Source organism: Streptomyces sp. NPDC033131 (genome assembly GCF_055578365.1).
This window is the reverse complement of the sequence record NZ_JBVIPA010000003.1, coordinates 113,702-171,372: the sequence shown is the minus strand read 5'-3', so window position 1 is coordinate 171,372 and position 57,671 is coordinate 113,702. Positions and strand designations below refer to the sequence as shown.

Genomic DNA, 57,671 nt, shown 5'->3' with positions numbered 1-57,671 from the left:
CCGCTCCAGGCCGGCCACCGTCAGCTCGGGGTCGATGGTGTCCTGGCCGTAGCGGTACTCCGGGTCGTCGTTGACACCCACCCGCTCCGCCATCACCGCGAGCACGTCCTGCTCGTCCGTCCAGCGGTCGCCGAGCTCCAGGCCGAGCCAGAAGTTGCGGACGCCGTTGGCGAGCTGGCGGTAGTGGGAGAGGTTGTTCTCGCGCGGCGTGGCGACGTCGCCCGCGATACGGGTCTTCACAAGGTGCTCGACGAGCTCGTCGCGGCTGGGTGTCCCGGATATCGGCATGCCCCCATTGTGAGGCAGAGCCCGGTGCGAACACCCGTCGTCCCGCACGCTGCGATGTGGGTCACGTGACGGGTCCACGGGGAGGTCAGAGCCGCCGCAACGCGAACCACAGCTCCATCCGTACGTCCGGATCGTCCAGGTCCACCGCCAGCAGCGCCGCGCACCTGGCGATGCGCTGCCGCACGGTGTTGCGGTGCACGGCCAGCGCCACCGCCGTACGGTCCCAGCTGCCGTGCAGCGACAGCCAGCCGCGCAGCGTCTCGGCGAGCACCGGCGTGAGAGGCGCCAGCAGCGCCCGGGCGTGCGCCTCGGCCTCCTCCTCGGGGACCAGGTCGGCGAGGGCCGGGCGGGCGCCGTGCCGGACCAGCGGCGCGCGGGTCGCCCGGGCCCGGGCGAGGGCCCGGGAGGCCTGTCCGTCGGCGGACGCCCACGCGTCCGGACCGACGGCGGCGCTGACGCCCAGCGTCCAGCCGGCCTGCGCGGCCGGTTCGCGACCGGCCGGCACCAGCACCCGTACGACGTCCCGCGCCAGGTCGACCAGCGGTGACCCGAGCGACGCCCCCAGGGCGGAGGCCGCCACGGCGTCGGGAACGGGACCGTCCGGCCGCGCGTGCACGACCACCCACCTCTCGCCGCCGAGCAGCGGTGCGACCGCCTCCGGCGCGGCACCCAGCAACAGCCGGACCAGCGCCGAGGACCTGGCCGCCCCCGAACCGCTGTGCTGCTCGCCGGTGAGCAGCGCGAGCAGCACGGCGGCGACGGAGGCGATGGTGTGGTCACCGGCGTCCCGCCGCGGCGCCGCCACCCCGAGCACGAACCCCCGACCGGCACCGAGGGCGTAGGCGGCGAGGTGGGTGCCGGCGAAGGTGTCGGTGGCGGAGGTGGGGGCGGGGAGGCCGGTGGCACCAGGACCGGCGGCGGGAGTGATGCGGGCGCCGGTGTCACCAGAGCCCGCCGAGCCGCCGGTGCCACCAGAGCCCGCCGAGCCGCCGGTGTCACCAGAGCCCGCCGAGCCGCCGGTGTCACCTGAGCCCGCCGAGCCGTCGACGGCCGGGGCCGTGCGGTCCGCAGCGAGCGGCTCGCCCTGCCGCGGCGGCGTCCGGCCGGGCCGCCGGGACGCGGTACTCGGCCGCACGACCTCCGCCAACCCGGCCAGCGCCTCCGGCACCCCGCCCCCCGGCTCCGTCCGCCCCGCCGCCGCGATCTCGGTTCCCTCCGGCCCGTACAGCACGGCCCGGCCGTCCACGCGCTGGGCGAGCCGGCGCAGGACGGAGGGGATCGGGTCGGGGCGGGAGGCCGCGGCGGCCAGGCTCTGCTGGGCCTCGGTGACGCGGCGGAGTTCGGCGAGGCGGGCCTGGGCCATCAGCTGCCAGACCGCGCGGGCCACGCCCGAGAAGGTGGTCTGCGGCGGGACCTCCACCAGCGGCAGTTCGTACGCCTCGCAGGCCGCGACCAGCGCCCGCGGCACCGTGTCGTGCACCGGCGCCACCCCGAAGCCGAGGGCCGCGCCGCCCGCGGCGACGATCCGGGCGACGTAGTCGTCGAAGTAGGTGCCCGAGCCGGCCGCCTCAGGGATGTGCACCCCGGCCGTCAGCAGCAGCTCGCCGCCCAGCAGGTACGGGTACGGGTCCGCCATCTCCGAGGTGTGCGCCCAGTGGATGACGATCTCCGGGTCGCACGGCCCCGCGATCTGCCGCAGGGCGAGATCCTCGCGGGCCAGCAGGGCCGCCAGCGGGACCGGCGGGGTGGGAGGGACGGCGGGGTCCGGCATGGTGGACGTTCCCTCCATTCATGGCGGCTCGCATGGATGAAACGTACACTTCGCAGTCGCTTTCCGGCCACCTAGTGTCGGTGCTCGTCACCCGCAGGCGACACCGAGTGAAGGGGGCCCCGTGGCCGTCGACTACGCAGTGATCGTCGTCTATCTGGCAGGCATGCTGGCCATGGGCTGGTGGGGCATGCGCCGCGCCACGTCGAAGAGCGACTTCCTGGTCGCCGGACGGCGGCTGGGCCCCGCCATGTACTCCGGCACCATGGCCGCCATCGTCCTCGGCGGCGCCTCCACCATCGGCGGCGTGGGCCTGGGCTACCAGTACGGCCTCTCCGGCGCCTGGATGGTCTTCACCATCGGCCTCGGGCTGCTGGCCCTGTCCGTCTTCTTCTCCGCCCGCATCGCCCGCCTCAAGGTCTACACCGTCTCCGAGATGCTGGACCTTCGCTACGGCGGCCGGGCCGGCGTCATCTCCGGCGTGGTCATGTGGGCGTACACCCTCATGCTCGCCGTCACCTCGACCATCGCGTACGCCACGATCTTCGACGTCCTCTTCGACATGAACCGCACCGTCGCGATCATCCTCGGCGGCTCGATCGTCGTCGCGTACTCGACGCTCGGCGGCATGTGGTCGATCACGCTGACGGACATGGTGCAGTTCGTGGTGAAGACCATCGGCGTCCTGCTCCTGCTGCTCCCCATCGCCGTCGTGAAGGCGGGCGGCTTCAGCGAGATGAAGGCGCAGCTCCCCACCGAGTACTTCGACCCGCTGGGCATCGGCGGCGAGACGATCTTCACCTACGTGCTGATCTACACGTTCGGCATGCTCATCGGGCAGGACATCTGGCAGCGCGTGTTCACCGCGCGCAGCGACACGACGGCGAAGTGGGGCGGCACGGTCGCGGGTACCTACTGTCTCGTGTACGCCCTCGCCGGCGCCGTCATCGGCACGGCGGCCAAGGTCCTCCACCCGAACCTGGCCAACGCGGACGACGCCTTCGCGACGATCGTGAAGGACGAACTCCCGATGGGCGTGCGGGGATTGGTCCTCGCCGCCGCGCTCGCGGCCGTCATGTCGACGTCCTCCGGGGCGCTCATCGCCTGCGCGACCGTCGCCAACAACGACATCTGGTCGCGGCTGCGGGGAATGGTCCGGGGGCCTGGTGAGGAGCACGACGAGGTCAGGGGCAACCGCGCCTTCATCCTCGTCATGGGCGTGGCAGTGATCGCCACCGCCATCGCGCTGAACAACGTCGTCGAAGCGCTGACCGTCGCCTACAACCTCCTCGTCGGCGGCCTCCTGGTCCCGATCCTCGGCGGGCTGCTGTGGAAGCGCGGCACCGTGCAGGGCGCCCTCGCCTCCGTGATCGTCGGCGGCCTCGCGGTCATCGGCCTGATGGCGTCCTACGGCATTCTCGCCAACGAGCCCGTCTACTACGGCCTGTTGTCCTCCCTGGCCGTGTACCTCGTCGTCTCCCTGGCGACGAAGCCCACCGACGCGGCCGTCCTCGCGGCCTGGCGCGAGCGCCTCGCCGGACGGGCGCCCGAAGTCGAGGCCACGCCGGTCCCGGCTTCGCAGTAACCCCCGTAGAGTCGTACGAGAAAAAGTACATAACACTCCATATGCGATGAAGCACATGAAGTGGATGAAGCACAGGAAAGAAGGCAGTACCTCATGAGCAGCAACGAGACGCCCCGCGGCCCCGTCGACTCCTCCCGCATCCCGCGGTACGCCGGTCCCGCGACCTTCGCCCGGTTGCCGCGCCTCGACGAGGTCGGCCGCGCCGACGTCGCCGTGGTCGGGGTGCCGTTCGACTCGGGCGTCTCGTACCGGCCGGGCGCCCGCTTCGGCGGCAACGCGATCCGCGAGGCGTCCCGGCTGCTGCGGCCGTACAACCCGGCGCAGGACGCGTCCCCCTTCGCGCTGGCGCAGGTGGCGGACGGCGGCGACATCGCGGTGAACCCGTTCGACATCCACGAGGCCGTGGAGACGATCGAGGCGGCGGCGGACGACCTGCTGGGCACGGGCGCCCGTCTCATGACCCTGGGCGGCGACCACACGATCGCGCTGCCGCTGCTGCGGTCGGTCGCGAGGAAGCACGGCCCGGTGGCGCTGCTGCACTTCGACGCCCACCTCGACACCTGGGACACGTACTTCGGCGCGGAGTACACCCACGGGACCCCGTTCCGGCGGGCGGTGGAGGAGGGCATCCTCGACACCTCGGCGCTCTCCCACGTGGGCACCCGCGGCCCGCTCTACGGCAAGCAGGACCTGACCGACGACGAGAAGATGGGCTTCGGCATCGTCACGTCGGCGGACGTCTACCGGCGCGGCGCCGACGAGGTCGCCGACCAGCTCCGCCAGCGCATCGGCGACCGCCCGCTCTACATCTCCATCGACATCGACTGTCTCGACCCGGCGCACGCGCCCGGCACGGGTACGCCCGAGGCGGGCGGCATGACCTCCCGCGAGCTGCTGGAGATCCTGCGCGGCCTGGCGTCCTGCAACCTGGTCTCGGCGGACGTCGTCGAGGTGGCCCCCGCGTACGATCACGCGGAGATCACGTCGGTGGCGGCATCCCACACGGCGTACGAACTGACCACGATCATGTCCCGCCAGATTGCAGAGGCCCGCGCGAAGTGACTCACGACCACGACCTGGTGCTCCGTCCGACGGCCGCCCAGACATCAGCCGCCCTGAACCCGCCCCCCGGGCGCAACGGCGGAGACCTGGTCGTGGAGACCCTGGCCGCGCTCGGTACGACGACCGTCTTCGGCCTGCCCGGCCAGCACGCGCTGGGCGTGTTCGACGCCCTGCGCCGCTCCGACCTGCGGTACATCGGCCTGCGGGTGGAGAACAACGCGGGCTTCGCGGCGGACGCGTACGGCCGGATCACCGGCGAGGCGGCCCCGCTGCTGCTGTCGACGGGACCGGGCGCGCTGACCTCGCTCGCCGCCCTGCAGGAGGCGGCGGCCGCCTCCGCCCCCGTCCTGGCGATCAGCAGCCAGATCTCGACGGCGGGGCTGGGCGGCGGCCGGCACGGCTATCTGCACGAACTGCCGGACCAGCCGGCCTCGTTCCGGGGCGTCGTGAAGTCGGTTCACACGGTCCGCGCCCAGTCCCAGATCCCGTCCGCGATCGAGGCGGCCTGGAAGTCGGCGCTTTCCGCCCCGCACGGCCCCGTGTGGGTGGAGATCCCGCAGGACGTCCTGCTGGCCGAGACGGCCATCCCCGTCGTGACCGGCGGCGACGCCTTCCCCGAGGAACTGCCCCCGCGCCCCGAACTGACGGCGGTGGCGGCCGACTTGCTGTCGCGTGCGGAGAGGCCGGCGATCATCGCGGGCGGGGGAGTCGTACGGGCGGACGCGTCGGGCAAGCTGAAGAAGCTGGCGGAGAAGCTCCAGGCCCCGGTCGTGACCACCTTCGGCGGCAAGGGCGCGTTCCCCTGGCAGCACCCGCTCTCCCTGCAGTCCTGGCTGGAGGACCGCCACACCACGGACTTCCTGGAGGACGCGGACGTCCTCCTCGTCATCGGCTCGGGCCTGGGCGAACTCTCCTCCAACTACCACACGTTCAAGCCCCGCGGCCGGGTCATCCAGATCGAGGCGGACCTCGGCAAGCTGGAGTCCAACCATCCGGCCCTCGGCATTCACGCGGACGCGCGCCTGGCGCTCCAGGCCCTGCTGGAGACGCTGGACACAGTGGAGGCGAGGCAGGACGGAACGGTCCACGAGCGGGTCCGCGACCTGCTCTCGCGGGTGCGCACCCGCATCGACTCCCAGGAACTCACCCTGGAACAAGGCGTGTTGGCCTCCGTTCGCAGGGCACTGCCCGCCGCGTCCCCGTCCTTCTGGGACATGACGATCCTCTCCTACTGGGCCTGGTCGGCCTTCGACGCGAAGTCGCCGAACACCATGCACTCGGCCCAGGGCGCCGGCGGTCTCGGCTACGCCTTCCCCGCGGCCCTGGGCGCGGCGGCCGCCGACCCCACCCGCCCGGTGCTCGCGGTCTCCGGCGACGGCGGCGCCCTCTACTCGATCGCCGAACTGGCCACCGCCCGCCAGTACGACCTGAACGTCACCTGGCTGATCGTCGACGACGGCGGCTACGGCATCCTGCGCGAGTACATGACCGACGCCTTCGGCGAGGCGACGGCGACGGAACTGACCCGCCCGGACTATGCGGCGCTGGCCGAGTCGTTCGGGGTGCCAGGGGTGCGTACGACACCGGAAACCCTGTCGGACGACTTGACGAAGGCGCTGACGTCACCCGGCCCGGCGGTGGTCGTACTCCCCGCGGTCCTACGGATGTTCGCGCCGACGCACCTCGGCTGAGGTGAAACGCTGGGGGCCCGACCACGCAGCCGGAGAGAGGCCCCCATGCAGAGCGCAGCCGACTTCATCGCCGACACCTACCAGCTCGGCACCGGGCCATGGACGGTGACACCGGTCACCCGCGGCGCGCTGGGGCAGATCTGGAAGTTGACGGACAACGGGAGCGGTTCCTCGTGGGCGGTCAAAGAGCTGCTCTTCGGCTGTGACGAGGGTCAGGTCGACCGGGAGGCGGCCCTGCGCAACGCCTCGGAGCAGCTGGGCATCTCCTCGCCACGGCTCATGCCGAACAGGGACGGTGCGTACGTCTCCCGGCTCACGCCCTCGCTGGGCGGGTCGCACGTCAAGCTGTACGACTGGATCGAGGGCACGGACGCGGACGCCTCCGAGCCGGAGATGCTGAGCTGGTGCGGCCGGACCCTGGCCCTGCTCCACCGGGCGGGAGAGAGCGCCGCCGCCGGGGCGCCCAATGCCTGGTACGAGCAGTGCCCTCAGGAGGCCGACTGGGAGAAGCTGCACGCGGAGACCCGGCGGGCCGGCGTGCCGTGGGCGGACGCGCTGGGCCGGTTCATCGCCACGTCGGCGGCGGAGTTGGCGCGGTACGTCACGCCGTCCGACCCCGGTGGCCTGGTGACGTCCCATCTCGACATGCGGCCCCAGAACGTGCTGGTCGGCACGGCCGGGCCGGTTCTCCTCGACTGGGACAACGCCGGGGTCATAGCGGCGGAACGCGAACTCGCCCGCGCCGTGTACGTGTGGGCGGGCGGGAACGACTTCCACGCCGCATCCGCACGGCGGTTGGTGCGGGCGTATCAGGATGCCGGAGGCCCCGGGGTCCTCAAGGGCCTGGACTCGTTCTCGATGCTGTTCGCGACGGACCTGAACTACGTCCGCGTACAGGCCGAGTGCGCGGTCGATCCGACCGTGACCGCCGAGCAGCGCGAGTTCGCGGGCGGTCAGGTCGTCGCCTCGCTGCGGAAGCTGCCGGACCTGGCAGCCGTGTCCCGACTGGTGGAAGCGGTGGAGGGCCCGGCCTGATCTCTTCGGCCGGGCCCCTGCCGCCCTGCTGCTACCAGATCGCCTCGACCCACTCCGGGTGGTCGATGAACGGGTTGCGGTTCTTCTGGTACGTGTCGTAGATGACCTGGTTGCGGCGCTCCTCGAAGGCGTCCGGCGGGTCCGCCTCGTTCCAGGCCTTCAGGACCGAGAGGCGGCCGTGGAGGGGGACGCTGCCGTTGGTCACGGCGTCGTTGGGCTCCAGGTCGGGCCAGCTGTCGTCGCCCTCGTAGCGGACGGCCATGTAGAGGATCATGCGGGCCACGTCGCCCTTGACGGCCGCGCGGGGCTCGAAGGAGTTCGAGTCGGTGAGGCTGCCACCGGAGTTGGTGAAGCTGCTGCCGCCGTTGTCGAAGTCCTTGTTGCCACGGATGCTGTTGACCTGCACGTCCTCGGGACGCAGATGGTGCAGGTCGGTGCCGGGACCGGCCGAGGTGCCGAAGTCGCCGTGGGACTGGGCCCACACGTGCTCACGGTTCCAGTTGCCGGTGTTGCCGCCGTTCAGCGTCTTGCTGCGGGAGATTCCGGAGTAGAGCAGCTTGACGTTGCTGCTGTTGTTCGGGTCCTGGTCGGTGACCTTCAGCGCTTCCCAGACGGCCGAGTACGAGAGCTTCGTCTGGGGGGTGATGATCGTGTGCAGCGAGGACTTGAGACTCGTCCCCGTCTTGCCGACCGCGTTCTTGTAGTACGTCGTGTCGTACGCGGTCGTTGTGGCGGCGGCCGGGGTCGCGGTCAGCGCGGGGGCGGTGAGGCCGACCAGGACGGTGGAGACGGCGAGCGCCAGGGGCTTCCAGCGGCGGCGCGTGCGTATGGGGGTCACGGGCATCGGGGGTGTCCGTTCTACGCGGGTTGATTGAGCAGGCAAACGGGATCGTGACATGGACATGCGAGCGTGTCCATGAATCGAACATGTCCATCACGTGACTGGAACCGACAATGTGCCCCTTGTCTACGCGAGTTGACATACCAAAACGGCCCCCGACCGTAGGGTCAGGGGCCGTTGGGGCGGTATGGGCCGGATCAGCCGACGTCCGACGCGTCCAGACGGTAGACCGTCGACTGGTTCTGCGCGGACGAGGACGTGTCCGAGTCGGAGCTGGAGTCGGAGTTGGGGTTGGGGTTGGAGCCGGAGTCGGTCTCGGAGGAGCCGGAGGAGCTGTACTCGCTCTCCTTCACCGCGGTCCCGTTCTTCTGCACCCACTCCGTGACTTCGGAGGTGACGCCGGAGTCACCGCCCGCGCCGCCGCCGCCCATCCCGCCGCCACCGAGCTGGATGTAGTGCAGCTCGCCCTTCTTCACCAGTTCCTTGAGCCTGGCGAGGGTCATCGCCTTGTCGCTGCCGGACCAGCCCCACATGGAGATGACGGGCTGGCCGCTGCTCACGATGAGCTGCGCGGCACTCTGGGAACTCGACACCGCCAGTAGCCACCTGGCGCCGTCCCGGTGCTTCTCCAGGTACGAGACGAGCTCGCTGCTCGCGCCGCCCGTGCCACCGCCGCCGGTGGCGCTAGGACCGCCGCTCTGACCGCCGGGCAGTTCACCGTTGCCGCCGCCGTCCAGGCTCGGCGGCTGACCACCGGCCCGGCCGCCCTGCTGCGTACCGCCCCCCGGCATCTCACCGCCACCGAAGCCACCCCGGCCGCCGCCACCGCCCCCACCCGGGCCCCCGCCGAAGCCGCTCCCCGTCGACGGCCCGGCCGTCGGGTTCGTACCGCCGCCCATTCCGCCTCCGCCGCCCGAACCGGACGGCACCGACCAGGCGTACGCCGCCGGGCCCGCGACCGCGGCGACGACCGCCGCGACCACCGAGGCCGCCAGCAGGCGTACCCGGTTGCCGGAGCGGAAGACGAGCAGGCCCGTGATCGCCAGCGCCATGACCACCGCGATCGCGGGCCACAGCCAGGTGTTCCAGCCGGAGGCCCGCCGCAGCAGGACGACGGACCAGATCGCCGTGACGGCCAGGGCCGCCGGCAGCACCCACGCCCAGCGCTTGTCGGCGCGGAAGGCCCGCAGCAGCATGACGCCGCCGCCTCCGCACAGCGCCGCGATGCCCGGGGCGAGCGCGGTCGTGTAGTACGGGTGCATGGTGCCCTCGGCCATGGCGAACGTCAGGTAGTGCAGCGCGGTCCAGCCGCCCCACAGCACCAGCGCGGCTCGTGTCGCATCGGTACACGGCGCTCGGCCACACAGCACCAGACCGCCGGCGCAGGCGATCGCCGCGAAGGGGATCAGCCAGGAGATCTGGCCGCCGAGGGTGTCGTTGAAGAGGCGTCCGAGTCCGGCCGTACCGGAGAAGCCGCCCCCTCCGCCGCCGCCCCCGCCGTTGCCCTCGCCGCCGAAGATCCGGCCCAGGCCGTTGTAGCCCGTGATCAGGTTCCAGGCGCTGCCGTCCGTCGAGCCGCCGATGTACGGCCGTTCGGAGGCGGGCACCAGGGACACGGCCGCCGCCCACCAGAAGCTGGAGACCGCGAGCGCCACGGCCGCAAGGGCAAGATGGACGGCCTTCTTCCTCCAGCCGAGCCTGGACGCGTACACGTACACGGCGAAGACGGCCGGCAGGGCGATGTAGCCCTGGAGCATCTTCGTGTTGAAGGCGAGCCCGAAGCAGACGGCCGAGCCGATGAGCGGCAGCAACCTGTCAGCGCGGACCGCGCGCAGCGCCAGCGCCGCACCGCCCACCATCAGCAGCACGAGCAGCGTGTCGGGGTTGTTGTCCCGGTTGATGGCGACCGTGATCGGCGTCAGGGCGAGGACCAGCGCGGCGACGGCCGCCGCCGCGTGCCCGAACGCCCGCTTCACGGACGCGTGCAGGATCCAGATCGTGCCGAGCGCGGCCGCGATCACCGGCGCCATCATCTGCCAGGTGCCGTACCCGAGGATCCGGCACGACAGGCCCATGACCATCAGCGCGAAGGGCGGCTTGTCGACGGTGATGAAGTTCCCGGCGTCCAACGAGCCGAAGAACCAGGCCTTCCAGCTCTGCGTACCGCTCAGCACGGCGGCACTGTAGAAGCTGTTCAGGCCCGAGCCGGACAGGTTCCAGCAGTAGAGCACCGCCGCAAGAATCATGATCGCGATCAGCGCGGGCAGCGACCAGCGGGGTGCCTTGTCCGGCCGCACTGCGGGCGGAGCCGGTGGCGGCAGGTCGGGGGTCACGGTCGCGTGGGGGTGAGGATCGGTGGCTGATGTCACCCGTGCACGATGCATACGCGGGATGGGCGCGGACTGTGCCTTGGCTGGGGGGAGGCTGTGGGATGGGTGAGACGGCGGTAAGAGTGTGCGGCTCGGTGCACCGACTTCGGCCATCCTGAACGCCGGTGGAGTGTCCGCGTTGCCTGCGGCGATATGCCGATGTGATGATTCGCGTCGTGGCGGATCATGGGGAGAGTGACGCGGCAGCCGGGGATATACCGAGGTCCCGCCTGTCCGATTACGTCGAGATGGCGGCACCGCTCACAGGAGCCCAGGGGCGCCCGCAGGCAGACCATCCCTCGGTAGGCCAATCACCGCTGTCTCAGGCATCCGACGGGCTTTCCAGGACGCCCACCAGCGGGGACGCCACCTCGTCAGAACCGGATGGAGCTGTCCGTAGACGCCGTGAGTTCGCCGCGCTGCTCGGCGAGTTCCGTCGTACCGCCGTGCTCGTGCCGGTCGCCGAGGACGGGTCACCGCTGACCGGGGACCAGGGTGGGATCCGCTGGATCTACGCCTTCTCGGACGAGTCGGCGCTGGCTCGGTTCGCCATCGCAAGGGGCGAGGGCGCGCGGGAGTGGGCGTATCACCGGGTTCTGGGAGCCCGGTTGCTCGATGCGGCTGTCCCGGCGGTGGGTGTCCCGTGCGGAGTGGCGCTGGATGTGGGGAGTGAGGACGAGGGCGTGCTGTTCCCGCCGGTCGTGGGGATCGTGCCGGACGCGGCGGCTGTGGATGCGGAGACGACGGCGATGTACGAGAAGGGGTCGCGGTGAGCGGAGGCGCAGGCGGGACGGGGGACGGCGGTAAGGATCTGCAGGCCGTCGGGCTCGGTGAGATCGCCAGGAGCATCACGCTGACTTTGGAAGAGCTAAGGGAACTCGGCATCGACAGTCTTGCCGGGGTCGGCCGTGGCTTCTCGGAACTGCGGCTCTCGGGGTTGAAGTTGGGGCATGGCGAGGTGGCGTCGGCTTTTGAGTCGTTCTGCGAGCGCTGGGAGTGGGGTGTGCGGGCGCTGGTCGGGGAGGGGAACAACTTCGCGGAGGGGGTGGGTCTTTCGGCGGGGACGTATTACGAGACGGATCAGTACGTCGAGGGTGCGATGAAGATCGTCGCCAATTCCGCGACGGGCAATCCGTACGCCATCGAGGACGACGTCACGCGGATGAGCTGGCAGGAGCTGAACGAGAACACCGCGCTCGCGAGCCCCGACTACAGCGCGGACTCCTTCGACCAGGCGTGGGAGAACAGTGAGCAGGGCTGGAAGGACGCCGGTCGGGACGCGATGACCTCGCACACGATGGCTCCGGTACCGGGGCTGGCCCCGGAGAATGTGCGTATCGCGGCGGGTGAGCGGCGACGAGTACGAGCAGATGCTCGATGACACCTTCGGACCGTCTGCCGAGGAGCGGTCCAACGAGACCGAGCAGGGCCGGCAGGGCGGGGACACCGGCTGATGGGGATCGGGGACTTCGCCAACTCCGCTGTGGGCAAGCTGGAAGACGGCATCGACGCAAGCAAAAAGATCGTGGGCGAGGGCGTCGACAAGGGTGCGAACGCGGTCAGCGACCGCCTGGACGACCTGGGCGTCCACGGCTGGGCCGACAAGGTCGATGCCGCCGGTGACAGCATCGCCTCCGACCTGGGGGCCACCTCGGACGAGCAGCAGCTCGGCCGGACGGATCAGCCCGCCCAGCTGATCCACGGCGCCCCTGCCGACATCAGGAAGACGGCCGCCCACCTGAAGGACTTCCACACCGCCTTCGACACCGTGGGCCAGGGCATGCGCAAGCTGGACTCCTCGGCCTGGAGGGGCGAGGCCGCCGAGACCTTCCGAGAGAAGTTCGCCATGCATCCGGTCAAGTGGCTGCACGCGGCGGACGCCTGCGACAAGGCGGCCAGGGCCCTGACGGCGTATGCGGACACCGTCGAGTGGGCACAGGGTCAGGCCCGGGACGCCATCAACCTCTACAACGCGGGCAAGGACGCCGATGACAAGGCGGCCGTCGCGCGCGCCAAGGAGATCCTGGGTGAGGCCCGCCGCCAGCGCAACGACGCCGCCGGCACCGCCGGGTCATCCGTCCGCGCCGCCCTGGCTCACGCGCCCGCCGAGCCGCCGCCGCTCGACCGTCTGAAGTCCGACTGGGACGACGGCCTCGGCGCCGCCCGGACCGAGCTCAACCATTTCGTGGGCGGCGTGGCCAAGGGCACCGCGGGCCTGATCAACTTCAGCCGCGGCCTGAACCCGATAGACCCGTACAACCTCACCCACCCGGCCGCCTTCGCTTAGAACGTCAGCATGACGCTGTCGGGCCTCATCTCCACGGCCGCGCATCCGGAACGTGCGGTGAAGACGGCCTGGGAGGACTTCAAGAAGGACCCGCTGGAATTCGGCGGCAGGCTCGTGCCCGAAGCGATCGGCACCAAGGGGGCCGGGCTGGGGCGGGCCGGACTGAAGACCGCGGTGAGGGAGGGAATGGAGGAGGCCGCGGAGGCGGGGGCCCGTCGGGCGCCCCACGGCTCACCCAGGGACGCGGTCTCCGACGGCCCCGCGCAGTCGTCCCGTGAGCAGAAGGCCGTCGAGAGCATCGGCTCCGACCCGATCGACTTCGCCACCGGCAAGATGTACCTGCCCCAGACGGACGTCACGCTCCCCGGAGCCCTGCCCCTCGTACTCAAGCGACGAGTGGAGTCCGGGTACCACCATGGTCGTTGGTTCGGCCCGTCGTGGTCCTCGACGCTCGACCAGCGCCTGGAAGTCGACTCCGAGGGTGTCGTCTTCGTCACCGAGGACGGCCTGCTCCTCGCCTATCCGCACCCGGCGCCCGGCCTGCCCACGCTCCCCAGTCACGGCCCCCGCTGGCCGCTGGACCGGGAGGACGGCGGCTACACGGTCACCGACCCACTCGCGCGCCGCGTCTGGCACTTCGCCGACCGCGGTGACGACCTCGCGGTCCTGGAACAGATCGACGACCGCAACGGCAACTGGATCACCTTCGAGTACGACGCCCAGGGCACCCCGCTCGCCGTGGTCTCCAGCGCGGGACGGAACGTTCAGGTCAGCACCGAGGAGGGCCGGGTCACGGCCTTCCACCTGTCTGCCACAGGCGAGGAGCTGAAGAGCTACGGCTACACGGACGGCAACCTGACCGAGGTCGTCAACTCCTCCGGCCTACCCCTGCGCTTCACGTACGACGAAGCGGGCCGCGTCACCTCCTGGACGGACACCAACAACCGCAGCTACACCTACGAGTACGACGACCAGGACCGCTGTGTCGCCGAGGCCGGCGCGGTGGGACACATGAGCCTGCGCGTCACGTACGACGGCGTGGACCCGGAAACCAATCTCAGGGTCACCACCACGACCACAGCTGAGGGCCACACCCGCCGCTTCCTCGTCAACGAGGCCTACCAGGTGGTCGCCGACGTCGACCCCCTGGGCGCCGTAACCCGATACCAGCGCGACCGCTACAACCGCCTCCAGTCCCGAACCGACCCCCTCGGCCACACCACGACGTTCCGGTACGACGAGACAGGCAACCTCCTCACCCTGACTCGCCCCGACGGGCGCGAGGCGAGGGCCGAGTACAACGAGCTCGGCCTGCCGGTGAAGGTGGTGAACCCGGACGGGACGGCCCTCCGCCAGACGTACGACGAACGTGGCAACCGCACGTCGATGACCACCCCCTCCGGCCAGACCACCCGGTTCACCTACAACGAGGCCGGCCATCTGACGTCGCTGACCGACCCACTGGGCCACACGACAACCGTCGTATGCGACCGCGCAGGCCTCCCCCTCCAGATCACGAATCCACTCGGCGCTCTCACGAGCTACGAACGCGACGCCTTCGGCCGCCCCGTCGCGATCACGGACCCGACGGGCGCGGTGACCCGCCTGGAATGGACGACCGAAGGCCACCTGTCCCGCCGTACCGCACCCGACGGCACGACCGAGACCTGGACCTACGACGGCGAGGGCAACTGCACCAGCCACACGGACGCGATGGTCGGAGCCTCGACCTTCGAGTACACCCACTTCGACCTCCTCACGGCCCGCACCGGCCCGGACGGCGTGCGCTACGAGTTCGACCACGACCTGGAACTGCGGCTGACGAAGGTCACCAACCCGCAGGGCCTGACCTGGACGTACGACTACGACGCGGCCGGACGCCTGGTCACGGAAACGGACTTCGACGACCGCACACTCACCTACACGTACGACGCGGCAGACCGCCTGGCCTCCCGACTGAACACACTCGGCGAGGTGACGGCCTTCGAGCGCGACGAGCTGGGCCGGGTACTACGGAAGGACGCGGCCGGTCAGGTCACGACGTACGCGTACGACATGACGGACCAACTTGCCCAGGCGACGGGCCCGGACGGCACCACGCTGTCTCTGCTGAGGGACCGCTTCGGGCGGGTACGTTCGGAGACGGTCGACGGTCGCGAACTGTCCTATTCATACGACGAGTTGGGCCGTCGATCGGGCCGTAGGACGCCGGCCGGCGCGACCACGAGATGGTCGTACGACGCGGCGGGCCGCCGCACCGGCATGGTGGCCTCCGGCCGGGCCATCGACTTCCAGTACGACGTGGCCGGCCGCGAACTGGCCCGCCACATCGGTGAGACAGTCACCCTGGAGCACGAATTCGACGCACTCGGCCGTCTGACGACCCAGTCGGTGACCGGCGCGGTGGGTCGCACTGTGCAGTCCCGCACGTACACCTACCGCGCCGACGGCAACCTGACCGGCATCGACGACCAGCTCTCCGGCTCACGCCGCTTCGACCTGGACGCGGCGGGCCGGGTGACCGCGGTGCATGCGGCGAACTGGACGGAGACGTACGCCTACGACGCGGCGGGCAACCAGACCTCAGGCTCCTGGCCTGCGACCCATCCCGGCGGGGAGGCGACAGGCGCGCGTGAGTATGTGGGCACCCGCATCACCCGCGCGGGCAACGTCCGCTACGAGCACGACGCCCTCGGCCGCATCACCCTGCGCCAGAAGACCCGCCTGTCCCGCAAGCCGGACACCTGGCGGTACGAGTGGGATGCCGAGGACCGCCTCGCCTCGGTGACGACTCCGGACGGCACCCGCTGGCGCTACACCTACGACCCCATGGGCCGCCGCACGGCCAAACTCCGCCTGGCCGCCGACGGCGAAACCGTTGCCGAACGCGTGGACTTCACCTGGGACGGCACGACCCTGTGCGAACAGACGACGACGTCCCCAGACCTACCGAACCCGGTCACCCTCACCTGGGACCACCAAGGCCTGCGCCCCATCGCCCAGACCGAACGCATCACGGCCGCGGACGCCCCACAGGACGAAATCGACTCCCGCTTCTTCGCCATCGTCACCGACCTGGTCGGCACGCCGAGCGAACTCATCGACGAAATCGGCGAGATCGCCTGGCACACCCGCAGCACTCTGTGGGGCACCACCGCCTGGTCGGCCAACAGCACGGCCTACACGCCTCTGCGCTTCCCGGGCCAGTACTACGATCCCGAAACCGGCCTGCACTACAACTACTTCCGCCACTACGACCCCGAGACCGCCCGCTACCTCACTCCCGACCCCCTCGGCCTCACCCCTGCCCCCAACCCCGCTACCTACGTCCATAACCCACATGCCACGACTGACCGGCTCGGGTTGGCCCCGGATTACCCCGATCGTCGGGGTCCCTTCGACTTCCGTTCCCCGAACCCAGAGCATCCGCCCAGTGCGACCTTGACGGAAGCAATGAGAGCCGCACCGCGGGGATCAGAAATTGACTGCTCAGACATTGCGTCATATATATCTAATCGATCTGGAGGTGAAGGAAGGGTCGTGCACTATACTACGCACTCGGGTGGAGATATAAGAATTCCCGAGCAGGGTGGAAGCATTGTGGAGGAATATACCTTCCATGAGGTATACACGGATGGCCGGTACGTGTACGATCCGACGTTGAGCCTCGACCCTATTCCATTGGGAGACTATGAGAGGTCTCTGAGGCTTACAAATGAGAGTGAGAAGGTGATCCGCCATAATGGAGATTATAAAATACTTCCACCCTGGGGGCGGCGGTGACCGAAGGTAATGGCGCGTCGTTGAGTACTCCCGGGAGGCGCGAAAGAATTAAGGGAGCATTGGGCAGATTCGACCAGGTTGTATGGATGCGCTCACCCGTGGAGCGGCATCCCATCTATGGGTATCGTCAGATCTCGTTTGTGGCATGGAGATTCGCAGAGCCATCGGAATCCCTGAGGGGTCAACTGGAATCACTGGTTCGCGACACTCCCACGCATATTGAGTGGGGACTCAGGGTGTTGCGGAACTGGACCATCGCGCCAGCCCGCCTACTGGAACAGTCCGGCCCCGGCGGTGAGGATTTTAACGAGGCCATACTGTCCATCACCATGAATGATCAGGAGTTCTGCGCCTTGGCCGAACAGGATCTGATGCAGATCCTGTTTTCTCTTGAAAGGTACAATAAGGGTGAGGAGGGTGCTGAGGAAGAGTGAAAGATGCTTGGATGTCGCGGCGGCATTCGGCTGTCCCCGCAATTAACGCGCCTTTTGGCCTCAGGCTGAGAAGCTCCCCGCTTTGAGGGCCATGAGGAAGCAGGACCAGCCGGAGGGCTCGAATGCCAATGCAGGGCCGTGTGGGAGCTTTGAATCCCGTACGGGTATCCGTGACGGGTGACCGTCCAGGACTTCCACGCAGCTTCCTCCTTCGCTATTACTGTAGGACGACCTTCGCCAGCCCTGCGGTGCTTCGGCGTTGGGGACTATCGGGTCAGTCATGGCGGTGTCCGTATTCCTTCGCTGTCGTTCGCAACAGGGCTACTGACTCGCTCAGCGGCAACGCGTCGCTCATTGCGAGATCGTAGCGGTGCTGCAACTCCTGCACTACGGACGGGGAGTCGTGCAGTTTCCCCATGCGTAGGCCTTCGCTGTACGCCACCGGCGGCTGGTCGTCGAACCACATGAGGCTGAGCATGCTCTCCATCAGTGGGTGGAATCCCAGGCTGAATGGCAGCACGTGGACGCGCACCCGGCGCCGCTCCACGAGACGCACCAGGTGCATCACCTGCTCCGCCATCACCTGCCGCCCACCCACAAACCGCCGCAGCACCGCCTCGTCCAGCAGTGCCCAAACCGCCGGTGTCACCGGATCGTCCAAGATCTTCGCGCGCTCTAGGCGTGTGACAACGAGCCTGTCACATTCCTCTTCGCTCACCGGAGGGAACGACGTCCCCAGAACCGCATGCGCGTACGCCCTTGTCTGGAGGATGCCGGGGATGAACGACAGGGCGAACTCCCTGATCATCACGGCCTGTCGTTCGAGCTGACGAGCCGCCTCGAAGTAGTCCGCGACCGCGACGTCCTCCACTGGCAGGAAGCTGCTCAGCACGTCGCCCGTCTTCAAAGCCGCGTCCAGGCGCCGCGCGTCTTCCTTGGATGGGATGCGGCGGCCCGCCTCGATGTGGGCGATGTGTGAACGCGTCATCACCGTCATGTCGGCCAGCTGTTGCTGTGTCAGCCCTGATGCTTCCCGCTGCTGCTTGAGCCAGTCACCGTACGTGCTGGTCATGGCCACCCCTTTGTGACAAATGACTGGTCACACCTGACCCCCTGGCGAGCCTAGACCGCACCGTCTCACTCTGTAAGTGGATCGCTACAGAACGCGAGACCCCCGCGACCGTGCGACCGGTCCGGGGGCGTGGCCATCAACGAAAGCAACGGAGTTGACGACATGAATCACCGTATCGCCCGCTTCTTCGAGCCGCTGCTACACCTTCTGCTTCCGGGAACCGGACGCCGCCGCCGCCCGGCCACCGCCCCGGCGGCCGCGTGCTCATGCCCCACCTGCTCCTGCGTCGACGACCGCAGTCCCACTTCCCCGGCCGGCTCGCAGCCCCTCCGTGGCGAGGGCAACGAGATGGTCCGCCCCTATCTCGTCACCCATGAGCAGCGCGAGAATGCTCGTCGGCAACGGGCCCGGCGGCGTGCCCTCTGGCTCGCCGTGCACGGCATCGACATCGGGCCGCGGGTCATCCATGGAGTCGAGGTGACGGCGTGAGTGGCGGCCAGGCGCAAGAGGCGCGCCTGCTTCCGTGGGCCGGACCGGAAGGCAAGCCCTGCTATCTCGTCGGCGACGGGACCGGCTACCTCTCCCGCGTCGCCGACACCATCGAGAGTGTGCAACTCGGCATGGCGGGCGACCTCCTCGATCACGCCGCCGACATGCTCGGCGACCACAACGCCACCTCCGCCCAACTCCACTTCCTGGCAGCCCGCATGGCCGAGGCGCTGCGCGACGTCCACCGCATCGCCGAGAGCCGTGGCGCCCGACTCCACGCACCCGAGTACGGCGACGCGGATGACAGCAGTCTCCGCAGCGCCACCGAGAGCCCCGCGCCGGGATCCTGACCGGCACACTTCCCCAGCCCGGGGGCGTACCCGGTATCTCCTGGCACGCCCTTGGGTTCCTGCCTCGGCCGGCGGGCGGATCGGACCACGCCTGGTAGAGCCGACTGCGTCCCGTAGCGCCCCGTACAACCTTTGCCCAACCCGTACGCCGATGCGTACAACCATTCACTCGAACTCGTGAGTCAACAGGGGCATGACTCAAGGGATATCGAGACGCGCGAGAGTGCTCGCGGCGGGCGTGGGCGCCGGTGTGCTCATACCCGTCGTGGCCGCCGCCGCGCCCGCCGCCGCGGCCACACCGGTCGTCAGCTGTACGTCCGCCAAGGCGGGCCTCGCCGACAAGCTGCGGAAGGACATCACCGCGGCCCTCGCGACCCGCAAGGGCACGGTCGCCGTCGGCGTCTACGACCGCACCACCAAGACGACCTGCACTCTGCGCCCCTCGACGGCCTTCGACTCCGCCAGCGTCGTCAAGGTCACCGTGCTCGCCGCGCTGCTGTGGGACGCGAAGAAGCACAACCGCTATCTCACCGACCGCGAGACGACGCTCGCCAAGGCGATGATCACCAAGTCGGACAACGCCGCGACCAGCACGCTCTGGAAGCAGCTCGGCCTGACGAAGATCAAGGGCTTCCTCACCGCGGCCGGGATGACGCAGACGAAGCCCGGTGCGAACGGCTACTGGGGGCTGACCCAGATCACCGTCACCGACGAGCAGAAGCTCCTCAAGCTGGTCACCGCGAAGAACGCGGTCCTGAGCGACAACTCCCGTGCCTACATCCTCAAGCTGATGGGCCAGGTCATCTCCTCGCAGCGCTGGGGAACGCCGTACGGAGTGCCGTCCGGAGTCTCCGTCGCCGTCAAGAACGGCTGGCTGCAGCGGGCCACCAACGGCTGGCGGGTGCACAGCGTCGGCGCGTTCAAGGGCAACGGCCACGACTACATGATCACGGTGCTCACGCACGGCAACAGCACCATGAACTACGGGGTCGCCACGATCCAGGGCGTCGCGAAGGTCGTCCACAGGGATCTCGCCGCGAGCTGAGGCCACGACGCTTCACGAGCAGGTCTCCCGCCCGTCACCGGGCCGTCCTACCGTGACCTCCATGCGCCTGAGAACCGTACTCGCCAGCACCTCCGCGGCCCTGGCGGCGGCCACCTGCCTGACCGCCGCCGGTCCCGCCCACGCCGTCGTGAACGCCTGCTCCCCGTCCGTCTCCATCGACCGCTTCTCCGACGCGCTCGACAAGACGACGTACGACGGCACCTTCGTCGGCAACCTGTCCGCGCTCGCCGTGGACCGAGACGGCTCACTGGCCGCCCTCTCCGACCGGTCGTCGCTCTTCGACCTGGACGCGAAGACACTCCAGCCCGAGGGCGTCGTCCCGCTCGCCGACGAGAACGGCACCGCGCTCGACTCCGAGGGGCTCGTCATCGACGGTGACGGCACCCGGCTGATCACCTCCGAGACCGAGCCGTCGGTCCGCCGCTACTCCCCGGACGGCCGCATCCTCGACCGCCTCCCCGTCCCGCCCGCCCTCCAGGTCGCCCCGGCGGGCCGGGCCGTCTCCAACGGCACCTTCGAGGGGCTGACGATGCTCCCCGGCGGTCGCACCCTGCTCGCGTCCATGGAGTACGCCCTCTCCGGCGACAGCGCGGGCATCGTCCGCTTCCAGACCTGGCAGCGGCACGCCAAGGCCTTCGAGCTCGGCGCCCAGTACGCCTACCGCACCGACACCGGTCTCGGCGTCCCCGAGGTCCAGGCCCTCCCCGACGGCCGCCTCCTCGTCCTGGAACGCGGCTTCACCGCCGGCGTCGGCAACACCGTCCGCCTCTACCTGGCCGACCCGCGCCGCGCGACCGACACCGGCGGCATCGAGAACCTGACAGGTCAGGACGGCGTACGCCTGGTCAGGAAGACCCTGCTCGCGGACCTCGCCGCCTGCCCGTCCCTCGGCGCCACGGCGAAGCAGCCCCAGCCGAACCCGCTCCTCGACAACATCGAGGGGATGGCGATCACCGGCAGCGGCAAGGGCGGTCTCAAGGTGCTCCTGGTCAGCGACGACAACCAGAACGCGGTACAGACGACCCGCCTCTACCACCTGCGGGTACGCGTGTGACCCACCTGCGGGTACGCGCCTGACCTACCTGCGGGTACGCGTGTGACCCGTCGCTCCCGTTTTGTTGCGGAGGGATGAAATCCGCTTCCTTTCGTGTTGGTGCCTTCCGGACGAGCAGGATGAGCAGGCGAACAGGACGAACGGAAGGCACCGGCGTGGCAGCGCAACAGGGGGAGACGCAGGGCTGGGCGCGCAGGCTGGCCGGTTACGCATGGCGCCACCGCACGGACGTCGTCCTCGCCCTCGGCTCCTCGCTCGGCGGCATGGCCGTCATGGCGCTGGTCCCGCTGGTCACCAAGGTGATCATCGACGACGTGATCGGCGACCACAGCCGGGACATGGCCCCCTGGGCGGGCGCCCTGATCGCCGCGGCCGTCGTCGTGTACGTCCTCACCTTCATCCGCCGCTACTACGGCGGCCGACTCGCCCTCGACGTCCAGCACGACCTGCGCACCGAGATGTTCCAGACGATCACCCGCCTCGACGGGCGCCGTCAGGACGAGCTGTCCACCGGCCAGGTCGTCGGCCGGGCCACCAGCGACCTCCAGCTGATCCAGGGCCTGCTCTTCATGCTCCCGATGACCATCGGGAACATCCTGCTCTTCCTGATCTCCCTGGTGATCATGGCGTGGCTGTCGCCGCCGCTCACGCTGGTCGCGCTGGCCGTCGCCCCGGCCCTGTGGTGGATCGCCAGGCGCAGCCGCAGCAAGCTGCACCCGGCCACCTGGTACGCCCAGGCCCAGGCCGCCGCCGTCGCGGGCGTGGTCGACGGCGCGGTCAGCGGCGTACGCGTGGTGAAGGGCTTCGGGCAGGAGGACCAGGAGACCGGCAAGCTCCGGGAGGTCGGCCGCCGCCTCTTCGCCGGCCGGCTGCGCACCATCCGCTTCAACTCCAGGTACACCCCGGCCCTGCAGGCCGTCCCCGCCCTCGGCCAGGTCGCGATGCTCGCGGTCGGCGGCTGGCTCGCGGTCCGCGGCCACATCACGCTCGGCACGTTCGTCGCCTTCTCCACCTACCTCGCCCAGCTCGTCGGCCCGGTCCGCATGCTCGCCATGGTCCTCACGGTCGGCCAGCAGGCCCGCGCGGGCACGGAACGCGTCTTGGAGCTCATCGACACCGAGCCTTCGATGCGGGACGGCGCGAAGGAGCTTCCCGCCGACGCGCCCGCGACCGTCGAGTTCGACGACGTCTCCTTCGGCTACGACGACGAGCGCCCCGTCCTTGACGGGCTGAGCTTCGAGATCCGCCCCGGCGAGACCCTCGCCGTCGTCGGCTCCTCCGGCTCCGGCAAGTCGACCGTGTCGCTGCTGATGCCCCGCTTCTACGACGTGACGCGCGGCGCCGTCCTCATCGGCGGCCACGACGTCCGCGAGCTCACCCTCGACTCGCTGCGGGCCGCGATCGGCCTGGTCCCCGAGGACTCCTTCCTCTTCTCGGACACGGTCCGCAACAACATCGCGTACGGCCGTCCGGACGCGACGCAGGAGGAGATCGAGAAGGCCGCCCGCGCCGCCCAGGCGGACCGTTTCATCGTCGAGCTGCCCGACGGCTACGACACCACGGTCGGCGAACACGGCCTCACCCTCTCCGGTGGCCAGCGCCAGCGCGTCGCGCTCGCCCGCGCCATCCTCACCGACCCGCGCCTGCTGGTCCTCGACGACGCCACCTCCGCCGTGGACGCCCGCGTCGAGCACGAGATCCACGAGGCCCTGCAGCACGTCATGCGCGGCCGGACCACGCTGCTGATCGCCCACCGCCGCTCCACCCTCAACCTCGCCGACCGCATCGCCGTCCTCGACGGCGGCCGGCTCGCCGACCTCGGCACCCACGAGGAACTGCAGCAGCGGTCCGCCCTCTACCGCCGCCTCCTCACCGACCCGGACGAACTCGGCGGCGTCTCGCCCGGCCACGCCCGCCCCGCCGAGCAGGCCGAGGACACCTCCGTGCGGGACGAGCTGGACGCCGAGTTCGACGCCGAGAGCGGCATCACGCCCCGGCTCTGGGCGGGGGAGCGGGAGCGCCGGGACATCGCCATGGACGGCACCCCGGCCACCCCCGAGCTCCTGGCGGAGGTCGACGCGCTGCCCCCGGCGACCGACACCCCCGACATCGACGAGGCCCGGGCGGTCGCCGCGGAGGAGTCGTACGGTCTGCGCAGGCTGCTGCGGGGCTTCGGCCTGCCGCTGCTCGTGAGCCTCGGCCTCGTCGCCGTGGACGCCGGCATGGGCCTGCTCCTCCCGGTGATGATCCGGCACGGCATCGACGACGGCGTCACCGACATGGCCCTGGGCGCGGTCTGGGCCGCCTCTCTGCTCGCCCTGCTCAGCGTCCTCGTCCAGTGGGCCGCGCAGGTCGGCGAGATCCGGATGACCGGGCGGACCGGCGAACGGGTCCTGTACTCCCTGCGCCTGAAGATCTTCTCCCAGCTCCAGCGGCTCGGACTCGACTACTACGAGCGGGAGCTGACCGGCCGGATCATGACGAGGATGACGACGGACGTCGACGCCCTCTCGACCTTCCTGCAGACCGGCCTGGTCACCGCGTTCGTCTCGGTCGTCACCTTCTTCGGCATCATGGGCGCCCTGCTGGTGATCGACGTACAGCTCGCCCTGGTCGTCTTCGCGACCCTGCCTCCGCTGATCATCGCCACCTTCTTCTTCCGCAGGGCGAGCGTGAAGGCGTACGAACTGGCCCGGGAGCGGGTGTCGCTGGTCAACGCCGACCTCCAGGAGTCGGTGTCCGGGCTCAGGATCGTGCAGGCCTTCCGCCGCGAGCACGACGGCAGCCGGCGGTTCGCGGAGCGCAGCGACAGCTACCGCCGGGCGCGCATCCGGGGCCAGTGGCTGATCTCGATCTACTTCCCGTTCGTCCAGTTCCTGTCGTCGGTCGCCGCCGCCGCCGTACTGATCGCGGGCGCCGGACGGGTCGACGCGGCGACCCTCACCACCGGAGCCCTGGTCGCGTATCTCCTCTACATCGACCTGTTCTTCGCCCCCGTCCAGCAGCTCTCCCAGGTCTTCGACGGCTACCAGCAGGCCACGGTGTCACTGGGCCGCATCCAGGAGCTGCTCCAGGAGCCGACCTCGACCAGGAGCGCCGGCGAACCGCTCGAAGTCCTCTCCCTGCGGGGCGAGATCGCCTTCGAGGACGTCCACTTCGCGTACGGCTCCACCGGCAAACCCGAAGAAGCCCTGACCGGCATCGACCTGCGCATCCCCGCCGGCCAGACGGTCGCCTTCGTCGGCGAGACCGGCGCCGGCAAGTCGACGCTGGTCAAGCTGGTCGCCCGCTTCTACGACCCGACGGGCGGCCGGGTGACCGTCGACGGCACGGACCTCCGCGCCCTCGACCTCACCTCGTACCGGCACCGCCTCGGCGTCGTCCCGCAGGAGTCCTACCTCTTCCAGGGCACCGTCCGCGACGCCATCGCCTACGGCCGCCCGGACGCCACCGACGCCGAGGTGGAGGCGGCTGCCCGCGCGGTCGGCGCCCACGAGATGATCGCCACCCTGGAGGGCGGCTACCTGCACGAGGTCGCCGAACGCGGCCGCAACCTCTCGGCGGGCCAGCGCCAGCTGATCGCGCTGGCCCGCGCCGAGCTCGTCGACCCGGACGTCCTCCTGCTCGACGAGGCGACCGCTGCCCTGGACCTGGCCTCGGAGGCCCAGGTCAACCAGGCCACGGACCGCATCGCGGGCCGCCGTACGACACTCGTCGTCGCCCACCGGCTGACCACGGCGGCCCGCGCGGACCGGGTGGTCCTCATGGACCACGGACGGGTCGCCGAGGACGGCACGCACGACGAACTGCTCGCGTGCGGCGGGCGGTACGCCGAGCTGTGGCGGACGTTCGTGGGGGAGGACGAGCCCGCGGCGGCCTGACGGCCGACGGCCGGACACCGGCAACCTCCACCTGTCCCTCGGGGCACTGGCAACCATCCGACACCCGTCCCGCGTCCGTACACCAGTACGCTCATCGCGCGATACGGGAGGGACGCCTGTGAACAGGGGTGCTGGGATCCGCCGACGGCTGACGCTCGGCTTGGCCGTGCTGACCGCGTCCGGGCTGCTCGCCGTGGCCGCGCCCGGGGACGCGCAGGCCGCCGCCTCGTCCTGCGAGGGGCGCAAAATCAAGTCGTTCTCGTTCTCCACCGGCTCCGTGGAGGTGTACAAGCGGCGCGGGTACATCTGCGCGATCACGCTGCCCAAGAAGCCCGGCACGCGGCGCTACATGATGGTCGGCGTGCACGCGTACGGCCTTCAACCGGTCGTGGACGAGGGGCAGTACAGGCGCTTCGCCGGGCCGAGGACCGTACACGCCGGTCAGCGCTGCGTGCGGGTCGAAGGCGCGGTGGGCGGCGGATCCTACACATCCGACTGGCTCCTGTGCTGAACCACGGACCGAACGGGCCGAACAACCGACCAAACCACAGGCCGATACACACACTTCCTACAGGGTTTTCCCCATCAAAAGCCCATCTCCCCTGGTGCTGGGGCGACTTGCTCCGCTAGCTTCCGGCGCACATCTGTACTCACAGGGGAGGGTGCATGCGCAAGGCGCTCAGATGGCTGCTGGCGCTCACGGTGCTCATGGGCACGTTGAGCACGGCGGGGGCGGCCACAGCCGCCGAGCCGGAGGCCACAGGCACCACTGGCCTCACCGGCACCACCGCGGCCACGGACATCAAGGAACGACTCCTCTCCATACCGGGGATGAGCCTGATCGAGGAGAAGCCCTACACCGGCTACCGCTTCTTCGTCCTCAACTACACCCAGCCGGTCGACCACCGGAACCCGTCCAAGGGCACGTTGCAGCAGCGGATCACCCTGCTGCACAAGGACGTCTCGCGCCCGACGGTCTTCTACACCGGCGGCTACAACGTCTCCACGAACCCGGGCCGCCGCGAGCCGACCCAGATCGTGGACGGCAACCAGGTCTCCATGGAGTACCGCTTCTTCACCCCGTCCCGGCCCGACCCGGCCGACTGGACCAAGCTGGACATCTGGCAGGCCGCCAGTGACCAGCACCGCATCTTCAAGGCCCTCAAGCCGATCTACACCAAGAAGTGGATCTCGACCGGCGGCTCCAAGGGCGGCATGACCGCCACCTACTTCGAGCGCTTCTACCCGAAGGACATGGACGGCGTCGTCGCGTACGTCGCCCCCAACGACGTCGTGAACAAGGAGGACTCGGCCTACGACCGCTTCTTCGCCACCGTCGGCACCAAGGAGTGCCGCGACCGGCTGAACGGGGTGCAGCGCGAGGCGCTGGTGCGCCGGGAGCCGCTGGAGAAGAGGTACGCGGCGTACGCGGCCGAGAACGGCTTCACCTTCGACACCATCGGCAGCCTGGACAAGGCGTACGAGGCGACGGTGCTGGACTACGTCTGGGGCTTCTGGCAGTACAGCCTGCTCTCCGACTGCGACTCGATCCCGGCGGACGCGAAGAACGCGACCGACGACGACATCTGGACCTCGATCGACACCATCGCCGGGTTCTCCTTCTACACCGACCAGGGCCTGGAGCCGTACACGCCGTACTTCTACCAGGCGGGCACCCAGCTCGGTGCGCCGACGATCGTGTTCCCGCACATCGAGAAGAAGTACATCCGCTACGGCTACCTGCCGCCCCGGTACTTCGTCCCGCGCGACATCTCGATGAAGTTCCAGCCGTACGCGATGCGTGACGTGGACAGCTGGGTGAAGCACAACGCCCGTCACATGCTCTACGTCTACGGCGAGAACGACCCGTGGGGCGCGGAGCCGTTCCGCCTCGGCAAGGGCGCGAAGGACTCGTACGTCTTCACCGCCCCCGGCCTCAACCACGGCGCGAACGTGGCCGGCCTGGTCCCCGACCAGAAGGCGTTCGCCACCGCCCGGATCCTGGAGTGGGCCGGCGTCGCCTCCGCCACCGTCCAGGCAAACCCGTCGGCGGCGAAGCCGCTGGCGAAGTTCGACGCCAAGCTGGACGTACGGGACGTGGAGCGCGAGCCCACGCTGCGTCCGTAAGTCCTCTGCTGCGCCCGGCCGTCGGACCCTTCGCGGGTCACACCGGCCGGGCGCAGCCCACCGGGTGTTCGCCGCCCAGTTGGACGTACAGGGCCGTCGGCAGCGGGCACCGGGTGCGTTTGTCGACCGCCTTGGTCACCTTGTGCTCCGGTTCCTTGTCGCCCTTGCCGTCGCAGGCGGTCTCGCGGACCTGGCCGTCGCCCAGGGCGTAGACGCAGTCGCCGACGATGGTGCGGGGGCCGCCTCCGCCGCCGGGGTCGCCGGGGTGCGGTGGGCTCAGGTTGCGCATGCAGGCGTAGCCCTGGGGGATCGCTCCGTCGCCGTCCTCGTCGGAGACCTGGCTCTGTTCGCTGATGTGCAGCACGAAGTCGGTGGTCGCCGGGCACTGCGGTCCGTCGCCGACCGTGCCGTCGTGGCGGGCCACGACCCGGGCCGCCGCCCGCTCACCGGTGCACGCCACCTCGGTGAAGCTGGTCGTGCCGAAGGAGCTGCACTCGTCGACCGCGAGGAACACCGCGCCGTACCCGGCCGTCCGCGAGGGCGAGGGCGGCACCGCAGTGCCGAGGCGCCCGTCCTCCTCGCCACCGCCGCCCGCACCGGACGCCGGTCCCGAGCATCCCGTCAACAGGGCGGCCAGCAGCGCCAGCAGGGCGCACACGACCCCCACGGAACTTCTCTCGCGCATCGCCATCCCCCCGGGTCCCCCCGCCCAGCGTGACCCGACGTGGCGGGCGCACGCCAGACATGCAGGGTGCTTTGAGCCTTTTGGGGGGCGTACACCGGTTGCGTGGCGTATGAGGGCTACGTCTGATACGACAGCCCGTGCCCGACGGAATAGAGCACTCGCGCCGGATCGTCCGCCCGTACCACCGGCACCGGCAGCTTCCCGCGCGGTGAGACCCGCCCCGCGATGACCCGGGCGGCGGCCCGCAGTTCGACGTCGGTCCAGGAGTAGGCCGCCAGGCAGGCCGGCACGGAGGGCAGCTGGGCCACGTCGTACGGATTGCGGATCGCGACCGCCACCACCGGCTTCCCGGTCGCCACCAGCTGCTCGACGAGCGTCTTCTGGGTGCTGGTCGCGGTGACGTTGTACGTCCCCACCACCACCGCGTCCACGTCCCGCGCCGCCGCGAGGGCCGTGGCGGTCGTGGCGGCCGAGGGGGCGGTGCCCGTCGACAGGGCGGTGGCGGTGAAACCGAGTTCGGTGAGCGCGCCCGCGAGCACGCCGGTGGGCGGCCCGGTCGTCCCGGACGGCGAGGCGGGGTCGGCCCCCACGACGAGCACCCTGGGATGCGTGCGCCGGGACAGCGGCAGCAGCCGCCCCTCGTTCACCAGCAGCGTGGTCGTCCGCTCCGCGATCCGGTCGGCCGCCGCCAGATGGGCCGCGGTGCCGACCGTGTCGGTGACGCCGGCCTGGCTGACGTAGGGCTCCTCGAACAACCGCAGCTTCGCCTTCAGCCGCAGCACCCGCAGGACGGACGCGTCCAGCCGCGCCTCGGTGAGCTCCCCGTCCTGTACGGCCTTCAGTACGGCGTTCCACGCGAGGTCCAGGTGGGGAGGGTCGAGGAGCTGGTCCACCCCCGCCTTCAACGCGAGCACCGGCACACGGTCGTCGCCGTACTTCTCCCGGACGCCCTTCATGCCGAGGGCGTCCGTCACCACGACCCCGTCGTAACCGAGCTTCTCGCGCAGGATGCCGGTGAGGATGGGGCGGGAGAGGGTGGCCGGGTCGCCGGAGTCGTCGAGCGCCGGGACCATGATGTGCGCGGTCATGATCGAGTCGATGCCGGCGCGGACGGCGGCCCGGAAGGGCGGCGCGTCGAGCTCTTCCCACTGGGCGCGCGTGTGGGTGATGACCGGGAAGCCGTAGTGGCTGTCGACGGCGGTGTCGCCGTGCCCCGGGAAGTGCTTGGCGGTCGCGGCGATCCGTGCGCGCCCGTAGCCGGCGACCTCGGCGGCGACCAGCCCGGCCACCGCGCCCGGCTCGGCACCGAAGGACCGGACGCCGATCACCGGGTTCGCCGGGTTGACGTTCACGTCGGCGACGGGGGAGTAGTTCTGCCGGATGCCCATCGCCCGCAGTTCGCGGCCCGCGACGAGGCCGAGGGTGCGGGCGTCGGCGCGGGAGCGGCCGGCACCCACGGCCATCGCGCCCGGGAAGAGCGTGGCGGGCTTCCCGACCCGGCAGACGATGCCGTGCTCCTGGTCGGTGGAGATCAGCACGGGCAACCCGCGCGGCTGCTCCAGGGACGCTCTCTGGATCCCGTTCGACAGGTCCGCGATCTGGTGGGGGCTGCGGGTGTTGTGCGCCCAGCTGAAGTAGATGATCCCCCCGAGCCGGTACCTGGCGACCAGCTCGGCGGCCGTGCGCACGCCGAGCTCCCTGAGGTTGGCGTCGACGTCGGCCTGGTCGGGGGCGGTCGCCGAGTGGCCGTAGACCCGCGTCACGAAGAGCTGGCCGACCTTCTCCTCCAGGCTCATGCGGGAGACCAGGGTGCGCAGGGCTCTGTCGTCGTCGGCGGCGACGGCGTACGAGGGGGTGCCGACCGTCAGCGCGGCGGTGGCGCCGGCGGTGGCGGCGAGGACGGTACGTCTGGAAGGGCGTGCGGTGCTTGCCGAGCTTCCTGTGCTTCCCGAGCTTCCTGTGCTTCCCGTGCTGGTGTCGGGCACGTGTGCTCCTTCCGGAGGAGAGCCACTGAAGGAAACTTCCGAGAGGTCACCAATATCCGGGAAGTTTCTGCCGGTCAAGGGAGCGCACAGTAACCAGAGAGGGGCCGCCATCGGCGCAGTTGGAGGGGGGCGCGCCGATGGCGGCGTGCTGCCGGCCGCAGTACGGCGGAAGGGTGGGTCAGCGTTCGCAGCCAGCAGCGAGGCCGACACCGCACCACGGTGACTCTCCGACAGCTTGCGGATTGGACGAGCGGGGGCGGGGCCGGGTTCCCCGCTCGGGCCGTATTTCCGAAGTCGGTAGCCGTGGGGCGGGTGGGCTCACCGGGGTGTGGCGGAAGGCGTTCCATCCCGTGGACGTCCCCGCGCGGGACGCGAACGGGGGGCGATCATCGAGGCATGCCCGTAGTCGACATTCCAGGCTCGAAGTCCCTCACCGCCCGCGCCCTCTTCCTGGCGGCCGCGGCCGACGGTGTCACCACCCTCGTACGACCGCTCCGCTCGGACGACACGGAGGGCTTCGCGGAAGGCCTGGTACGGCTCGGCTACCGGGTCGGCCGGACCCCGGACGCCTGGCAGGTCGACGGCCGCCCCCAGGGCCCCGCGGTGACCGACGCCGACGTGTACTGCCGCGACGGCGCGACCACGGCCCGCTTCCTGCCGGCCCTGGCGGCGGCCGGCCACGGCACGTACCGCTTCGACGCGTCGCCCCAGATGCGCCGACGCCCGCTGCTCCCCCTGACCCGAGCCCTGCGCGACCTGGGCGTGGACCTGCGGCACGAGGAGGCGGAGGGCCACCACCCGCTGACGGTGGTGGCGGCGGGCGTCGAGGGCGGCGAGGTCACGCTGGACGCGGGGCAGTCCTCGCAGTACCTCACGGCGTTGCTGCTGCTGGGCCCGCTGACGCGGACGGGTCTGCGGATCACGGTGACGGACCTCGTCTCGGTGCCGTACGTGGAGATCACGATCGCGATGATGCGGGCGTTCGGGGTCGAGGTGCGCCGGGACGGGAACGTCTTCGTCGTCCCGCCGGGCGGCTACCGGGCGACGACCTACGCGATCGAGCCCGACGCCTCCGCCGCGAGCTACTTCTTCGCGGCGGCGGCCGTGACGGGCGGCGAGGTCACGGTCCCGGGCCTCGGGACGGGGGCACTCCAGGGCGATCTGGGATTCATCGACGTACTGCGGCGGATGGGCGCCGAGGTGTCGGTCCGCACGGACGGCACGACGGTCAGGGGAACCGGCCGGCTGCACGGCCTCACGGTCGCCATGCGGGACATCTCGGACACCATGCCGACCCTGGCCGCGATCGCCCCCTTCGCCTCCGGTCCGGTACGGATCGAGGACGTGGCGAACACCCGCGTCAAGGAGTGCGACCGCCTGGAGGCCTGCGCGGAGAACCTGCGACGGCTGGGCGTGGCGGTCGAGACGGGCCCCGACTGGATCGAGATCCGCCCGGGGCTGCCCGCCGCCGCCTCCGGCACGCAGATCACGTCGTACGGCGACCACCGCATCGTGATGTCGTTCGCGGTCACCGGGCTCCGCGCGCCGGGTATTTCGTTCGACGATCCCGGATGCGTACGCAAGACTTTCCCCGGTTTCCATGAGGAGTTCGGGGCGCTGCGCGCACGGCTGTGAGGGGCGGCAAAGGGTGGGCTTCATGCTGCAGGGACCGGTTCTGGAGGGGGCGTTGGTCCGCCTGGAACCGCTGGAGCACCGGCACGCGGCCGGCCTGGCGGAGGCGGCGGAAGCGGACCGGGGCACCTACGAGTTCACGTGGGTGCCGAGGGCCGACGAGGTCGGCGCCTACATCGACGCACAGCTGGCCCGCGCGGCCACGGGACGACTCGCGCCGTACGTCCAGGTCTCGACGCGCACGGGACAGGTGGTCGGTGCCACCTCGTACTGGGAACCCCGCTGCTGGCTGACGGACGACCGGCTCGACGCCGTCGAGGTCGGCTTCACCTGGCTCGCCGGCCCGGCCCAGGGCACGGGCGTCAACGCCGAGGCCAAGCTCCTGCTGTTCCGGCACGCCTTCGAGAAGTGGGGCGTGTCCCGGGTCGACTTGAAGACGGACGCCCGCAACGAGCGCTCCCGCGCGGCGATCCAGAGCGTCGGCGCCCGCTTCGAGGGCGTCCTGCGGAACTGGTCCCGCTCCTGGGCACCGGGCGAGGACGGCCGGCTGCGCGACTCCGCGATCTTCTCGGTCACGGCGGCGGAATGGCCGCAGTGCCGGGGGCGGCTGGAGGAACGGGTGGCGAGGCTGGCGGCGCGCGCAGGGGGGTAGCAGAAGCCCGTCCGGCCCCGGGTGGCGCCTATACGACCCGCGCGAGGCGCGACCGGGTTCCGGAACCGGCGCGACGGGCCGCTTCCGGCGACGGACCCGAGGCTGTTCCGCGCCGCGTGCTTCGAGGCGGCCGGAGGAGTCAGGGGGCGCACGGACGTCCTGACGATCCCGGACCCTCGACCCTTGAGGCGGTCACGACTGCCGGAGGCGGAGAGCCGCAACGGTCGTGTGCCACGCCCACCTGCCCCCTGGTCGCCTTCACTGACCCACCGCCGGAGCTGGGACGCCCGCTGTCGCGGTTCGTGGACCCGCCGCCCCGGGCCGGTGCCTTCGGGGCGTTCGGCCTCCGGGCCCCGCGAGTCGTCGAGCTGAGCACACCGATGAGCTCCTCATCGCCTCAACCAGAACAGCGAGGTTGGATCGCTGACGTCTGGCCGACCGCGCCTAAGGGGTCCTTTCACTATGCCCGTCCGGGTCGCGCGGCCTGGCACCGCACCTCGCCGCGTTGCCGAAACGCCCACGTGGCTCCTCCCCCACGCTCGAACAACCTCGCGCGGGGGGACCCCCATCGAGGCCGCTCCGGCGCCTTGCGATGCACGGCACCCGACCACGCGACCTGATCGGACGCTCATAGTGAAAGGACCCCTAAGGGTGCGTGTCCGTGATCGCGATGACCTCGTCGAGGTGGTCCAGGGTGGCCTGCAGGTCGTCGATCTTGGCCTGGATGCGCTCGCGCTCGGCTCGCAGCATGGCTCGTTGCCCGGAGTCGGTGTGCCCGGCGTCCCAGCACGGCAGGAGTTCGGCGATCCTTCGGCTGGTGAGGCCGGCGGCGAACATCTCCTGGAAGAAGCGGACCAGGGGGATGGCGTCCTGCCGGTACAGGCGCTGGCCGGACGGGCTGCGCTCCGCGACGAGCAGCCCTTGCTGCTCGTAGTAGCGCACGGCGCGCACCGAGACGCCGGCACCTCGTGCCACCGCGCCGATGCGGATCAACCGCTCGGCCGCGGCCACTGTGACAGTCATGGTGATTCCTCTCACCCCGGCCCTGGCGACCAGCACTTGCCTCTGACGTTGGCGTCAGGTTTTAGCGTACCGGCCATGGACATCAACAACTCCGTCGCCCTTGTCACCGGAGCCAACCGCGGCCTGGGCCGCGCCTTCGCACAGCGCCTGCTCGAACGGGGCGCCCGCAAGGTCTACGCGACGGCCCGCCGACCGGAGACCGTGGACCTGCCCGGGGTCGAGGTGCTGCCCCTCGACATCGCCGATCCCGCATCCGTGAGGGCCGCCGCCGAGGCCGCCCCGGACGTCTCGCTACTCATCAACAACGCGGGAATCAGTACGGGGACCGACCTGGTGACCGGTTCGCTGGACGCGGTGCGGCACGAACTGGAGACCAACATGTTCGGCCACCTGGGAATGATCCGGGAGTTCGCGCCGGCGCTCGCCGGGAACGGCGGGGGCGCGATCGTCAACGTCCTCTCCGCCGTGTCGTGGTTCGGGATCAAGGGCGCCAATGCCTACCACCTGAGCAAGGCCGCCGCCTGGGCCATGACCAACGGCGTCCGCCTGGAGCTCGCCGAGCAGGGCACGCTCGTCACAGCGGTACACCTCGGTCTGGCCGACACCGACATGGCGGCGGGCTGGCCCGTTGACAAGATCGCTCCGGCGGACCTGGCCGACGCGGCGCTCGACGGCGTTGAGGCGGGCTCCGCCGAGGTCCTCGCCGACCAGTGGAGTCGGGACGTCAAGTCCCGTCTGCCGCTGACGCCGGAGGAGTTCAACGCCGCAATGGACCGCGCCCTGGCGGCGCTGATGGCGGCCTGAGGGAGCGGTCGCAGTGGAGGGCCTGGCGGTGAAGGGCTCGCCCGTACGCACCTGGCCAAGTCCGTGCACGACGCCGGGTGGTCCACGTTCGTGACGATGCTGGAGTACAGGGCCGCGAAGTTCGGCCGCAGCTTCCACCGCATCGGCCGGTTCGAGCCGACCTCCCAGGTCTGCTCGCAGTGCGGCGTCAAGGACGGTCCCACGCTCCTGCACATCCGCGTGTGGGAATGCGGGGCTTGCGGGGCCGTCCTCGACCGGGACGTCAATGCGGCGGAGCGGAAGTCAGGCCGACTCGTTGAGCAGCCGGGCCAGGTGGTCGTGGCCCGCGCGCAGCAGGTCGGGAAGCGGGGCGGCCGCCTCGTACCACCGCTTCTCGTACTCCCAGCACAGCCAGCCGTCCCAGCCGTGGCGGGACAGGACGTCGACGCACTCGGTGAGGGGGAGGACGCCGGCGCCGAGGCGCAGGGGGGTCGTGTCGTCGGGGGAGGCGATGTCCTTGACCTGGACGTATCCGAGGTAGGGGGAGAGTGCCGCGTACGTCTGGGAGGGCTGCTCGCCGCCCAGCCAGGTGTGCATGACGTCCCAGAGGGCGCCGACATGGCGGTGGCCGACCAGGCCGAGGACGCGGATGGCGTCGGCGCCGGTGCGGTGCGAGTCGTGGGTCTCGAGGAGGATGCGGACGCCGAGGTCGGCGGCGTACTCGGCGGCCGTGCCCAGGCGCCGGGCGGCCGTGGCGTCGGCCTCCTCCCGGCTCTGCTCGGCGGCACCGCCGGGGAAGACGCGGATGAAGGGGGCGCCCAGGTCGCGGGCGAGGTCGAGCAGGCGGCGGATCTCCTCGATCACGGGGGCGTCGTCGCCCGGCGCGGCCACCCGCGCATACCCCGCGATGCCCAGGACCTCCACGCCCGCCGCCTTGAACTCGGCGGCCACATCCATGCGTTGGGCGAGGTCGAGGCCGGGATGGACCGGCTCCTCCGGATCCGCGCGCAGCTCGACACCGTGGTAGCCGTACGTGGTCGCGAGTCGCAGCACTTCGGAGAGGGGCAGGCCGGGGACACCGAGGGTGGAGAACGCCAGTTTCATGGTCCCACTGTCACTCGCCGGTGCCGCCGAGGTCCAGGCGCCAGTCCTGGCCGTTCAGGTCCTTTCCGAACGAGCGGTGGGGTTTCTCGGCGACGAGGACGAAACCGTGGCGCTGGTAGATGCGGCGCGCGGAGGCGAGGACGTCGTTGGTCCACAGGACGAGGTCGCGGTAGCCGACACCCCGCGCGAAGTCGACGACCGCCCCGACCAGCCGGTCGCCGATGCCGAGCCCCCGCGCGTCCGGCTCGACCAGCAGCAGCCGCAGCCGGGCGGTGGCGGGTGCCTCGTCCCGTACGCACATCACGCAGCCGACGGGCCGTCCGTCCGACTCGGCGATCCACACGCGCTCCAGGTGCGGATCGTGGTCCTGGGCGAAGTCGGCGACGATCCTCGCGACCAGTCCCTCGTAGTCGGCGTTCCAGCCGTACTCCGCCGCGTACAGCGCGGCGTTGCGCTGCACGATCCAGCCGAGGTCGCCGGGGCCCGGCTCGCGCAGCACGACGTCCTCGCGGCGGGGAGCGCGGCCGTCGGAGAGGAGTTCCCGCACGGTCCGCATCGCCTCGCCGAGGCGGGGACGCTCGGCGGACGGCACGGTGGCGAGCAGGGCGCCGACGCTTTCGTTCGCCCGCTCGGCGAGCAGGCCGGCCGTCTCACGTCCGTGTGCGGTGAGCGAGACGTGGCGCCGGCGGGGGTCGAGGCGGGAGGGGGCCCGCTCGATCAGCCCGTCCCGCTCGAACTTGTTCAGGATCCGGCTCAGGTACCCGGCGTCCAGGGAGAGCTCGGCACGCACGTCGGCCGCGTCCGTGCGCGGGGAGTGCGCGAGCTCGTACAGGACGCGGGACTCGGTGAGGGTGTAGGGGGCGTAGAGCTTGCGGCTGTAGTCGAGGGCGCCGATGACGTTCGTGCAGAAGCGGTTGAAGGCACGGATGTCCTGGACGGTCATGATCATCGACCCCCGGAGGTTGACTCAGATGGTTGACTCAGTCAGAGATACCGTCGGGTCGAGCGTAGGCCGAGGGGCGCTGCCCGTCCATGCCCGTGCGGCGCCCGGCCCTCGTCCTCGGCTGTTACGCGTCCTCGGTGGCTGCCCGGTACACGCACACCTGCGCGCCGGTCGGCGCGGTCGCCGTCGACACCAGCTCGAAGGCGGCCCTGGTCCCGTCGTCCGGGAAGATCGACTTGCCGCCGCCGAGGATCACCGGCATGACGATGAGCCGCAGCTCGTCGACCAGGCCCTCGCTCAGCAGCGTGCGGGCGAGTGAGGGGCTGCCCATGATCAGGAGGTTGCCGGCGTCGCTCTCGCGCAGCTTGCGCAGGTGGGCGACGGCCTCGTCACCGGCGATACGGGTGGTGTTGTCCCAGTTCAGCTGGTCGTCCGTGAGGGTCCGGGACACGACGTACTTCGGGATGGAGTTCATCCGGTCGGCGAACGGGTCCCCCGCCCGCTCCGGCCACGCCCCCGCCATCGCCTGCCACGTCCGCCGCCCGAACAGCAGCGCGTCCGCCTCCCGCAGCGCCCCGTCGAAGGCCCCGCCGACCACCTCGGGGTCGAAGAACGGGTGCGTCCAGCCACCGTGCGCGAACCCGCCGTCGGTGTCCTCCTCCGCCCCGCCGGGCGCCTGCACGACGCCGTCCAGGCTGATGAACGCGGTGATGAAGATGCGCATGGGACTCACTCCGGTTCCTCGCGGGTGCCGTGATCGGCGTTTACGGCCGTTCAGACCAGGGTGCGGCGCAAAACTCATCGGTGCGCACCATCCAGCCCGTCCGGCGTTTGGGGACGAGGCCCGTTCAGGGCCGACAGCGGGGTCTGGGGGCGCAGCCCCCAGCGGGGTGGGCAAAGGCCCGGGGGTCCGGGGGCGGAGCCCCCGGTGCACCGACGCCGGGTCACCCCGCAAGCACCGGCGAGCTCACCCCCGCGGCGCCCCGGAGGACCCCCGTACCATCAGCTCCCCCCGGATCGTCGCGATCCCGCCCGGCGGTGGCTCCTCCCGCCCCATCGCGATGCGCCCCGCCCGCACCCCGGCCTCGGCGAGCGGCAGCCGTACCGTCGTGAGGGCCGGCACCGCGTCGATGCTGAAGGGAAGATCGTCGAACCCGGCCACCGACACGTCGTCCGGAATCCGCAGCCCGGAGTCCCGCAGCGCCGCGCACGCACCCAGCGCGACGGAGTCGTTCGCCGCCACCACCGCCGTCAGTGAGGGATCGCGCCGCAGCAGTTCCAGGGTGGCCTCGTAGCCGGACCGCCGGTCGTACCGTCCGTGGACCGTCCAGCGCGGGTCCTCGTCGATGCCGTGGGCCTTCAGCGCCTCCCGGTGCCCCTCCAGCCGGTGGCGGGTCGTCGTGCGTTCCTCGGGGCCGGCGATGTAGCCCAGCCGCCGGTGCCCGAGACCGATGAGGTGTTCGGTGAGTTCCCGCCCGCCCCCGCGGTTGTCGAAGGTCAGCGCGATCGCCTGGGTGTCGGGCGCCGGCGGTCTTCCGCACAGCACCACCCGCGTCCCCGCGTCCGCCATCTTGCGCAGCTTCGAGGTCATGGCCGCCGCGTGCGGCACGTTCTCCACCGCGCCGCCGGTGAGCACGACGGCCGCCGCCCGCTGCCGCTGCAGCAGCGTGAGGTAGGTCAGCTCGCGCTCGGGGAAGCCCCCGGTGTTGCACACGACCGCCAGCCGCTCGCCCCCCGCGCGCCCGCCCGGCCCGCCGATCTCCGACTGGATCGCACCCGCCATGATCCCGAAGAAGGGGTCGGCGATGTCGTTCACCAGGATCCCGACCAGGTCGGACGTCGCCGCCGCCAGGGAGCTCGCGGGGCCGTTGAGCACGTAGTCCAGCTCGTCCACCGCCCGCAGCACCCGCTCACGGGTGGACGCCGCCACGGGATAGTTTCCGTTCAGCACGCGCGACACCGTCGCGGGGGAGACCTGGGCGCGGGCCGCCACGTCCGCCAGGGTCACCGTCATCTCGTCGTCCTCCGGTCGCGCATCTCGTCGTACCTCGTCGTACACACACCGACCAACGCCGGTCCCTCGTTGCACAGGGAGAGCCAACGGTGTCGAGCAGACCTTAAAGCCCCCGCCCCCGGTTGTTCGCCCCCTCGAACAACTCGACCCCGTCACGGTCTTGTCTGGACCGCTGGTCAGAGGCTAGCTTCTCATCAGATAGAAAGCGCTTGCTGTAACGCTCATCAGCGGGGCGGGAATCCGACGACCCGGCCTAGGCGTACGCGGCGCGCACAACCGCGTACGAAACGCGCGCGAACGCCGCGTACGACGCCTACGAAGGGAATGACGTGACACGCAAGACGGTGCGTATCGCCATGAACGGCGTGACCGGGCGCATGGGCTACCGCCAGCACCTGGTCCGCTCCATCCTGGCCCTCCGTGAGCAGGGCGGCCTCGACCTCGGCGACGGCACCGTGCTGTGGCCGGAGCCGATCCTGGTCGGCCGGCGTGAGCACGCCCTGCGCGCGCTCGCCGAGCAGCACGGCCTGGAGCACATTTCCACGGATCTGGACGCGGTCCTCGCCGACCCGACCGTCGACATCTACTTCGACGCCCAGGTCACCTCCGCCCGCGAGGAGGCGCTGCAGAAGGCGATCGCCGCGGGCAAGCACATCTACACCGAGAAGCCGACGGCCACCGGCCTCGAAGGCGCCCTGGACCTCGCCCGCCTGGCCAACGCCAAGGGCATCAAGCACGGCGTGGTCCAGGACAAGCTCTTCCTGCCGGGCCTGCTCAAGCTCAAGCGGCTCATCGACGGCGGCTTCTTCGGCCGCATCCTGTCCGTGCGCGGCGAGTTCGGCTACTGGGTCTTCGAGGGCGACTGGCAGACCGCCCAGCGCCCGTCCTGGAACTACCGTGCCGAGGACGGCGGCGGCATTGTCGTCGACATGTTCCCGCACTGGGAGTACGTCCTGCACGAGCTGTTCGGCCGCGTGAAGACCGTCCAGGCCATCGCCACCACCCACATCCCGCAGCGCTGGGACGAGAACGACAAGCCCTACGACGCCACCGCCGACGACGCCGCCTACGGCATCTTCGAGCTCGACGGCGGCGCGATCGCCCAGATCAACTCCTCCTGGGCCGTCCGCGTCAACCGCGACGAACTCGTCGAGTTCCAGGTGGACGGCACGGAGGGCTCCGCGGTGGCCGGACTCAGGAACTGCCGGGTCCAGCACAGGTCCGCCACCCCCAAGCCGGTCTGGAACCCCGACATCCCCGCCACCGAGGTCTTCCGCGACCAGTGGCAGGAAGTGCCCGACAACGCCGAGTTCGACAACGGCTTCAAGGCCCAGTGGGAGCTGTTCCTCCGGCACGTCTACGCCGACGCGCCCTACCACTGGGACCTCCTCGCCGGCGCCCGCGGCGTCCAGCTCGCCGAGCTGGGCCTGAAGTCGTCCGCCGAGGGCCGCCGTCTCGACGTACCGGAGATCGCGCTGTGACCATCCGACTCCCCGACCTCAAGGGCGGCTCGCGCACCTACGAGCCCCGTCCCGAACCCCTCGCCGTGACCTCCGGCACCGCCTTCACCTCCCGTACGGTCTTCTCCGCGGCCCACGTCGTCGCCGACCCGTACGCGGACGTGTCGCCCGACTCGCCCGCCGCCGTCGACTGGGACGCCACCCTCGCCTTCCGCCGCCACCTGTGGTCCCACGGACTCGGCGTCGCCGAGGCCATGGACACCGCCCAGCGCGGCATGGGCCTGGACTGGGCCGGCGCCGCCGAGCTGATCCGCCGCAGCGCCGCCGAGGCCAAGGCCGTCCAAGGCCTCATCGCGTGCGGTGTCGGCACCGACCAGATCGCCGCCGGGACGCTGGAAGAGGTCCGCGCGGCCTACGAGGAGCAGCTCGCCCTCGTCGAGGAGTCCGGCGCGCAGGCCATCCTGATGGCCTCGCGGGCGCTCGCGGCGGCGGCCAGGAGCCCCGAGGACTACCTCGACGTCTACGGCCACCTGCTCCGTCAGTCCGCCGAGCCGGTGATCCTGCACTGGCTCGGCCCGATGTTCGACCCGGCGCTGGAGGGCTACTGGGGCTCGTCCGACCTGGACGCCGCCACCGACACCTTCCTCGAGGTCATCGCCGCCCACCCCGACAAGGTCGACGGCATCAAGGTCTCCCTGCTGGACGCCCAGCGCGAGATCGACCTGCGCCGCCGCCTCCCGAAGGGCGTGCGCTGCTACACGGGCGACGACTTCAACTACCCCGAGCTGATCGCGGGCGACGAGAAGGGCTTCAGCCACGCGCTGCTCGGCATCTTCGACCCGCTGGGCCCGCTGGCGGCGGAGGCGGTCCGCGTCCTCGACACCGGGAACGTGGCCGGCTTCCGCGAACTGCTCGACCCCACCGTCGAGTTGTCCCGCCACCTCTTCCAGACGCCGACCCGCTTCTACAAGACGGGCGTGGTGTTCCTCGCCTGGCTCGCGGGCCACCAGAGCCACTTCACCATGGTCGGCGGCCTCCAGTCGGCCCGCTCCCTGCCGCACTTCGCCCGCGCCTACGAACTCACCGACCGACTGGGCCTGTTCCCCGACCCGAAGCTGGCCGAGGAACGGATGAAGAACCTGCTGAGCCTGTACGGAGTGACCCAGTGAGCACCGGACTCGAACGCTTCTCCATCAACCAGATGACGGTCAAGCAGCTGTCGATGCCCGAACTGGTCGACACCTGCCTCGAACTGGGCGTACCGGGAATCGGCCTCTGGCGCGAACCGGTCCGGTCGTACGGTGTGGAGGCGACGGCGAAGCTGGTCCGCGACGCCGGCCTGAACGTCACCACCCTGTGCCGCGGCGGCTTCTTCACGGCGATCGACCCGGACGAGCGCGCCAAGGCCCTGGACGACAACCGCCGGGCGGTCGACGAGGCCGCCACCCTCGGCACCGACGTGCTGGTCCTGGTCTCCGGCGGCCTGCCCGCCGGCTCCAAGGACCTGCGCGGTGCGCGGGAGCGGATCGCCGACGCGCTCGGCGAGCTGGGCCCGTACGCGCAGGACCACGGCGTGAAGCTGGCCATCGAGCCGCTGCACCCCATGTACGCGGCCGACCGCTGCGTGGTCTCCACCCTCGCGCAGGCCCTCGACCTCGCGGAGCGCTTCCCGGCCCGCCAGGTCGGCGTCACGGTCGACACGTACCACATCTGGTGGGACGACGCCGCGCCCGAACAGATCGCCCGCGCGGGCGCCGGCGGCCGTATCCACACCTTCCAGCTCGCCGACTGGACCACCCCGTTGCCGGAGGGCGTCCTCAACGGCCGCGGCCAGATCGGCGACGGCTCCATCGACATGCGGGAGTGGAAGGCCCATGTGGAGGCGGCCGGCTACACCGGCTCCATCGAAGTCGAGCTGTTCAACGACGCGTTGTGGGCACGGGACGGGCGGGAGGTGCTCGCGGAGACCGCGGCACGGTTCGTGGAGCACGTGATCCGATGAGCGCGTGAGCCGGGCGGACGCCTCACCGGGCCCGTCGGCACGGCTGCGAAAAAAATCGCGGATCGCGTGCAACCCTTTCCGCCCATGCTGTGTCGTACATGGCATCAGGACTTCTCGGAGGGGGATCCGGGGGGATCGCGGGGGTTCTGATGTGGAGGGGAAAACCCGAGGGGGGCCGGTCGACAGACCGGACCCCCTCGAAGTTTTTCCCGGCCGGTGGCTCAGAACCATGGCCAATGTTCTAGAAGAAGACCCCGCACCGCAGCAGCACGTTCGCGTACGGCCGTGCCTCCCCGGTCCGGACGACCAGGCGCGCCCCCGCCGACAGCTCCTTGAGCCTCTCGTGCGGGACCAGGGCCAGGTCCGGGAAGCGGTCGTCCAGCAGTGCCGAGGCCTCCGCGTTCGCGTCCCGTACCTCCGTCGCCGCCGTCGCGCCCTCCACCACCAGCTCGGCCAGCAGCCCCTCCAGCACCTCGGAGAAGGACGGCACCCCGGCCCGGAAGGCGAGGTCGACGACGCGCGGCCCGTCGGGTATCGGCATGCCGGCGTCGCACACCAGTAATCCGTCCCCGTGGCCCAGCTCGGCGAGCGCGCCGGAGAGGTGGCGGTTCAGGATTCCGGCCTTCTTCACCGGGCCTCGACCTCCGCCGCCGTGGGGAACGACTCCTGCGCGCCCGGCCTGGTCACCGCCGCCGCCCCGACCCGGGACGCGTACGACGCCGCCTCCTCGAGCGACGCACCGGCGCCGAGCCGGCAGGCCAGTGCCGCGGTGAACGCGTCGCCCGCGCCCGTCGTGTCCACGGCGGCCACCTTCACGGACGGGACCCTGGTCACGCCCTCCGAGGACGCCACCAGCGAGCCCTCGGCGCCGAGGGTCACCACGACCGACCGGGGGCCCTTCGCGAGCAGGGTCAGCGCCCAGTCCTCGGGCCGGTCGCCGACGAGGGCGTCCCCGAGGATCACCTTCGCCTCGTGCTCGTTGACGATCAGCGGGTCGCAGGCCGCCAGGACCTCCTGGGGCAGGGGACGCGGCGGAGACGGGTTGAGAACGAAGCGGCAGTCCGGCGCCAGGTTCCGTACGACCTCCACGACCGTCTCCAGCGGGATCTCCAGCTGCGCCGACACCACGCGCGAGGCGTGCAGGACACCGGCGGCGGCGCGCACGTCCTCCGGCGTCAGCCGGCCGTTCGCGCCCGGCGAGACCACGATGCTGTTGTCGCCCGACGGGTCCACCGTGATCAGTGCGACCCCGGTCGGCGCGCCGCCCACCAGGACGCCCGCCGTGTCGACGCCGGCCGCCCGCTGCGAGTCGAGCAGCAGCCGGCCGTGCGCGTCGTCGCCGACCCGGGCCAGCAGGGCCGTACGGGCACCGAGGCGGGCGGCGGCGACCGCCTGGTTGGCGCCCTTGCCGCCCGGGTGGACGGCCAGGTCGGAGCCGAGGACGGTCTCTCCGGCGCCGGGGCGTCGTTCGACGCCGATCACCAGGTCGGCGTTGGCCGACCCGACGACCAGTAGGTCGTGGTCGTACATGAAGGAACTCCCCTGGTCAGTGACTTGGAGCGGGCAGCCTCGTGGCGCCCGCCCCCTCGGCGATGTTCAGCCGCTGAAGCCGGCCACGTTCTCCTTCGTGACCACCTTCACCGGCACCTTGACCGTCTCCTCGACCTTCTTCCCCTCCAGCGCCTTCAGCGCGTTGTCCACGGCGATCCGGCCGAGCTGGGTCGGCTGCTGCGCCACGGACGCGTACAGCGTGCCCGCCGCGACCGCCTCGAGGCCGTCCGGAGTGCCGTCGAAGCCGACGACCTGGACGGACGTGCCGGCCTTGGAGCCCAGCGCCTTGACCGCGCCGAGGGCCATCTCGTCGTTCGCGGCGATGACGCCCTGGACGTCGGGGTGCGCCTGGAGCAGGTTCGACATCACGTCGAGGCCCTTGGTGCGGTCGAAGTCCGCGGGCTGCTGGGCCACCACCTGGATGCCCGGGTAGGCCTTGAGGCCCTTGGCGAAGCCCTCGGCGCGCTCCCTGGCGGCGGAGGTGCCCGCCTGGCCCTGCAGGATCACGATCTTGCCCTTGCCGCCCAGCTTCTCGGCGACCGTCTTCGCGGCGAGTTCGCCGCCCGCGACGTTGTCGGAGGCGACCAGCGCGTCGGTGGTGGCCTTGTTGACGCCCCGGTCGACGGCGACGACCGGGATCTTCGCCTTGTCCGCGGCCCGTACCGACGGGCCCGCCGCGTCCGAGTCCACCGGGTTCACGATGATCGCGTCGTAGCCCGAACTGGTGAAGTTCTGCAGCTGGTTGGCCTGCTGGGAGGCGTCGTTCTGGGCGTCCGTGACGGTCAGGTCCACGCCCCGCTTCTTCGCCTCGGCCTGGGCGCCTGCCCGGATCTGCACGAAGAAGGGGTTGTTGAGGGTGGACAGCGACAGGCCCATCTTCGGCGTCGAGGACGAGGAGGTGCCGCCGTGCAGGAACGAGGTCGCGCCGACGATCGCCACGGTGACCACCGCGGCCAGTGCGTACGTCGTCGCCTGCTTGCCCCGGCCCCCGCCGGACAGGCCCGCGGCCGACGGGGCCGACCCGGCCTTGCGGCGCAGGGTGTCGAGCAGCACCGCCAGCGCGATCACGACACCGATGACGACCTGCTGCCAGAAGGCGGACACGGACAGCAGGTTCAGGCCGTTGCGCAGTACCGCCAGGATCAGCGCGCCGATCAGCGTGCCGGACGCCTTGCCGGTACCGCCGGCGAGGGAGGCGCCGCCGATGACGACCGCGGCGATCGCGTCCAGTTCGTAGCCGTCGGCGGCCTGCGGCTGCGCGGAGGACAGCCGGGAGGCGAGCACGACGCCCGCGGCGGCGGCGAACACGCCGGACAGGGCGTAGATGGCGAGCTTCTGCTTCTTCACGCGCAGGCCGGACAGCCGGGCGGCCTCCTCGTTGCCGCCGATCGCGTACATGGAGCGGCCGATGTACGTCCGGCCGAGCACGAAGGCCGCGATCAGTCCCATCACGATCATCACGAGCACCGGCACCGGCAACCAGCCGCCGAGCGTGTCCCCGAGGTGCGAGACGGAGTCGGGGAAGGCGATCGGTGAGCCCTCGGAGATCACCAGCGACAGACCGCGGGCCACCGACAGCATGGCCAGGGTCGCGATGAACGGCGGCAGTTTGCCGTACGCGATGAGGAAGCCGTTGACCAGGCCGGCCGCGATGCCGGTGGCGACCGCCAGGACGACCGCCAGCACCACCGGAACGCCGTGCGACGTGGCGCTCCACGCAAGGACGGTGGCCGACAGCGCCGCCACCGAGCCGACCGACAGGTCGATGCCCGCCGAGACGATCACGAAGGTCACACCGAAGGCGAGGATGGCGGTCACGGCCGCCTGGACACCGACGTTGAGCAGGTTGTCCGTGGTCAGGAAGTCACCCGACAGCGCCGACATGGCGACGACGAGGACGATCAGCGCGGTGAGCGCGCCGTTGTCGAGGAGCAGGCGGCGGACCGCCGCGGCGCCACCGGCGCCCGCCCCGCTCTTGAGCGTGTCAGCGGCCACGGCCGGCCTCCGGTTCAGTGGTAGGGGGGTTGCTCACGGCGAGTGCCATCACCGCGTCCTGCGTGGCCTCGACCGCGGACAGTTCGCCCGCGATCCGGCCCTGGGCCATCACCAGCACCCGGTCGCTCATACCGAGCACCTCGGGCAGATCGCTGGAGATCATCAGGACGGCGGCACCGGCGGCCGTCAGTTCGTTGATCAGCTGGTAGATCTCGACCTTGGCGCCGACGTCGATCCCGCGCGTCGGCTCGTCGAGGATCAGCACCTTGGTCTCGGCGAGCAGCCACTTGCCGATGACGACCTTCTGCTGGTTGCCGCCGGACAGCGTCCTGACGTGCTGGCCGAGTCCGGCCATCCGCACGCCGAGCTGTTCGGCGATCCGGGCGGCCGCGGCGCGCTGCCCCTTGAGGTCGACGAGCCCGCCGCGGGTCGCCGACCGCATGGTCACCAGCCCGAGGTTCTCCTCGACGGACGCGTCCAGCACCAGCCCCTGGCCCTTGCGGTCCTCGGGGATCAGCCCGATGCCCGCGGTCATCGCCGCGTTGACGTCGTCCTTGGGGACCGGGGCACCGGAGACCTTCACGGCACCCCTGTCGTACGGGTCCGCCCCGAACACGGCCCGTACGACCTCCGTACGGCCCGCTCCGACGAGCCCCGCGATGCCGACGACCTCGCCGGCGTGCACCTCGAAGGTGACGTCGTGGAAGACCGCGTCCCGGGTCAGCCCTTCGACGGTGAGCAACGCGGCTGCGGTCCCCGCCTCGGCGGCGGCCCGCTCGCGCGGGTACTGCTGCTCGATCGACCGCCCCACCATGAGGCGTACGAGTTCGTCCTCGGACGTGTCGGCGGGGACCTGCCCGACGCTCCTGCCGTCGCGGATGACCGTCACCCGGTCTCCCAGGGCGGCGATCTCCTCCAGATGGTGCGTGATGAAGACGATGCCGACGCCGTCCTCGCGCAGCCTGCGCACGATGGAGAAGAGCTTCTCGACCTCCTCGGAGGTGAGTACGGCGGTCGGCTCGTCCATGATCAGCACGCGCGCGTTCAGGCTCAGGGCCTTCGCGATCTCGACCATCTGGAGGCGCGCGATGCCGAGTTCCCGCACACGCGCGCGGGGGGACACGTTCACGCCGACCCGCTCCAGGAGGACGGCGGCGTCGGCCTCCATCCTCTTCCGGTCGATCATCCCCAGGCGGCGCGGCTGCCGTCCCAGGAAGATGTTCTCGGCGACCGTCAGATCGGGAACGAGGTTGAACTCCTGGTAGATGGTGGCGATCCCGAGGCGCTCGGAGTCCTGCGCACCATGGATGCGCACCTCCTCGCCACCGGCCAGGATCCGCCCGCCATCGGGCGTGTAGGCGCCGGAGAGCATCTTGATGAGGGTGCTCTTGCCCGCGCCGTTCTCACCGAGGAGCACGTGCACCTCGCCCCGGCGCAGATCGAAGTCGACGCCGTCGAGCGCGATCACGCCGGGGAAGGCCTTCCGTATGCCCTCGATGCGCAGCAACTCGTCCTGGTTGCTCACGACTGGCTCCTTCTTACGGGGGGCCGCACAGTGGGGGACTGTGCGGGGGGCGGCTCGGGGGAAGCCGGTGGCTCCGCCGGCTCGCCGCACGAGCGGCGTACGACGAGACGGGCGGGGAGGGTGACGGACTCGGGGGACCGCCCCTCGATGCGGTCGACCAGCGCGCGCACGGCGGCCCGCCCGAGCTCGCCGGTGGGCTGGGCGATCGCGGTGATCGGCGGGTCGGTGTGCACGAACCAGGGGATGTCGTCGAACGCGGCCAGCGCGATGTCCCCGGGAACGCGCAGCCCGCGCGCGCGGATCGCGTCCAGGGCGCCCAGGGCCATCAGGTTGTCCGTCGCGAAGACGACCTCGGGCGGCTCGGGCAGGTCGAGGAAGCCCTCGGTGACCCGCCGCCCGCTGGCAGCCTGGAAGTCGCCCTGGCCGATGTAGACGTCGGGGAGAGGGAGACCGTACGCGTGCAGCGCCGCCCTGAAGGCCGCCACGCGCTCCTGACCGGTCGTGGTCGCCGCCGGCCCCGCGATGATCGCGAGCCGCCGGTGACCGAGGCCGTGCAGATGGGCGACGAGGTCGCGCACCGCCTCCAGCCCGTCCGCCCGGACCACGGGCACCTGAACGCCAGGGATCCAGCGGTCCACGAAGACCATCGGCGTCCCCCCGCGCGCGGCGTCGAGCATCAGCGGCGACCCGCCGTCGGTCGGGGACACGAGGAGACCGTCGATACGACGGTCCAGCAGGTTCCGTACGTGATGGTCCTGGAGGTCGGGCCGCTCGTCGGCGTTGCCGATGATGACGCTGTAGCCCAGCGCGCGGGCCGCCTCCTCCACGGAGCGGGCCAGCTCGGTGAAGTACGGGTTCATCACGTCGCTGATGACCAGGCCGAGGGTGTGGGTCTGGTCGGTGCGCAACGACCGTGCGACGGCGTTCCGGCGGTAGTCCAGTACCTCGACGGCGGCCAGCACGCGCGTGCGTGCGTCCGCGCTGACCGACGGATGGTCGTTCAGGACGCGCGAGACCGTGGCGACGGAGACGCCCGCCTCGGCAGCGACGTCCTTGATGCTCGCCATCGCCGCTCCACCTCCTTGTGGAACTCGGGGGACGCATGGAATCGATTACATCCGTGCGCTGAGAGGATTGGAATCGATTACACGCGAGTCCACAAGACCCCGACACCGGATCGTGATGTCGCGGGTGCCCGCGAGGCGGGCCAGGCTGGAGACGCGGGGGCGTTTCTCGAGGCCCCGGTGGGCCGGAGCGGAGGAGTCATGACAGCGGCGACTCGCGACGAGGTACCCGTCGCTCTCGAAGGCGACGGCCTGGACGTACGCACCAAGCCCATGGGAGGCGGCATGTCCGTCGGCTTCTTCCGTCTGCCGCAGGGCACGGACATGGGTCCCGCCCTGAAGGGCCTCGACGGCGACGCGTGCCAGTGCCCGCACTGGGGCTACCTGCTGAAGGGGCGGCTGAGGATGCTCACGGCCGCCGGCGAAGAGGAGTACGCGGCGGGCCAGGCGTACTACTGGGGCCCCGGCCATGTTCCGGTGGCCCTGGAGGACTGCGAGTTCGTCGAGTTCTCCCCGACCGAGGACTTCCAGAAGGTGCTCGACCACGTCACGTCGCAGGCGGGATAGCGGCTGACGGATCCGCTGCCCGGCCGGGCGCGGTCCGCGGGGGTCACCGCGTCCTCGGTGCGTCCAGGGCGGCCGCAGCCCTGGCCCGGCGCCTGAGTCACGCGGTACCGGCCGGGCCTGTCGGTGCCGGGCGGTACCGTCGGATCATGGCTCAGGGATCGGGGAGCGGGGAGCGGCGACTGGCCGTGCTCGAAGGCGTGCTCGAGCGCATCACGTACGCCAACGAGGAGAACGGCTACACGGTCGCCCGGGTCGACACCGGCCGAGGCGGCGGCGACCTCCTCACCGTCGTCGGCGCGCTGCTCGGCGCCCAGGTCGGCGAGTTGCTGCGGATGGAGGGCCTGTGGGGCTCCCATCCGCAGTACGGCAAGCAGTTCACCGTCGAGAACTACACGACCGTGCTCCCGGCCACCGTCCAGGGCATCCGCCGCTACCTCGGCTCGGGCCTGGTCAAGGGCATCGGTCCCATCTTCGCCGACCGCATCACCCAGCACTTCGGGCTGGACACCCTCCGGATCATCGAGGAGGAGCCCAAGCGCCTGATCGAGGTCCCCGGTCTCGGCCCCAAGCGGACGAAGAAGATCGCCGACGCCTGGGAGGAGCAGAAGGCGATCAAGGAGGTCATGCTCTTCCTCCAGACCGTCGAGGTGTCCACGTCCATCGCGGTCCGCATCTACAAGAAGTACGGCGACGCCTCCATCTCCGTGGTGAAGAACCAGCCCTACCGGCTGGCCGCCGACGTCTGGGGCATCGGCTTCCTCACCGCCGACCGGATCGCCCAGTCCGTCGGCATCCCGCACGACAGCCCGGAACGCGTCAAGGCGGGCCTGCAGTACGCCCTTTCGCAGTCCACGGACCAGGGCCACTGCTACCTCCCCGAGGAACGGCTGATCACCGACGCGGTCAAGCTCCTCCAGGTCGACACCGGCCTGGTCATCGAGTGCCTCGCCGAGCTCGCGGCGCCCCCGGAGGAGGGGGAGGACCCCGGTGTCGTACGGGAGAAGGTGCCCGGTCCGGACGGCGCCACCGTCACCGCCGTCTACCTCGTCCCCTTCCACCGGGCCGAACTGTCCCTCTCGGCCCAGCTGTTGCGCCTCCTGCGCACCGGTCAGGACCGGATGCCCGGCTTCAAGGACGTGGCCTGGGACAAGGCGCTGGCCTGGCTCGGCTCGCGCACCGGGACCGATCTCGCGCCCGAGCAGGAGGCAGCCGTCCGGCTCGCGCTCACCCAGAAGGTCGCCGTCCTCACCGGCGGCCCCGGCTGCGGCAAGTCCTTCACGGTCCGCTCGATCGTGGAGCTGGCCCGCGCCAAGAAGGCCAAGGTCGTGCTCGCCGCCCCCACCGGCCGCGCCGCCAAGCGTCTCGCCGAGCTCACCGGCGCCGACGCCTCCACCGTCCACCGCCTGCTGGAACTGAAGCCCGGCGGCGACGCGGCCTACGACAAGGACCGCCCGCTGGACGCCGACCTGGTGGTGGTCGACGAGGCGTCGATGCTCGACCTGCTGCTCGCGAACAAGCTGGTGAAGGCCGTGCCCCCCGGGGCGCACCTGCTGTTCGTCGGGGACGTGGACCAGCTGCCCAGCGTCGGCGCCGGCGAGGTCCTGCGCGACCTGCTCGCCGAGGGCGGTCCGATCCCCGCGGTGCGGCTCACGCGCGTGTTCCGGCAGGCCCAGCAGTCCGGAGTGGTGACCAACGCGCACCGGATCAACTCCGGGCAGCACCCCGTCACCGACGGCATGAAGGACTTCTTCCTGTTCGTCGAGGACGACACGGAGGAGGTCGGCCGGCTCACCGTGGACGTGGCGGCGCGGCGGATTCCGGCCAAGTTCGGCCTCGACCCGCGCCGGGACGTCCAGGTGCTCGCCCCCATGCACCGGGGGCCCGCCGGCGCGGGCAACCTCAACGGGCTGCTCCAGCAGGCCATCACCCCCGGGCGCCCCGAGCTGGCCGAGAAGAGGTTCGGCGGAAGGGTCTTCCGGGTCGGCGACAAGGTCACCCAGATTCGCAACAATTACGAGAAGGGCACCAACGGTGTCTTCAACGGCACCGTGGGCGTGGTCACCTCGCTCGATCCGGTCGACCAGCGCCTGACGGTGCTGACGGACGAGGACGAGGAGGTTCCGTACGAGTTCGACGAGCTGGACGAGCTGGCCCACGCGTACGCGGTGACCATCCACCGTTCCCAGGGGAGCGAGTATCCGGCCGTGGTGATCCCGGTCACCACCAGCGCCTGGATGATGCTCCAGCGGAACCTCCTGTACACGGCGGTGACCCGCGCCAAGAGGCTTGTCGTCCTCGTCGGATCACGCAAAGCGATCGGCCAGGCGGTGCGCACGGTGTCCGCGGGACGCCGCTGTACGGCGCTCGACTTCCGGCTCTCGGGACTGTGAGCACAAAAAATGATCGATCAAATGAGTCATGTGGGTCACAGAGCTCTTCCGGAAGCGGGTTGGGGAGGGGCAGGATGGCGAGTTGGCGGCACTCAGTGCCGCCGATAAGCCCAATGGTCGACCCCGAGTGCACTCTCGTGCGCCAAATGGGGGATGGTAGAGACAGTCAGGGCAACCTCGAAGAAGAGGCACAACGTCGGTGAGGGATGACGTGAGCGAGCACACCAACAACGCTGTAGTACTGCGGTACGGCGACGGCGAGTACACCTACCCGGTGATCGACAGCACCGTCGGCGACAAGGGCTTCGACATCGGGAAGCTCCGCGCCCAGACCGGTCTGGTGACTCTGGACAGCGGCTACGGGAACACCGCCGCCTATAAATCCGCTGTCACCTATCTCGACGGCGAGTCGGGCATTCTCCGGTACCGCGGATACCCGATCGAGCAGCTGGCCGAGCGCTCCACCTTCCTGGAGGTCGCCTACCTGCTGATCAACGGCGAGCTGCCGACCGTCGACGAGCTCACCTCGTTCAAGACCGACATCACGCAGCACACCCTGCTGCACGAGGACGTCAAGAACTTCTACCGCGGCTTCCCGCGGGACGCCCACCCGATGGCCATGCTGTCGTCGGTGGTCTCCGCGCTGTCCACGTTCTACCAGGACAGCCACAACCCGTTCGACGAGAAGCAGCGCAACCTCTCGACGATCCGGCTGCTCGCCAAGCTTCCGACGATCGCGGCGTACGCGTACAAGAAGTCGATCGGTCACCCGTTCGTCTACCCGCGCAACGACCTCGGTTACGTCGAGAACTTCCTTCGCATGACCTTCTCGGTCCCGGCGCAGGACTACGAACTCGACCCGGTCGTCGTCTCCGCCCTGGACAAGCTGCTCATCCTGCACGCGGACCACGAGCAGAACTGTTCGACCTCCACGGTCCGCCTGGTCGGCTCCTCGCAGGCGAACATGTTCGCCTCGATCTCCGCCGGCATCTCCGCCCTGTGGGGCCCGCTGCACGGCGGCGCCAACCAGTCGGTGCTGGAGATGCTGGAGGGCATCCAGGCCACCGGCGGCGATGTCGACTCCTTCATCCGCAAGGTGAAGAACAAGGAGGACGGCGTCCGCCTGATGGGCTTCGGCCACCGGGTCTACAAGAACTTCGACCCGCGCGCCAAGATCATCAAGGCCGCCGCGCACGACGTGCTGTCCGCCCTCGGCAAGTCCGACGAGCTGCTGGACATCGCGCTGAAGCTGGAGGAGCACGCGCTCTCCGACGACTACTTCGTCTCGCGCAGCCTCTACCCGAACGTGGACTTCTACACCGGCCTGATCTACCGCGCCATGGGCTTCCCGACCGAGATGTTCACGGTCCTGTTCGCCCTCGGCCGCCTGCCGGGCTGGATCGCCCAGTGGCACGAGATGATCAAGGAGCCCGGTTCCCGCATCGGCCGCCCGCGCCAGATCTACACGGGTGTCGTCGAGCGCGACTTCGTTCCGGTCGAGGCGCGTTGATCACCGCGGCCGCCTAGGGTCTGTCCGGCGGTCAGGTCGCAGGACATCCGCGGCGCCTCATCGACGCAGGCCGTGAACGGTCAGCCGGGCATTACGGTGGGACACGAAGGCCTCCGTGCGGTGAAGATTCGACACCTTCACCACACACGGAGGCCTTCGTCATGACCAAGCCCGGCCGGCGTCGACAACGCTTGTGATCACCACACCCGGCGAGCGGCGGCCCGGCGCACGAAAGCGGAAGGCGCCCTGTCGACGGTCCCCCCACGGGCCGGCGTCCAGGGCGCCTTCCCATGTCCCGGTGCGGATTCCCCCCACGGGATCCGGCCGGGCGTCTGTGAGAAAACCAGCGCCTGAAATTCGCTGTTGAGCAAAACGAGCAGAACTCGTCGTATTACTGCTGTGTGCGGTCTGCCGGGACAGCGCACGCTGGGAGGGCCGCTCAAAGCTCCCCGGTGTGCGTGCCCCGGCAACGCATCCCTGAGGACGTCCCCCAAGACATCCTCAGATGTCAGTCGGCGCCCCCCAAGACGCTTCCTGACACCGTCAACTTAGACCTTCGATCCCCTTCGATGGTTACGTTCGCGTCACTGTGATCTGGGTCTCTTGCGTATGTCCGTTAGATGCGCAAGGGCCCGGATACGGCGAACGAGACCCAAGCGTAAGGATGATGCGCGAGCCTTGTGAAGAGCTTATGTGAGGCGAGCGCAGGACTCCAGAGGGGCTTTGGCCTCGACTTCGACCAACCCGGCGGTAACAACGGCGTACTTCGCGATTCCGCTAACGGAATGTTCGCGGGCGGAGGCTGTTCGTCACCGCGAACGCCGACGAAGGCCTGGTGATCGCGAGTCGGCCGCTTGGCGGGTCCCGGACGGTCTCCGCCGCACCGCACGGCCCCGGTTCAGCCGGTCGGTGCGATCCGGGGCGGGAGGCCGGTGCTCAGGGCTTGCCGGCGAGTTCGAAGCCGGCCTCGTCGACGGCGGCGCGCACGGCCTCCTCGTCGAGCGGGGCCGCGGACACGACGGTGACCTCGCCGGTCGCGGCGACGGCCTTCACCGAGCTGACGCCGGGGATCTCCGAGATCTCGCCGGAGACGGAGCCCTCGCAGTGCCCGCAGCTCATGCCGCTCACCTGGTAGACGGTGGTGACGGAGCCGGGGGTGTCGGTCTGAGCGGTCATCTCGTTCTCCTCGTCGGGACGGGTGGGACTCACCCCCGTACGCTATACCCCTAGGGGGTACATCTCCAAGACGGGTCGCGGAGCGTCGGCAACCGGCGGGGACGCCGCGGACCGGCGTGCCGGGCCCCGCGTCCGCGGCATGGTCCGCCGGGCGGCCCTACGGGCCGGGGTGGCCGAGTCTCTCCCCGGCCAGCGGGTCGAGGTAGCGGACCAGGACGTTCTTCAGTTCCTGGATGTAGGCCGCCCGCTCGGCGCCCTCGTGGGCGAGGACGAGCTCCAGGCCCGCCTTGTACAGGCCCAGGCACATGTGCGCGGTACGGGTGAGGTCGGCGGGGGGCGCGTCGGGCAGGAACGAGGAGAGCAGGCCCTCGATGCGGGAGAGCAGGGTGGCGTGCAGCGCGTCGTGCGCCTCGGCGATCCGGCCGGGGACGTCGGGGCCGTGCATCAGGGCGAAGAACACCGGGTGTTCGCAGTTGAAGTCGATGAACCGCTCGACGGCGGAACCGACGGCCTCCTCCAGCGGGGTCACGGGGTCGATCGGTGCGAGCGCCTCGCCGTACGTCTCCCGCATCTCGTGCATGAGCCGGTCGCCCAGCTCGATCGCGATCGCTTCCTTGTTCGGGAAGAACTGGTAGAGCGTGCCCGGCGAGACGCCCGCCTCGCGGGCGATGGCGTTGGTGCTGGCGGCCGTGTAACCGGTGGTGCAGAAGACGTTGGCGGCGGCTTCGAGGAGTTGGGCGATCCGGCGCTCACCGCGGGCCTGGCGGCGGCGCGGCGGCTGCTCCTTCTCCTGCTGCTCCTGCTGCTCCTGGCTCTCGGGCACGCGTTTTCCCCAAGTCTCCGAACGCGGTTGACAAACACGAGCGGTCGCTCGCATTCTGGTGGAACGCGAGCGATCTCTCGTGTTTGCCATTTTATGCCTTCCTGGGTGAAGGGGACACCGCCCGATGACCGAAGTCAACGACCCGCCCCGCGCCGGCGGCTGGACCCGATTCGTGACCGCCCGCCCCCGGTTGTCGCTGCTCGCGGCACTGGTCGTCACCGTGCTCGCCGTGCTGGCCGGCAGCGGGGTCGCCGACCGGCTGGGCGCCGGCGGCTGGGAGGATCCGGGCGCCGAGTCGACGTACGCGACCAAGGCGCTGGAGCGCGAGTTCCCCGACTCCCAGCCCAACCTCCTGCTCCTGGTGGACTCGGGCGGCGCCTCGGTCGACGCCCCGGCGGTCGCCGCGGAGGCCGAGCGCCTCGCCGGGCGACTGGCCGGGGAGCGGGGCGTCGTGGGCGTCAGCTCCTACTGGCAGTCGGGTGCCCCCGCTCTGCGCGCGAAGGACGGCCACGAGGCGCTGATCGCCGCCCGGATCACGGGCGACGAGAAGGAGATGGGCCGGACCCTGGACCGCATCGCCTCCTCGTACCGGGGCGCGCACGGCCCGGTGGACGTGACGGTGGGCGGCCCGGTGGCCGTCCGGCACGAGATGCAGACGATCATCCAGGAGGACCTGGTCCGCGCCGAGATCATCGCGCTGCCGGTGACACTGGTGCTGCTGGTGATGGTCTTCGGCAGCGCGGTCGCCGCCCTGCTGCCGCTCGGCATCGGCATCGTCGCGATACTCGGCACGAACGCGGTACTGCGCGGCCTCACCGAGGTCACCGACGTCTCCGTCTTCGCACTGAACCTCACCACGGCCCTGGGGCTCGGCCTCGCCGTCGACTACGCCCTGTTCATCGTCCGGCGCTTCCGCGAGGAACTGTCCACCGGAGCCGAGCCGTCGACGGCGGTCGGCACCACCCTGCGTACGGCCGGCCGCACCGTGCTCTTCTCCGCGCTCACGGTCGCGGTCTCCCTCGCGGCGATGCTGCTCTTCCCGCAGTACTTCCTGCGGTCCTTCGCCTACGCCGGCATAGCGGTCGTCCTGCTGGCCGCGGCGGCCGCGCTGATCCTGCTCCCGGCGGCCCTGGTCCTGCTGGGCCACCGGGTCAACTCCCTCGACCTGCGCCGCGTGTTCCGGCGCCGCGTGTTCCGGCGCGGCGGGCCGCCGCGGGCGGCCATGGAGGGCAGTGGTGCCTGGACGCGCACCGCGAGCCTCGTCATGCGCCGCGCACCCTTCTTCGCCCTCGGCACCACCGCCGTGCTCGTCCTCCTCGGCCTGCCCTTCCTGGGCGTGAAGTTCGGCACCGCCGACGACCGCCAACTGCCCGCCTCCGCCGAGTCCCACGTCGTACAGCAGCACATCCGGGACGGCTTCCCCGGCAGCCCCGGCGGCGGACTCGACGTGCTCGCCGAAGGGCCGGCGACCCGGGCGCAGTACGCCGCGTACAAGGAGCGGATCGCGGACCTGTCCGAGGTGCGGCGGGTCGACGGCCCGCTGGTCAAGGGCGACTCGGCGTACTTCACGGTGCTGCCGAAGGGCGAGGCCGTCGACGACCCGGCTCAGCGCCTGGTGGGCGAACTGCGCGCCGTCAACGCCCCCTTCGACACCAAGGTGACCGGCGCGGCGGCGGTGCTGGTCGACTCCAAGGACGCGATAGCCGAACAACTGCCCCTCGCGGGCGCCTTCATCGTGATCGTCACCCTGCTCCTGGTGTTCTTGCTGACAGGCAGCGTGCTGATACCGGTCCAGGCGGTCGTGCTCAACGCGCTCAGCCTCACCGCGATGTTCGGAGCGGTGGTCTGGATCTTCCAGGACGGCCATCTGTCCGGCCTGCTCGGCTTCACCAGCCCCGGCTCCATCGAGACCACCCTTCCGGTCCTGATGTTCTGCGTGGCCTTCGGCCTGTCGATGGACTACGGCGTCTTCCTGCTCTCCCGCATCAAGGAGGAGTACGACGAGACCGGCGACCACGACCAGGCGGTCCGGCACGGGCTCCAGCGCACCGGCGGGCTGATCACCGCGGCCGCGGTCATCCTCGCGGTGGTGATGGTCGCGATCGGCACGTCCAGGGTGACCAACACCAAGATGCTCGGCCTGGGCATCGCCCTGGCGGTCGTGATGGACGCGATGATCGTCCGCAGCCTCCTGGTCCCGGCGGTCATGCGCCTCACGGGCCGGGCGACCTGGTGGGCCCCGGGGCCGCTGCGGCGGTTCCACCAGCGGTTCGGCCTGAGCGAGGGCGGCGGCGGACCCGAGCGGACCGTGACGCCGGACCGGGACAAGGTGGCGGCGCACGGCTAGCGTTCCCCCAGTCAGGGGTGATCGGCGACAGGCAGGGCGGGCGTATGCGGGCAGTGGTGTTCGAGCGGTACGGGGAGCCGGCCGAGGTGCGGGAGGTGGCCGACCCGAAGCCCGCGGAGCACGGGGTCGTGGTGCGGGTCGAGGCGACGGGACTGTGCCGCAGCGACTGGCACGGCTGGCAGGGCCACGACCCGGACATCACGCTGCCGCATGTGCCCGGGCATGAACTCGCCGGTGTCGTCGAGGCGGTGGGCGCCCGGGTGACCGGCTGGCGCCCGGGCGATCGAGTGACCGTCCCCTTCGTGTGCGCCTGCGGCACCTGTCCGTCCTGCGCGGCGGGCGACCAGCAGGTGTGCGAGCACCAGACACAGCCGGGCTTCACGCACTGGGGTTCCTTCGCCCAGTACGTGGCGCTGGACCACGCGGAGGTGAATCTCGTCGCGGTCCCGGACGAGATGTCCTTCGCCACCGCCGCCTCGCTGGGCTGCCGGTTCGCCACGGCGTTCCGGGCGGTGGTGCAGCAGGGCAGGGTGGCGGCGGGGGAGTGGGTCGCGGTGCACGGCTGCGGGGGCGTCGGCCTGTCGGCGGTGATGATCGCGGCGGCGTCGGGCGCGCGGGTCGTGGCCGTCGACGTGGCGCCTCAGGCCCTGGACCTGGCAAGGAAGTTCGGCGCGGCGCAGTGCGTGGACGCGTCCGGCACCGAGGACACGGCGGCGGCGGTCCGCGAGCTGACCGGCGGCGGCGCGCACCTCTCCCTCGACGCCCTCGGCTCGCCCGCCACCTGCGTGGCCTCGGTGAACGGCCTGCGCCGCCGCGGCCGCCATGTCCAGGTCGGCCTGCTGCCCTCCCCGACCGGTACGACACCGGTGCCGATGGCCCGAGCGATCGGACTGGAGCTGGAACTCCTCGGCAGTCACGGCATGGCCGCGCACACCTACCCGCCGATGCTGGAGCTGGTCCGTGCGGGAGTGCTGCGGCCCGACCTGCTGGTCACGTCCACGATCACCCTGGACGCGACCCCGTCCGCACTGGCCGCGATGGGCGCGGCACCGGGGGCGGGGGTGACCGTCATCGAGCCGTGGAGCTGAGGGCGGCCCACTCGTGGTCGAGCAGGGACATCAGCACCTCGTCGGTCCACTCGCCCTCGCGCAGCGCCGCCTCCCGCCGGACACCCTCGACCACGAAGCCGACCTTCTCGTACACGCGCCGGGCTCGGTGGTTAGTGCCGTAGACCTCCAACTGGATCCGGTGCAGGCCC

General features: G+C 70.6%; 46 protein-coding genes and 2 pseudogenes (2 of these 48 running past the window's edge). 27 read left to right on the top strand and 21 right to left on the bottom strand.

All coding sequences use genetic code 11. The features are described from left to right. Positions 1 to 288 carry the 5' portion of a phosphatase gene (locus tag ACZ5XS_RS06045; RefSeq protein WP_468648207.1) on the bottom strand. It extends 501 nt beyond the left edge of the window, so only the first 288 of its 789 coding nucleotides appear in the window; its start codon is at positions 286 to 288; its stop codon lies beyond the left edge, outside the window. Between the two features lie 85 nt (positions 289 to 373). Continuing rightward, positions 374 to 2,059 carry a PucR family transcriptional regulator ligand-binding domain-containing protein gene (locus ACZ5XS_RS06040; protein ID WP_468648205.1) on the bottom strand — a complete coding sequence of 562 codons (1,686 nt, stop codon included), beginning with the start codon at positions 2,057 to 2,059 and terminating at the stop codon, positions 374 to 376. A 121-nt stretch (positions 2,060 to 2,180) separates the two neighbouring features. Between ACZ5XS_RS06040 and ACZ5XS_RS06035 the strand changes: the two genes are divergently transcribed. The 4 genes from ACZ5XS_RS06035 to ACZ5XS_RS06020 all read left to right on the top strand — a co-directional run bounded on the left by ACZ5XS_RS06035 (position 2,181) and on the right by ACZ5XS_RS06020 (position 7,429). After that, on the top strand, positions 2,181 to 3,641 hold the full coding sequence (locus ACZ5XS_RS06035; protein ID WP_468648203.1) for a sodium:solute symporter family protein: 1,461 nt from the start codon (positions 2,181 to 2,183) through the stop codon (positions 3,639 to 3,641). A 93-nt stretch (positions 3,642 to 3,734) separates the two neighbouring features. Further along, positions 3,735 to 4,703, top strand: a complete 969-nt coding sequence (speB, locus tag ACZ5XS_RS06030; RefSeq protein ID WP_217240276.1) for an agmatinase — start codon at positions 3,735 to 3,737, stop codon at positions 4,701 to 4,703. Continuing rightward, positions 4,700 to 6,394, top strand: coding sequence for a thiamine pyrophosphate-binding protein (locus ACZ5XS_RS06025; RefSeq protein WP_468648201.1), 1,695 nt, complete (start codon positions 4,700 to 4,702; stop codon positions 6,392 to 6,394). Before speB ends, ACZ5XS_RS06025 begins: the two co-directional genes overlap by 4 nt. Before the next feature lie 45 nt (positions 6,395 to 6,439). Then, positions 6,440 to 7,429 carry a phosphotransferase enzyme family protein gene (locus tag ACZ5XS_RS06020; RefSeq protein WP_468648199.1) on the top strand — a complete coding sequence of 330 codons (990 nt, stop codon included), beginning with the start codon at positions 6,440 to 6,442 and terminating at the stop codon, positions 7,427 to 7,429. Positions 7,430 to 7,460: 31 nt separating this feature from the next. On the opposite strand, the gene ACZ5XS_RS06015 is transcribed toward ACZ5XS_RS06020, so the two are convergent. Together ACZ5XS_RS06015 and ACZ5XS_RS06010 are read right to left on the bottom strand one after the other, a co-directional pair. Next, positions 7,461 to 8,273, bottom strand: a complete 813-nt coding sequence (locus ACZ5XS_RS06015) for an endonuclease I family protein (protein WP_468648197.1) — start codon at positions 8,271 to 8,273, stop codon at positions 7,461 to 7,463. Between the two features lie 194 nt (positions 8,274 to 8,467). Further along, entirely contained in the window at positions 8,468 to 10,639 is a 2,172-nt protein-coding gene (locus ACZ5XS_RS06010) for an ArnT family glycosyltransferase (RefSeq protein ID WP_468648195.1), read from the bottom strand. A 248-nt stretch (positions 10,640 to 10,887) separates the two neighbouring features. On the opposite strand from ACZ5XS_RS06010, the gene ACZ5XS_RS06005 reads away from it, so the two are divergent. From ACZ5XS_RS06005 to ACZ5XS_RS05990, 4 genes and pseudogenes are all read left to right on the top strand, one after another. Further along, positions 10,888 to 11,412 (top strand): hypothetical protein, encoded by a 525-nt coding sequence (locus tag ACZ5XS_RS06005; RefSeq protein WP_468648599.1) that lies wholly within the window; start codon positions 10,888 to 10,890, stop codon positions 11,410 to 11,412. After that, positions 11,409 to 12,020 (top strand): phage tail protein, encoded by a 612-nt coding sequence (locus tag ACZ5XS_RS06000; protein ID WP_468648193.1) that lies wholly within the window; start codon positions 11,409 to 11,411, stop codon positions 12,018 to 12,020. Before ACZ5XS_RS06005 ends, ACZ5XS_RS06000 begins: the two co-directional genes overlap by 4 nt. A gap of 72 nt (positions 12,021 to 12,092) precedes the next feature. Then, positions 12,093 to 16,709: pseudogene (locus tag ACZ5XS_RS05995) on the top strand (putative T7SS-secreted protein). Between the two features lie 98 nt (positions 16,710 to 16,807). Next, positions 16,808 to 17,143, top strand: coding sequence for a hypothetical protein (locus tag ACZ5XS_RS05990; protein ID WP_468648191.1), 336 nt, complete (start codon positions 16,808 to 16,810; stop codon positions 17,141 to 17,143). A 60-nt stretch (positions 17,144 to 17,203) separates the two neighbouring features. On the opposite strand, the gene ACZ5XS_RS05985 is transcribed toward ACZ5XS_RS05990, so the two are convergent. Both ACZ5XS_RS05985 and ACZ5XS_RS05980 read right to left on the bottom strand, forming a co-directional pair. Next, entirely contained in the window at positions 17,204 to 17,425 is a 222-nt protein-coding gene (locus tag ACZ5XS_RS05985) for a DUF397 domain-containing protein (protein ID WP_468648190.1), read from the bottom strand. Continuing rightward, complete coding sequence (locus tag ACZ5XS_RS05980) at positions 17,418 to 18,215, bottom strand: helix-turn-helix domain-containing protein (RefSeq protein ID WP_468648188.1); 798 nt, start codon at positions 18,213 to 18,215, stop codon at positions 17,418 to 17,420. Before ACZ5XS_RS05980 ends, ACZ5XS_RS05985 begins: the two co-directional genes overlap by 8 nt. A 162-nt stretch (positions 18,216 to 18,377) precedes the next feature. Between ACZ5XS_RS05980 and ACZ5XS_RS05975 the strand changes: the two genes are divergently transcribed. The 7 genes from ACZ5XS_RS05975 (at position 18,378) to ACZ5XS_RS05945 (ending at position 27,182) form a co-directional block, all read left to right on the top strand. Then, complete coding sequence (locus ACZ5XS_RS05975; RefSeq protein WP_468648186.1) at positions 18,378 to 18,704, top strand: hypothetical protein; 327 nt, start codon at positions 18,378 to 18,380, stop codon at positions 18,702 to 18,704. Further along, the gene (locus tag ACZ5XS_RS05970; RefSeq protein ID WP_468648184.1) at positions 18,701 to 19,054 is read left to right on the top strand and encodes a hypothetical protein; all 354 of its coding nucleotides are present in this window, start codon (positions 18,701 to 18,703) and stop codon (positions 19,052 to 19,054) included. Before ACZ5XS_RS05975 ends, ACZ5XS_RS05970 begins: the two co-directional genes overlap by 4 nt. A gap of 193 nt (positions 19,055 to 19,247) precedes the next feature. Further along, entirely contained in the window at positions 19,248 to 20,099 is an 852-nt protein-coding gene (locus ACZ5XS_RS05965; RefSeq protein ID WP_468648182.1) for a serine hydrolase, read from the top strand. A 61-nt stretch (positions 20,100 to 20,160) separates the two neighbouring features. Beyond that, the gene (locus tag ACZ5XS_RS05960; protein WP_468648180.1) at positions 20,161 to 21,174 is read left to right on the top strand and encodes an esterase-like activity of phytase family protein; all 1,014 of its coding nucleotides are present in this window, start codon (positions 20,161 to 20,163) and stop codon (positions 21,172 to 21,174) included. A gap of 119 nt (positions 21,175 to 21,293) precedes the next feature. Further along, positions 21,294 to 25,055 (top strand): ABC transporter ATP-binding protein, encoded by a 3,762-nt coding sequence (locus tag ACZ5XS_RS05955; protein WP_468648178.1) that lies wholly within the window; start codon positions 21,294 to 21,296, stop codon positions 25,053 to 25,055. A 118-nt stretch (positions 25,056 to 25,173) separates the two neighbouring features. Further along, positions 25,174 to 25,566: a hypothetical protein gene (locus ACZ5XS_RS05950; RefSeq protein ID WP_468648176.1), complete on the top strand. Its 393-nt coding sequence runs from the start codon at positions 25,174 to 25,176 to the stop codon at positions 25,564 to 25,566. A 155-nt stretch (positions 25,567 to 25,721) separates the two neighbouring features. Continuing rightward, a complete protein-coding gene (locus ACZ5XS_RS05945) occupies positions 25,722 to 27,182 on the top strand; it encodes a S28 family serine protease (protein ID WP_468648174.1) in 1,461 nt (486 codons plus the stop codon). Between the two features lie 37 nt (positions 27,183 to 27,219). On the opposite strand, the gene ACZ5XS_RS05940 is transcribed toward ACZ5XS_RS05945, so the two are convergent. Together ACZ5XS_RS05940 and ACZ5XS_RS05935 are read right to left on the bottom strand one after the other, a co-directional pair. Further along, complete coding sequence (locus tag ACZ5XS_RS05940; protein ID WP_468648172.1) at positions 27,220 to 27,867, bottom strand: hypothetical protein; 648 nt, start codon at positions 27,865 to 27,867, stop codon at positions 27,220 to 27,222. Positions 27,868 to 27,983: 116 nt separating this feature from the next. Beyond that, a complete protein-coding gene (locus ACZ5XS_RS05935) occupies positions 27,984 to 29,852 on the bottom strand; it encodes a glycoside hydrolase family 3 protein (RefSeq protein WP_468648170.1) in 1,869 nt (622 codons plus the stop codon). A gap of 396 nt (positions 29,853 to 30,248) precedes the next feature. On the opposite strand from ACZ5XS_RS05935, the gene aroA reads away from it, so the two are divergent. Then, the gene (aroA, locus tag ACZ5XS_RS05930; RefSeq protein WP_468648168.1) at positions 30,249 to 31,487 is read left to right on the top strand and encodes a 3-phosphoshikimate 1-carboxyvinyltransferase; all 1,239 of its coding nucleotides are present in this window, start codon (positions 30,249 to 30,251) and stop codon (positions 31,485 to 31,487) included. A 13-nt stretch (positions 31,488 to 31,500) separates the two neighbouring features. Then, a complete protein-coding gene (locus tag ACZ5XS_RS05925) occupies positions 31,501 to 32,136 on the top strand; it encodes a GNAT family N-acetyltransferase (protein ID WP_468648166.1) in 636 nt (211 codons plus the stop codon). Between the two features lie 645 nt (positions 32,137 to 32,781). Here the strand turns inward: ACZ5XS_RS05925 and ACZ5XS_RS05920 are convergent. Next, complete coding sequence (locus ACZ5XS_RS05920; protein ID WP_468648164.1) at positions 32,782 to 33,159, bottom strand: MerR family transcriptional regulator; 378 nt, start codon at positions 33,157 to 33,159, stop codon at positions 32,782 to 32,784. A 75-nt stretch (positions 33,160 to 33,234) separates the two neighbouring features. Between ACZ5XS_RS05920 and ACZ5XS_RS05915 the strand changes: the two genes are divergently transcribed. Together ACZ5XS_RS05915 and ACZ5XS_RS05910 are read left to right on the top strand one after the other, a co-directional pair. After that, complete coding sequence (locus ACZ5XS_RS05915; RefSeq protein ID WP_468648162.1) at positions 33,235 to 33,963, top strand: SDR family oxidoreductase; 729 nt, start codon at positions 33,235 to 33,237, stop codon at positions 33,961 to 33,963. Then, positions 33,956 to 34,236, top strand: a pseudogene (locus ACZ5XS_RS05910) (RNA-guided endonuclease InsQ/TnpB family protein); the annotation flags it as partial. The gene ACZ5XS_RS05915 and the pseudogene ACZ5XS_RS05910, both read left to right, overlap by 8 nt. A 9-nt stretch (positions 34,237 to 34,245) precedes the next feature. Here the strand turns inward: ACZ5XS_RS05910 and ACZ5XS_RS05905 are convergent. The 4 genes from ACZ5XS_RS05905 to ACZ5XS_RS05890 form a co-directional block, all read right to left on the bottom strand. Beyond that, complete coding sequence (locus ACZ5XS_RS05905) at positions 34,246 to 35,046, bottom strand: sugar phosphate isomerase/epimerase family protein (protein ID WP_468648160.1); 801 nt, start codon at positions 35,044 to 35,046, stop codon at positions 34,246 to 34,248. Between the two features lie 10 nt (positions 35,047 to 35,056). Beyond that, positions 35,057 to 35,989: a bifunctional helix-turn-helix transcriptional regulator/GNAT family N-acetyltransferase gene (locus ACZ5XS_RS05900; protein ID WP_468648597.1), complete on the bottom strand. Its 933-nt coding sequence runs from the start codon at positions 35,987 to 35,989 to the stop codon at positions 35,057 to 35,059. Between the two features lie 124 nt (positions 35,990 to 36,113). Further along, positions 36,114 to 36,713, bottom strand: a complete 600-nt coding sequence (locus tag ACZ5XS_RS05895; RefSeq protein WP_468648158.1) for a dihydrofolate reductase family protein — start codon at positions 36,711 to 36,713, stop codon at positions 36,114 to 36,116. A gap of 243 nt (positions 36,714 to 36,956) precedes the next feature. After that, entirely contained in the window at positions 36,957 to 38,003 is a 1,047-nt protein-coding gene (locus ACZ5XS_RS05890; protein ID WP_468648156.1) for a LacI family DNA-binding transcriptional regulator, read from the bottom strand. Positions 38,004 to 38,332: 329 nt separating this feature from the next. Between ACZ5XS_RS05890 and ACZ5XS_RS05885 the strand changes: the two genes are divergently transcribed. Genes ACZ5XS_RS05885 through ACZ5XS_RS05875 form a run of 3 tightly spaced genes read left to right on the top strand, consistent with a single transcriptional unit; the run spans position 38,333 to position 41,465 of the window. Further along, positions 38,333 to 39,484: a Gfo/Idh/MocA family protein gene (locus tag ACZ5XS_RS05885; protein WP_217240298.1), complete on the top strand. Its 1,152-nt coding sequence runs from the start codon at positions 38,333 to 38,335 to the stop codon at positions 39,482 to 39,484. Beyond that, positions 39,481 to 40,632: a dihydrodipicolinate synthase family protein gene (locus ACZ5XS_RS05880; RefSeq protein WP_468648154.1), complete on the top strand. Its 1,152-nt coding sequence runs from the start codon at positions 39,481 to 39,483 to the stop codon at positions 40,630 to 40,632. Before ACZ5XS_RS05885 ends, ACZ5XS_RS05880 begins: the two co-directional genes overlap by 4 nt. A 32-nt stretch (positions 40,633 to 40,664) precedes the next feature. Beyond that, complete coding sequence (locus ACZ5XS_RS05875; RefSeq protein ID WP_468648595.1) at positions 40,665 to 41,465, top strand: sugar phosphate isomerase/epimerase family protein; 801 nt, start codon at positions 40,665 to 40,667, stop codon at positions 41,463 to 41,465. 241 nt (positions 41,466 to 41,706) lie between these two features. Here ACZ5XS_RS05875 and rbsD read toward each other — a convergent pair whose 3' ends face one another. The 5 genes from rbsD to ACZ5XS_RS05850 all read right to left on the bottom strand — a co-directional run bounded on the left by rbsD (position 41,707) and on the right by ACZ5XS_RS05850 (position 47,603). Beyond that, positions 41,707 to 42,096, bottom strand: a complete 390-nt coding sequence (rbsD, locus tag ACZ5XS_RS05870) for a D-ribose pyranase (RefSeq protein WP_468648152.1) — start codon at positions 42,094 to 42,096, stop codon at positions 41,707 to 41,709. Further along, positions 42,093 to 42,995 carry a ribokinase gene (locus ACZ5XS_RS05865; protein WP_468648150.1) on the bottom strand — a complete coding sequence of 301 codons (903 nt, stop codon included), beginning with the start codon at positions 42,993 to 42,995 and terminating at the stop codon, positions 42,093 to 42,095. The genes rbsD and ACZ5XS_RS05865 overlap by 4 nt, the downstream gene beginning before the upstream one ends. A gap of 66 nt (positions 42,996 to 43,061) precedes the next feature. Then, the gene (locus tag ACZ5XS_RS05860; protein WP_468648148.1) at positions 43,062 to 45,011 is read right to left on the bottom strand and encodes an ABC transporter permease/substrate-binding protein; all 1,950 of its coding nucleotides are present in this window, start codon (positions 45,009 to 45,011) and stop codon (positions 43,062 to 43,064) included. Then, entirely contained in the window at positions 45,001 to 46,536 is a 1,536-nt protein-coding gene (locus ACZ5XS_RS05855; protein WP_468648146.1) for a sugar ABC transporter ATP-binding protein, read from the bottom strand. Before ACZ5XS_RS05855 ends, ACZ5XS_RS05860 begins: the two co-directional genes overlap by 11 nt. After that, complete coding sequence (locus ACZ5XS_RS05850) at positions 46,533 to 47,603, bottom strand: LacI family DNA-binding transcriptional regulator (RefSeq protein WP_468648145.1); 1,071 nt, start codon at positions 47,601 to 47,603, stop codon at positions 46,533 to 46,535. The genes ACZ5XS_RS05855 and ACZ5XS_RS05850 overlap by 4 nt, the downstream gene beginning before the upstream one ends. 198 nt (positions 47,604 to 47,801) lie before the next feature. On the opposite strand from ACZ5XS_RS05850, the gene ACZ5XS_RS05845 reads away from it, so the two are divergent. From ACZ5XS_RS05845 to ACZ5XS_RS05835, 3 genes are all read left to right on the top strand, one after another. Next, a complete protein-coding gene (locus tag ACZ5XS_RS05845) occupies positions 47,802 to 48,167 on the top strand; it encodes a cupin domain-containing protein (protein ID WP_468648143.1) in 366 nt (121 codons plus the stop codon). Between the two features lie 146 nt (positions 48,168 to 48,313). Next, the gene (gene recD2 / locus ACZ5XS_RS05840) at positions 48,314 to 50,557 is read left to right on the top strand and encodes an SF1B family DNA helicase RecD2 (RefSeq protein ID WP_468648141.1); all 2,244 of its coding nucleotides are present in this window, start codon (positions 48,314 to 48,316) and stop codon (positions 50,555 to 50,557) included. Positions 50,558 to 50,768: 211 nt separating this feature from the next. Beyond that, positions 50,769 to 52,067, top strand: coding sequence for a citrate synthase (locus ACZ5XS_RS05835; protein WP_468648139.1), 1,299 nt, complete (start codon positions 50,769 to 50,771; stop codon positions 52,065 to 52,067). 936 nt (positions 52,068 to 53,003) lie between these two features. Here the strand turns inward: ACZ5XS_RS05835 and ACZ5XS_RS05830 are convergent. Continuing rightward, positions 53,004 to 53,243: a heavy-metal-associated domain-containing protein gene (locus ACZ5XS_RS05830; protein ID WP_468648593.1), complete on the bottom strand. Its 240-nt coding sequence runs from the start codon at positions 53,241 to 53,243 to the stop codon at positions 53,004 to 53,006. Positions 53,244 to 53,400: 157 nt separating this feature from the next. Continuing rightward, positions 53,401 to 54,066, bottom strand: a complete 666-nt coding sequence (locus tag ACZ5XS_RS05825; RefSeq protein WP_468648137.1) for a TetR/AcrR family transcriptional regulator — start codon at positions 54,064 to 54,066, stop codon at positions 53,401 to 53,403. 124 nt (positions 54,067 to 54,190) lie between these two features. Here ACZ5XS_RS05825 and ACZ5XS_RS05820 point away from each other — a divergent pair, with 124 nt between their 5' ends. Both ACZ5XS_RS05820 and ACZ5XS_RS05815 read left to right on the top strand, forming a co-directional pair. Next, positions 54,191 to 56,413: an MMPL family transporter gene (locus ACZ5XS_RS05820; protein ID WP_468648136.1), complete on the top strand. Its 2,223-nt coding sequence runs from the start codon at positions 54,191 to 54,193 to the stop codon at positions 56,411 to 56,413. Between the two features lie 44 nt (positions 56,414 to 56,457). Continuing rightward, positions 56,458 to 57,501, top strand: a complete 1,044-nt coding sequence (locus tag ACZ5XS_RS05815; protein WP_468648134.1) for a zinc-dependent alcohol dehydrogenase family protein — start codon at positions 56,458 to 56,460, stop codon at positions 57,499 to 57,501. Here ACZ5XS_RS05815 and ACZ5XS_RS05810 read toward each other — a convergent pair. After that, on the bottom strand, positions 57,482 to 57,671 hold the final stretch of the coding sequence (locus ACZ5XS_RS05810; RefSeq protein ID WP_468648132.1) for a GNAT family N-acetyltransferase. The gene runs 374 nt beyond the window's last position; only the last 190 of its 564 coding nucleotides appear in the window; its start codon lies beyond the right edge, outside the window; it ends in the stop codon at positions 57,482 to 57,484. The genes ACZ5XS_RS05815 and ACZ5XS_RS05810 overlap by 20 nt on opposite strands.

Excerpts from the sequence above, each read along its gene's own strand:
- ACZ5XS_RS05955 (WP_468648178.1), top strand. The coding sequence starts at position 21,294 with ATGAGCAGGCGAACAGGACGAACGGAAGGCACCGGCGTGGCAGCGCAA.
- ACZ5XS_RS05850 (WP_468648145.1), bottom strand. The coding sequence starts at position 47,603 with ATGGCGAGCATCAAGGACGTCGCTGCCGAGGCGGGCGTCTCCGTCGCC.
- ACZ5XS_RS05960 (WP_468648180.1), top strand. The coding sequence starts at position 20,161 with ATGCGCCTGAGAACCGTACTCGCCAGCACCTCCGCGGCCCTGGCGGCG.
- ACZ5XS_RS06005 (WP_468648599.1), top strand. The coding sequence starts at position 10,888 with ATGGCGGCACCGCTCACAGGAGCCCAGGGGCGCCCGCAGGCAGACCAT.
- ACZ5XS_RS05940 (WP_468648172.1), bottom strand. The coding sequence starts at position 27,867 with ATGCGCGAGAGAAGTTCCGTGGGGGTCGTGTGCGCCCTGCTGGCGCTG.
- ACZ5XS_RS05975 (WP_468648186.1), top strand. The coding sequence starts at position 18,378 with ATGAATCACCGTATCGCCCGCTTCTTCGAGCCGCTGCTACACCTTCTG.
- ACZ5XS_RS05865 (WP_468648150.1), bottom strand. The coding sequence starts at position 42,995 with ATGTACGACCACGACCTACTGGTCGTCGGGTCGGCCAACGCCGACCTG.
- ACZ5XS_RS05915 (WP_468648162.1), top strand. The coding sequence starts at position 33,235 with ATGGACATCAACAACTCCGTCGCCCTTGTCACCGGAGCCAACCGCGGC.
- recD2 (WP_468648141.1), top strand. The coding sequence starts at position 48,314 with ATGGCTCAGGGATCGGGGAGCGGGGAGCGGCGACTGGCCGTGCTCGAA.
- ACZ5XS_RS05895 (WP_468648158.1), bottom strand. The coding sequence starts at position 36,713 with ATGCGCATCTTCATCACCGCGTTCATCAGCCTGGACGGCGTCGTGCAG.
- ACZ5XS_RS05980 (WP_468648188.1), bottom strand. The coding sequence starts at position 18,215 with ATGACCAGCACGTACGGTGACTGGCTCAAGCAGCAGCGGGAAGCATCA.
- ACZ5XS_RS05890 (WP_468648156.1), bottom strand. The coding sequence starts at position 38,003 with ATGACGGTGACCCTGGCGGACGTGGCGGCCCGCGCCCAGGTCTCCCCC.
- ACZ5XS_RS05905 (WP_468648160.1), bottom strand. The coding sequence starts at position 35,046 with ATGAAACTGGCGTTCTCCACCCTCGGTGTCCCCGGCCTGCCCCTCTCC.
- ACZ5XS_RS06015 (WP_468648197.1), bottom strand. The coding sequence starts at position 8,273 with ATGCCCGTGACCCCCATACGCACGCGCCGCCGCTGGAAGCCCCTGGCG.
- ACZ5XS_RS05815 (WP_468648134.1), top strand. The coding sequence starts at position 56,458 with ATGCGGGCAGTGGTGTTCGAGCGGTACGGGGAGCCGGCCGAGGTGCGG.
- ACZ5XS_RS05845 (WP_468648143.1), top strand. The coding sequence starts at position 47,802 with ATGACAGCGGCGACTCGCGACGAGGTACCCGTCGCTCTCGAAGGCGAC.
- ACZ5XS_RS05820 (WP_468648136.1), top strand. The coding sequence starts at position 54,191 with ATGACCGAAGTCAACGACCCGCCCCGCGCCGGCGGCTGGACCCGATTC.
- ACZ5XS_RS06040 (WP_468648205.1), bottom strand. The coding sequence starts at position 2,059 with ATGCCGGACCCCGCCGTCCCTCCCACCCCGCCGGTCCCGCTGGCGGCC.
- ACZ5XS_RS05875 (WP_468648595.1), top strand. The coding sequence starts at position 40,665 with ATGACGGTCAAGCAGCTGTCGATGCCCGAACTGGTCGACACCTGCCTC.
- ACZ5XS_RS05830 (WP_468648593.1), bottom strand. The coding sequence starts at position 53,243 with ATGACCGCTCAGACCGACACCCCCGGCTCCGTCACCACCGTCTACCAG.
- ACZ5XS_RS05945 (WP_468648174.1), top strand. The coding sequence starts at position 25,722 with ATGCGCAAGGCGCTCAGATGGCTGCTGGCGCTCACGGTGCTCATGGGC.
- ACZ5XS_RS05965 (WP_468648182.1), top strand. The coding sequence starts at position 19,248 with ATGACTCAAGGGATATCGAGACGCGCGAGAGTGCTCGCGGCGGGCGTG.
- ACZ5XS_RS05900 (WP_468648597.1), bottom strand. The coding sequence starts at position 35,989 with ATGACCGTCCAGGACATCCGTGCCTTCAACCGCTTCTGCACGAACGTC.
- ACZ5XS_RS05920 (WP_468648164.1), bottom strand. The coding sequence starts at position 33,159 with ATGACTGTCACAGTGGCCGCGGCCGAGCGGTTGATCCGCATCGGCGCG.
- ACZ5XS_RS05985 (WP_468648190.1), bottom strand. The coding sequence starts at position 17,425 with ATGACTGACCCGATAGTCCCCAACGCCGAAGCACCGCAGGGCTGGCGA.
- aroA (WP_468648168.1), top strand. The coding sequence starts at position 30,249 with ATGCCCGTAGTCGACATTCCAGGCTCGAAGTCCCTCACCGCCCGCGCC.
- ACZ5XS_RS06020 (WP_468648199.1), top strand. The coding sequence starts at position 6,440 with ATGCAGAGCGCAGCCGACTTCATCGCCGACACCTACCAGCTCGGCACC.
- speB (WP_217240276.1), top strand. The coding sequence starts at position 3,735 with ATGAGCAGCAACGAGACGCCCCGCGGCCCCGTCGACTCCTCCCGCATC.